Below are 56637 nucleotides of genomic sequence, written 5' to 3'. Positions count from 1 at the left end.
CGCCTTCATCAACTATTTGCTGAAACCTGAGGTGATCGCCCAGGTCAGTGATTACGTCGGCTATGCCAACCCTAACCCTGGGTCGGACAAACTGATGGAACAGTCCATTCGCACCGACGAAGCGGTCTATCCGCCGCAAGAGGTGCTCGACAAGACCTACGTGTCGATCGAGTTACCCCCGAAGATTCAGCGTTTGATGACCCGCAGCTGGACCACGGTCAAGTCGGGTAAATAGCTTCAAGGCTCAAATTATCCAAGGTTGGCTCACCTTGAGCGAACTGCACTCTTTTTTTCTGGGAGTTTCGTAAATGGCAGTTGCCTCCGGCGCCTATAAGAAAGCCCTCGAGGGCGACCAGTCACCTAAACAGGTGCTGGTCAAAATCGACCGGGTCACGAAGAAGTTCGACGAGACGATTGCCGTGGACGATGTGTCCCTGGAAATCAAGAAAGGCGAGATTTTCGCCCTGCTCGGCGGTTCGGGATCGGGCAAATCCACCTTACTGCGTATGCTCGCAGGTTTCGAACGGCCCACGGAGGGGCGCATCTTCCTCGATGGCGTCGACATCACGGACATGCCGCCGTACGAGCGTCCGATCAACATGATGTTCCAGTCCTACGCCTTGTTCCCGCACATGACCGTGGCGCAGAACATCGCCTTCGGCCTCAAGCAGGACAAAATCCCCGCAGCTGAAGTCGATGCGCGCGTGGCCGACATGCTCAAGCTGGTTCAGATGACGCAGTACGCCAAGCGCAAGCCGCATCAGTTGTCCGGTGGCCAGCGTCAACGTGTGGCCCTGGCGCGTTCTTTGGCCAAGCGGCCGAAGCTGCTGTTGCTCGACGAACCGATGGGTGCGCTGGACAAGAAGCTGCGCTCGCAAATGCAGCTGGAGCTGGTCGAGATCATCGAGCGGGTCGGCGTAACTTGCGTCATGGTGACCCACGATCAGGAAGAGGCCATGACCATGGCCGAGCGCATCGCGATCATGCACCTGGGCTGGATCGCCCAGATCGGCAGCCCGATCGACATCTACGAAACCCCGACCAGCCGCCTGGTTTGCGAGTTCATCGGCAACGTCAACATCTTCGACGGTGAAGTGATCGATGACGCCGAAGGCTACGCGACTATTACCTGCAAGGACCTGGACCGCCAGATCTACGTGGGCCACGGCATCAGCACCTCGGTGCAGGACAAATCCGTGACTTACGCGATCCGTCCGGAAAAACTGCTCGTGACGCCAACCATGCCGACCTGTGAATACAACTGGTCCAGCGGCAAGGTGCACGACATCGCCTACCTCGGCGGCCACTCGGTGTTCTACGTCGAACTGCCAAGCGGCAAGATCGTCCAGTCGTTCGTCGCCAACGCCGAGCGCCGTGGCCAGCGTCCGACCTGGGGTGATCAGGTCTACGTGTACTGGGAAGACGACAGCGGCGTGGTACTTCGCTCATGAACATGCGCAAATTCAAACGCCGCCTCAATCGAATAATTCCCGGTGGCCGCCAGCTGGTCATCGGGGTTCCGTTCATCTGGCTGTTCATGTTCTTCATGTTGCCGTTCTTCATCGTGTTGAAGATCAGCTTCGCCGAAGCCGACGTGGCCATTCCGCCGTACACCGAGATCTACAACTTCGTCGACCAGAAGCTGCAGGTGCTGCTCAACCTCGGCAACTACGCGATGCTCGGCGACGACGAGTTGTACATCGCCGCTTACCTCGGCTCGTTGAAGATGGCGTTGTTCAGCACCATCCTCTGCCTGCTGATCGGCTACCCGATGGCCTACGCCATTGCCAGTGCCCGTAAAGAACTGCAAACGGTGCTGGTGCTGTTGATCATGATGCCGACCTGGACGGCGATTCTGATCCGCGTTTATGCGTGGATGGGCATCCTCAGCAACAACGGTCTGCTCAATGGCTTTTTGATGAGCATGGGCTGGATCAACGAGCCGCTGCAAATCCTCAACACCAACCTCGCGGTCTATATCGGCGTGGTGTATTCGTACCTGCCGTTCATGATCCTGCCGCTCTACGCCAACCTGGTGAAACACGACAACAGCTTGCTCGAAGCCGCATCGGACCTGGGTTCGAGCACCTTCAACAGCTTCTGGAAGATCACCATTCCGCTGTCCAAGAACGGGATCATTGCCGGCTGCATGCTGGTGTTCATTCCGGTCGTGGGCGAGTTCGTGATCCCGGAACTGCTGGGCGGTCCGGAAACCCTGATGATCGGTAAAGTGCTGTGGCAAGAGTTCTTCAACAACCGTGACTGGCCGGTGGCGTCTGCCCTGGCGGTGGTGATGTTGGCGATCCTGATTGTGCCGATCATCCTGTTCAACCGTAGTCAGGCCAAAGAAATGGAGGGCAAGGAATGAAACGCTTCCGTTTCTCAAGTTTCATGCTGGTAGCGGGTCTGCTGTTCATCTACGCGCCGATGCTGATCCTGGTGATCTACTCGTTCAATGCCTCGAAACTGGTGACGGTGTGGGGCGGTTGGTCGATCAAGTGGTACGTCGGGTTGATGGACAACACGCAACTGATGGGCTCGGTGGTGCGCTCGCTGGAAATCGCCTGTTACACGGCGATTGCGGCGGTGGCGCTCGGTACATTGGCCGCGTTCGTCCTGACCCGTATCACCCACTTCAAGGGGCGCACGCTGTTCGGTGGCCTGGTGACCGCGCCGTTGGTGATGCCGGAAGTGATCACCGGCCTGTCGCTGTTGCTGCTGTTCGTGGCGATGGCGCAGATGATCGGTTGGCCGCAGGAGCGCGGGATCGTCACCATCTGGATCGCCCACACCACATTCTGTGCGGCGTATGTGGCGGTGGTGGTGTCGGCGCGCTTGCGTGAGCTGGACCTGTCCATCGAAGAAGCGGCCATGGACCTGGGTGCGCGGCCGTGGAAGGTGTTCTTCCTGATCACCATCCCGATGATTGCGCCATCGCTGGCGGCTGGCGGCATGATGTCGTTCGCGTTGTCCCTCGATGACCTGGTGTTGGCGAGCTTCGTTTCCGGGCCGGGTTCGACCACCCTGCCGATGGAAGTGTTCTCGGCGGTACGTCTGGGCGTGAAGCCCGAGATCAATGCCGTGGCCAGCCTGATTCTGCTGGCGGTGTCGATCGTGACGTTCCTGGTCTGGTTCTTCAGCCGCCGTGCCGAAGAAACACGCAAACGTGCGATTCAACAGGCCATCGAAGAAAGCGCTGCCGATTCGTGGAAGCAACCGGACGTGCGTCGCGCGCAGGCTCCGGAAGCGGCTTAAAACGCTGTAGATCAAAAGATCGCAGCCTGCGGCAGCTCCTACAGGGGAATGTAGGAGCTGCCGAAGGCTGCGATCTTTTGTCTTTATGGGGTCAGGAAACCCAAGGCGACTTGCGGATGATCTCGACGAAGTTCATCGGTTTGAAGCCCGGCTCGCTGTCCACCAGCACGTCTGCGTTCACCGTACCGAATGTGGTGTCGGGCCTGTGTTTGAAGCCGTTGGCGAATGCACACAGAATGCATTCCTTGAACCCTTCACCACGCGGGTGCGCATGCACCACCGCCTCGCGCTGCACGGTGGGAAACGCGGCATAGTCGATACCCAGCACATCCATTTCAACCCCGGCGGTGACCAGCGCCACGTTAGGGCGCAGGTGTTGCGGTACGCCCGGTGTGGTGTGCAGAGCAATCGACAACCAGACCTGTTCGATATCGTCGTCCGACAAACCAAAGGGTTTGAGGAACGCTTTGGCCGCGTTGGCGCTATCGACTTCGAAGCGTTCATCGTCGGTGCGATGACCTTCCACCAGGCCAAGGTCATGGAACATGGCGCCGACGTACAACAGCTCTGGGTTGTAGGCCAGTTGCTTGCGCTCACCGCTCAAGGCACCGAACAGGAATACCCGGCGCGAGTGGTGATACAGCAGGTCGGATTCGACGTCGCGAATGTATTCGGTGGTGGCCTTGGCCAAGGCGCTGTCAGGGATTTTGATACCGGCGATGGTGCTGCTCATGGTGCTTTCCTCGTGGGGAACGCCGTGGCGGCGCTGATGGTTAGAGTCTGTTCCCACCCCCGGAACTGGACAATCGATCCATGGCTGCGATCCTTGCCAATGAGCGTGCAAATCGCGCCAACCTCGCTTGTTGCGCGCGGATTGGCTAGGGTGCACGCAGACCCTGTAGGAGCTGCCGCAGGCTGCGATCTTTTGATCTTGTCTTTTAAAAAATCAAAAGATCGCAGCCTCGCTTCACTCGACAGCTCCTACAGGTGTGCGGTGTAACCAGAGGCAAAGAGGGCGATTTTTGTCATGAATAAAACCGTTGCCATCGTGGTATTCACCGGCGTTCAGTCCCTGGACGTCACCGGTCCCATGGATGTGTTTTCCGAGGCCAATCGCTTCCTCGAACCGCAAGATCACTATCGGCTGGAAGTCATCGGCTTGGAGCGCGGGGTGATGCCGTGTTCCAACGGCTTGTCACTTTACGCGCACCAGCATTTCAGTGAAGCGCTGCAAGCGTATGACCTGCTGTTGGTGGCCGGCGGGCCGCAGCTGCCGTTCATGGACTTTGGTGCAGCATTCGATGCCTGGCTACGCGACGCCTGCGCACGGGCACGACGGTTTGGTTCGATCTGCAACGGCGCGTTCATGCTGGCTCGGGCCGGGTTGCTCGAGGGGCGAACGGTGACCACTCACTGGGGGGACGCTACGGCGCTGGCTCAGTTGTGCCCCTCGACTCAGGTCGAGGCCGATCGCTTGTATGTGCAGGACGGCGAGCTCTATACCTCGGCCGGGGTCACGGCGGGCATCGATTTGTCGTTGTACCTGCTCGCACGGGACCACGGACCGGAAGTGGCGCTCAGCGTGGCCAAGCGGTTGGTGGTGTTCACCCAGCGTTCGGGTGGGCAATCGCAATTCAGCCCGTTCCTCACGCCCCACGCCGAACCCACGTCTGCCGTGGCGTTGGCGCAGCTCTACGTGTTGGCCAACCTCACCGGCGACCTGACCATCGCCGACCTGGCCAATGCCGCCAACATGAGTGCGCGCAACTTTTCCCGGGTGTTCGCCAAAGAAGCGAAAATCACCCCGGCGGAATTCGTCGAGCGGGCGCGGGTGGACGCGGCGCGGGTGCTGCTGGAAAGCACTCACTCGCCACTCAAGACCGTGGCGTACCAATGCGGGTTTCGCGATGCGCAGCACATGCGCAGTGTGTTCAACCGCCGGCTGGGCGTGACGCCGCAGCAGTTCAGGCTGAACTTCTCTGTGATGGTTTGAAGATCAAAAGATCGCAGCCTTCGGCAGCTCCTACAGGGATCGATTTTCATACGCGATATTGCGGCGAACTCGGCCAATGTAGGAGCTGCCGAAGGCTGCGATCTTTTGATGTTTAAGGGGCAGTTCGCGCCGGCAACAGCTTCAAAGTGCTGCGCGTATTGGCCGTGACTTCCTCGTCATTGAGATGCGCCTGGAAATAGACCCCCTCGACATACGCCTCGGCCTGGTCGTCATAGTGACTGTCGAACGGCACGCCGCTCTGGCCGACCGGGTTGACGGTCAGGCTGTGGGCCGGGTCGGCGAAGTCGATCAGGCGTCGGGTCGACGGGCCGTACGTCACCGGCCAGGGCGCCGGGCCAATCTTCGCCGACAGGTTATTCGGCACCTCATGGCTGCCAGGCGCCGCAAACGGGCCGACGTTGAAAATCCGGTCCAGCGGCTTTTGCTGCCCCAGTGGATGGCCGTGAGTCAGCGTGTGCGCCGTGCCCCACTGCCATTGCGTGAAGTCAGCGCCCAGCGTGGTCTTGAGGTGCGCAATGCTCGCTTGCCAGGCAACCTTGACCGTGTCGGCGCGGGTTTCCTTACCGAGCGTGTTGCGGTTGTCCCACCACGGCGAATCGGGATTGGCGGCCAGCCGTGGCAGCGCTGCGTCGATGACCCGCGTCGAGAGCAACGTTTCAAAGAAGTCATTGCCCAATTCGTCGTGCATCGTCGCGTCGGCGAGGTTGAACAGGAACTGGTTGAACAGCGTGGCGCTGGTGGAATCCAGCGGGTAGTCACCTTGCCACTGGGCCAGTTGCTCCACCAGTTTGAGTTCGGCGGGATCACTCACCACTTCGCGCAGTACCGGCAGTAACGGTGCGAGCAAGCGCGGGCCGTAGGCCGTCGTGGTGCCCAGTTGCAGTTTCTGGCTGGCTTCCAGGTCCCACTTGATGCTTTTGTCGCTGAGCTGGCGATTGAGCTGCTGGCCCCGATCGGCCAGGTTGTAATAGCCGGGAATTTCCATGCCGGTGGGTGAAACCGGCTGGAAGTTGGCAGAGACGATATACCCCCGCGCCGGGTTCTCTTCCTGCGGGTTGGCGCTGAAGGGGTAGAAGCCGTCCTTGTCCGCCTCGGCGGTGCTGCCGTCGAGGATGAACCACGGGCGCACACCTGCCGGCCGCTTCGGTAACTGCGCCGCCGCCCACCAGCCGATGTCACCCTTGGCATTGGCCCAGACGATGTTCAGGCCTGGCGCCTGGATCTTGGCCGCGGCGCTGCGGGCCTTGGCCAGGGTGTCGGCGCGATTGAGCTGGTAGAAGCCTTCAAGGATCGGATTCTGGCTTTCGAGAAAGCCCCACCACATGGCGATCGGCGTCTTGCCAACACCGTTGCCCAGCGCATCGTTGACGATCGGACCGTGAGGCGACTGGCGCAGCACCAGTTTCACCGGCGCCTGCCCCTTGACCGCGATCTGCTGTTCGCTGGTCTCCATGTCCACCCACTTGCCGCGATACCAGACCTGATTGGCATTGTCGGGGTTGACCTTCTCGGCGATCAGGTCGAGGTCATCGTTCTGGAACATGGTGATGCTCCAGCCGAAGTCGCGATTCATGCCCAGCGAGGCGAACGGCATCAGCGCCTGGTAGTGGCCGTAGAGTTCGAAGCCCGGCGCCGAGAGCTGTGCTTCGTACCACACCGACGGTGCGGAAAAACGGATGTGCGGGTCACCGGCCAACAACGGCTTGCCACTTTTTGTGCGGCTGCCAGAGACGACCCAGGCGTTGCTGCCTTCGAATTGCGGCAAGCCATTGTCGGCCAGCGCCTGTTCGCTGAGGCGGGCGAGGGCGTTGAGATCCTTCCAGTCGAGGCCGGTGAGGGGCGGCAAGGCACTGGGGCGTTTTTTCGCCAGTACGCCTTTGGGCTGCCAGTCGAGATCGAAGACGTTGAGGTAGTCGGGGCCCAACTGATCGCGCACGTAGGTCAGCAGGGGGTCGGTGCGAAATGCCGCGGCAAAACTGTAGGCCATGTAGCCGGCAATGCTGATGGTGTCCTCGGCGGTGAATGGGCGTTTCGGGATGCCCAATACATCGAACTCGGCAGGTTTCGGGTGGCTGTCCTGGTACTGGTTGATGCCGTCCAGATAGGCTTGCATCGCAGTCCAGGCCGGCGATTGTAGGTCCAGGTTCGCCAGGTAGGTTGCAGCGCGTTCACGGATACGCAGGCTGCGCATCAGTTTGTCGGTGTCGAGCAGTTTTGGGCCCAGCACCTCGGCCAGCTCGCCACGTGCCAGCCGGCGCAGCACTTCCATCTGAAACAGACGATCCTGGGCATGCACATAACCGAGGGCGCGATACAGGTCGGTTTCGTTGTCGGCGCGGATATGGGGGATGCCGCGCTCGTCGTAGCGCACGGTAACGGACCCTTGCAGGTGTTGCAGCTCAACCATGCCCTGGCGTGTCGGCTGTTTGCTGTAGACATACCAGCCAGCACCTGCGGCGAGCGCGACAACGATGAGGGCAAGAACGGTCAGGCTACGTTTCATGGAGATTCCTTGTTGTTATTAGAGGCCGCGGTCCATGGCGCCAATGTTTAACACGGCATGTTGAAATGGCCCATCGCACTTAGGAGGGATTCGCGCTTCCTGCCGGCGTTACTGCTTTGTGTCTATCGACCACGGGCAGTAACACCCCACCGCCAGTGTGTGCGTGGCATTCACCGCGCGGCCTTCATCCAGCGCCTGCAAGATCGGTTCGATAAAGCTGTTGCTCGAATTGCAGGTCAGGCCTTCGCTGTAAGGTCCGAAATACGCCAGTTTGCCGCTGCGGTCCCAGATCGCCACGGCCGGGCTGGCAGGGATCTGCTCGGAACCTGGCAACACGGTGATGGACTTGAGGCTGCTCAAGGTGCTCGGCAACTGGCCGTGGCTGCCCGGCTTTTGTACCGCGTAAAACTCCACGCCATGCGGGACGTAGCGCTCAACCAGTTCGCTCAGGTGTTGTTGATTGCCGACGTTGCACGGGCAGGCCGGGTCCCAGAAGTGCACCAGGCGGATAGCGCCGGGGCCGGCGAGGTCATCGGGCAGGCGCAACGGGTCACCGGAAAATACCGCGGTGTGCTCGCTGAACGCCCGCAGGTAACGCCCCTGAAACCAGTCGTAGGCGGCCCACAACACGCCGGCACACCCGAGGGCGAGCAGGCTGGCAAGCAGCGTGGTGCGGTAGGAAGGACGCATGGGTTTCAATCCTCGAAGGTCGCCCAGCTTGCCATGCTTGCCGCGACAGATGAATATCGCAGGCCTATAAAGTCTGTTTCAAGCTTTGGAATTGCTCATGGATGCCACTTTCGACCCCGATCATCTGCGTGCCCGCCTGCGGCCATTGGCTAAGGGACTGCCACTTTCGGAGGAAGCATTGGCGTACCGGCGGTTCTACGGGCTGGATTTTCCGGGGCGCCGCCTGCGCAGCGGCCTCGGTCGTTTTGAGGTTGATGGTTATGAGGTGGTCAGCCAGGTCTGGTGGCCCGAGCAGGCGAAGGCAACCTTGTTTTTGTTTCACGGTTTTTACGATCACACCGGGCTCTATCGGCATGTGATCGAGTGGGCGCTGGATCAGGGGTTTGCGGTCATTGCCTGCGATTTGCCGGGGCATGGACTGTCCAGCGGCGCGCGGGCCAGCATCAAGGATTTCGCCGAGTATCAGGACACGTTGCAGGGCTTGTTCGCCGAAGCCTTGTCCCTGGAACTGCCACAGCCGTGGCACCTGTGCGGGCAAAGCACCGGCGGCGCAATCGTGATCGACCATGTGCTCAACGCGGGTGCCAACAGCCCGGCCCAGGGCCAGGTGATTCTGCTGTCGCCGCTGATCAGGCCACGGGACTGGGGCTGGTCGCAACTCAGCTACTACCTGCTCAAGCCTTTCGTCACAGCCATCGCGCGGCGCTTCAGCGAAAACTCCAATGACCCGGATTTTTTGCCGTTCCTGCAAGCCGATCCGTTGCAGCCGCTGCGTTTGCCAACGGCCTGGGTCGGCGCGCTGGCGCGGTGGATCAAGCGCATCGAAGCCGCACCGTACAGCCCGCGACGGACGCTGATTGTGCAGGGACAGGCGGACATGACGGTGGATTGGAAGCACAACCTTGAAGTGTTGCGGGACAAGTTCGATCGGCCGCAGGTGTTGATGTTGCCCGAGGCGCGGCATCATCTGGCGAATGAGACAGTGGCGTTGCGGCAGGAGTATTTCGGGTTTTTGACCAAGCGGATCAAAGGTCGGAATCTCTAGCGAACACTCTGGCGCCGAAATTACTGGCTCAGGTTCGAAGGATTCTGCCCCACCGCCAACCCCGCCCGAATCGCCGCCAACGCTGCCTGGTAATACGCCTTGCCTTCAGCCGACTCGGCAAACGTCGCAAACTCTTCAAGCTCTTCATCCGACAGGTCGCGATACACATACAGCAGCGTGTTGTTCAGGTCGCTGCCGATCTGGTCCATCAAGCGCTGGCGCTGACCGTTCAACAGGCCTTGCGCCTGACCACCGCCGAGCAGGCCGGGGATCATCGAACTCAAGCTGTCGGCCGCGACACCGGCAATCGCCAGGCTGACTTCAGCGCCGGCTTCGCGAGCGGGCAGGGCCTGGGCCAGGTGGCCGATGATCAGCATGCGGCTGTCGCTGGCCTGCATCTTGGGCAAGCCCTTGGCGTTTTTCGCCAGTTGATCGCGGCGGGTCGCCAGCAATTCGGCGGCAACGATTTTCTTGCCCAGGGGTGACTGAAAAAACGTCAGTGCGGGCTTCGGATCGGCGAGTGTCTTGCGCAGTTGAGCTTCGGCGCGCTGGTCTACGGCCTGCGGGGCAAAACGCTGATTGCTGTTGTCGACCAATGCCTGGAACACCGCCGGTGGCAGGCTGTTCTGGTAGCGCTGCTGGGCGGCTGAGAGGGCGTCGTTGAAATGCGCGCGTTGGTCTGGCCAACCGGCGACCTTGTACAACTGGTCGTGGCCGTCTGCCCAAGCGGGCAAAACACAGAGCATCAACAGTGAAAAAAGCAAACGGCGCATAGGGACTCCTGTCAGCAGCCGACTATTCTCCGTGCGGCATACGGACTTGTCGAGAATTCGTATCAAGCCGCCGCGTGGCTCTGTCGGATTTCCAGGCACAGGAATACTATGCGCGCCATGCCAATATCCTCTGATCACCCGCTGCTGTTACGTATCGTCGACGACCTCGCTGCACGCGGCTGGTCGCAGCAGGACATTTTCCTGCCTGAAGGTCTGACACGTGAACTGGCGGCCGAGTGCCGTAAACGTGCTGTCGAGGGTGAACTGGCCCCAGCCGCTGTGGGGCGCGGGCCGTCATCGGAGGTTCGCGAGGGGATTCGCGGCGACCACATCCAATGGATCGAACCCGGTCAGGCCCCGGCGTGTGACAGCTATCTGCAGTTGATGGACAGCCTGCGCGAGGCGATGAATCGGGGTTTGTACCTGGGTCTTGAGGAGTTCGAATGCCATTTTGCGTTGTACCCGCCCGGGGCGTTCTACCTCAAGCATCTCGACCGGTTCCGCGACGACGACCGGCGCATGGTGTCGGCGGTGGTGTATCTCAATGACGACTGGCTGCCCGAGCACGGCGGTCAATTGCGCATGTACCTGAATGAGGGCGTCGAATACGATGTGTTGCCTACCGGCGCAAGCCTGGTGGTGTTCATGTCGGGAGAAGTCCCTCACGAAGTCCTGCCCGCGACCCGCGATCGCCTGTCGTTGACCGGTTGGTTCCGGCGTCGTGGCAACGAGCCGTTCTGATCATGCAAAAGATTCTGGTAAGCCGCTGTCTGCTGGGGCACCGCGTGCGATACGACGGCGGGGCCAGCGGTCCGTTCGATCAACTGCAGCAGTGGCTCGATGAGGGTCGGGTCGTGCCGTTGTGCCCGGAGGTTGCCGGAGGATTGCCGACGCCAAGGGCCGCAGCGGAAATCCGGGGCGGGCAGGGTGCTGAAGTGCTGGATGGCCATGCCTCGGTGATCACCACGGAGGGCGCGGATGTCAGCGCCGAGTTTCTTTCGGGGGCTTATCAGGCGCTGGAACGGGTGCAAAAGCACGGCATCCGGATTGCGGTGCTGAAGGCTAACAGTCCGTCTTGCGGGAATTTGTTGACGTATGACGGGACGTTCAGCGGCGTCAAGATCAGCGGTGAAGGCGTCACCGCTGCGTTGCTAAAACGCCATGGCGTGCAAGTGTTCAGTGAGCTGGAGTTGCCTCAAGCCGCGCAGGCCTTGGCAACACTCAGCTAACAATCTACACAAAACCACTGTGGGAGCGAGCCTGCTCGCGAAGGCGATGTGTCTGGCAGCCTAAATGTCGACTGACACATCGCTTTCGCGAGCAGGCTCGCTCCCACAGGGATATTCGCCAAGTTTAAATCAGGGCTTGGGCGCCACGCTTGTGTCTGCCCCGAACCACTTCTGCGACAACGCCTCCAGCCGGCCATCCGCCTTGATCCGCTGCAACGCGTTCTCCAGGCTGGCGTGAAACGCCGGGTTTCCCTTCTGGAATGGAATCGCCAGGCTCACCGTCGGGCTCTCCTTCGGCTTCTCTTGCGCCAGCGACTGAACCAGCAGCATCGAGCGCGGCTCTTCTTTCTGCGCGATCAATTGTGCATTGGTGTGGCTGTAAGGTTCGGTGAAGTCGAAACGATCCTTGAGCTCCGAGGTCACTGTTATGTGGTTGATGGCGATGTCGTACTTGCCGGTTTCAACGCCGGGCAACAAATCGCTGGCGTCGGTGACGACGAAGTCAGCCCGCACATCCAGCTCGTTGGCCAGTAGCTGGCCCAGGTCGACTTCGAACCCCGTGAGTTTGCCATCGTCCTTGAAGTTGAAAGGCGGTGTATTAGCTTCAAGGGCAATGCGCAGTTCGCCACGGTCGTTTACATCGTCAATCAGTTCGGCATGAGCCAAAGGGCTCAGAAGGGGCAGCAGGCAGATCAGGCCAGGCAAAAAACGCATGGTCACTCCTTTGAATTCATTATCGCGACGCTCTGGTTCAGGCTCGCTTTGCTATGGTTATCGAGTGCCTTCGACAACAAATGGCCGTGAAGTTGTCATGACTGCGCGGATTTTAAGAAAAAACTGGAGAAGAGAATGAAAACCTTTATGTCACGAGCAACGTTAGCAGGCTTGTTGCTGAGTGCGTCGATGCTGGCAACAGCGGCGACTCCTGCTCCCGAGGGTGCAGAAGTGTTCATTGTTTCCCCGGCCGACGGTGCCACCGTCAGCCAGGAGTTCCTGGTCAAATTCGGCGTCAAGGATGTCTCACTCGCCCCGGCAGGGGATGTCACCAAGAACACGGGGCACCACCACTTGCTGATTGACGTCGACAAGCTCCCGGTCGCCGGCGCGCCGATTCCGCTGGATGCCAACCATATGCACTTCGGCAAGGCACAAACCGAGGCCACCCTCAAACTGGCGCCAGGCAAGCACACCTTGCAGCTCGAACTGGGCGACAGTGGCCACATGCCGTTCGATCCGCCGATCGTTTCGAAAAAAATTACCGTGACTGTGAAGTAACTTTTTCACAGGCATGAAAAAGGGAGCTCCGAGGAGCTCCCTTTTTTTGTCGCTCAAGTTGCTATCAGAACAACACGCGGCAACGAATGGTGCCGTTGATGTGCTGCAGCTTCTCTTGCGCCAGGTCCGAGTACTCGGCGTCGACGTCGATCACCACGTAGCCGACTTTCTCGTTGGTCTGCAGGAACTGACCGGAGATGTTGATGCCGTTTTCGGCGAAGACCTTGTTGATCTCGCTCATCACACCCGGGATGTTCTCGTGGATGTGCAGCAGGCGGTGCTTGCCCGGGTGAGCCGGCAAGGCCACTTCCGGGAAGTTCACGGACGATACCGAAGTACCGTTGTCGCTGTACTTGACCAGCTTTTCTGCCACTTCCAGACCGATGTTGGCTTGTGCCTCAGCGGTGGAACCACCGATGTGCGGGGTCAGGATCACGTTGTCCAGGCCACGCAGCGGGCTTTCGAACTCTTCGTCGTTGGAGCGCGGCTCCACCGGGAATACGTCGATGGCCGCGCCGATCAGGTGCTTGTCCTTGATCGCGTCCGCCAGGGCTTGCAGTTCGACCACGGTGCCGCGAGCAGCGTTGATCAGGATGCCGCCCTTCTTGATGGCGCGGATTTCCTTCTCGCCGATCATCCACTGGGTCGCAGCGGTTTCCGGAACGTGCAGGGTGACGATGTCGGACATGCCCAGCAGATCAGTCAGCTTACCGACCTGAGTCGCGTTACCCAGTGGCAGCTTGGTCACGGTGTCGTAGAAGTACACCTGCATGCCCAGGCCTTCAGCCAGGACCGACAGTTGAGTACCGATCGAGCCGTAACCGACGATACCCAGTTTCTTGCCGCGGATTTCGAAGGAGTTGGCCGCGCTCTTGATCCAGCCGCCACGGTGGCAGGAAGCGTTCTTCTCAGGGATGCCGCGCAGCAACAGGATCGCTTCGGCCAGTACCAGCTCGGCGACGGAGCGCGTGTTGGAGTACGGTGCGTTGAACACCGCGATGCCGCGTTCGCGAGCCGCGTTCAGGTCGACCTGGTTGGTGCCGATGCAGAAACAACCTACAGCGACAAGCTTCTTCGCGTGATCGAAGATCTCTTCGGTCAGTTGAGTGCGGGAGCGAATGCCGATGAAGTGAGCATCAGCGATCTTTTCCTTCAGCTGGGCTTCCGGCAGAGAACCTGTGAGGTACTCAATGCTGGTGTAGCCCGCCGACTTGAGGACGTCGACAGCCGATTGGTGGACGCCTTCGAGAAGAAGGAACTTGATCTTGCTCTTATCGAGAGAAGTCTTGCTCATCTGCGTAAACCTGTATCCCGGAGAAAAATGGCAGGAAATAGCCAGCAGACGCTGACCCGGACGGCAAGAAGGCCGTCACCGCAATATGGCCGTTGGGCACTATGCTGCGGGGTCGGTATGCTAGCATATGCACCCCGCTAAACACTCATTCCTGCGACGTGAAGCGTTCTCAGGATGACCATGAATTGTTCGAGAGTTCTGTCGATGACCAATCCTGCCCTGATTGAAGAGCTGAAGACCCTGGTTGAGCCTGGCAAGGTGCTGACCGATGCCGACTCCCTGAATGCTTACGGTAAGGATTGGACCAAGCATTTCGCCCCGGCCCCGACCGCCATCGTGTTCCCCAAGACCACCGAGCAGGTCCAGGCCATTGTCCGTTGGGCCAATGAAAACAAGGTGGCACTGGTGCCGTCCGGTGGTCGTACCGGGCTTTCCGCTGCTGCCGTCGCGGCGAATGGCGAAGTGGTCGTGTCCTTCGACTACATGAACCAGATTCTCGAGGTGAACCTGACCGACCGCACCGCCGTGTGCCAGCCAGGCGTGGTCACCGAGCACTTGCAGAACGTGGCCGAAGAAAAAGGCCTGTACTACCCGGTGGACTTCGCGTCGGCAGGTTCGAGCCAGATTGGCGGCAATATCGGCACCAATGCCGGCGGGATCAAGGTCATTCGCTACGGCATGACCCGCAATTGGGTAGCAGGCATGAAAGTCGTCACCGGCAAGGGCGATCTGCTGGAACTGAACCGCGACCTGATCAAGAACGCCACCGGCTACGACCTGCGTCAGCTGTTTATCGGTGCTGAAGGCACCCTCGGTTTCGTGGTCGAAGCGACCATGCGTCTGGACCGTGCGCCGAAAAACCTTACTGCGATGGTGCTCGGCACCACTGACTTCGACTCGATCATGCCGGTGTTGCACGCGTTCCAGAGCAAACTCGACCTGACCGCCTTCGAATTCTTCTCCGACAAAGCCTTGGCCAAGGTCATGGCGCGCGGTGACGTGCCAGCGCCGTTTGAAACCGATTGCCCGTTCTACGCGCTGCTGGAATTCGAAGCGACCACTGAAGAAGTGGCCAACCATGCGCTGGAAACTTTCGAGCACTGCGTCGAGCAGGGCTGGGTGCTGGACGGCGTGATGAGCCAGAGCGAAACCCAGCTGCAGAATCTCTGGAAGCTGCGCGAATACATCTCCGAAACCATTTCCCACTGGACGCCGTACAAAAACGACATTTCGGTCACTGTGTCGAAAGTCCCGGCGTTCCTGAAGGAAATCGACGCGATCGTCGGTGAGCACTACCCGGATTTCGAAATCGTCTGGTTCGGCCACATCGGCGACGGCAACCTGCACTTGAACATCCTCAAGCCGGATAACCTGAGCAAAGACGAGTTCTTCGCCAAGTGCGCGACCGTGAACAAGTGGGTGTTCGAAACCGTCGAGAAGTACAACGGTTCGATTTCCGCCGAGCACGGCGTGGGCATGACCAAGCGTGATTACTTGACCTACAGTCGCTCGCCGGTTGAGATCGAGTACATGAAAGCCGTCAAAGCGGTGTTCGACCCGAACGGCATCATGAACCCAGGCAAGATTTTCGCTGTTTGACTTTTGAATTTAAGCGCTACGAACCAGGAGTCGGTAATGAGCTATCAGCACCAGTATGTCGACGGTACGCGTATTCACTTCCCGCTGGGGAAAGTGGTGTGCATTGGCCGCAACTACGCCGAGCACGCCAAGGAACTGGACAACCCGGTGCCTACCGAACCGCTGCTGTTTATCAAGCCGGGCAGTTGTGTGGTGTCGCTGGAAGGCGGTTTTGCCATTCCGACCGAGCGCGGCTCGGTTCACTACGAAGCAGAAATCGCGGTGCTGATCGGCAAGCCTTTGTCGACCAAACCGAGCCGTGAAGAAGTGCTGGATGCCATCTCCGGTTTTGCCCCGGCCCTGGACCTGACGCTGCGCGACAAGCAGGCCGAGCTGAAATCCAAAGGCCTGCCCTGGGAAATCGCCAAGTCGTTCGACGGCGCGGCGGTGATTGCGCCTTTCGTGTCTGGCAGCACCTTTGCCGACCTGACCGACATCGGCATTCGCCTGACCATCAATGGCGAAGTGCGCCAGGATGGCAACAGCAAGGACATGCTCAACCCGATCGTGCCGATGATCCAGCACATGGCCGGCTGCTTCTCGCTGCAGGCCGGTGACGTGATCCTCACCGGAACGCCGGTGGGCGTTGGCCCGCTGAATGTCGGCGACGAGCTGGTCCTGGAGTTGCCAGGCGCCAGCAGCTTCACCAGCAGCGTCCGCTAAAAAAGCAAAAGATCGCAGCCTTCGGCAGCTCCTACACCGATTCTGTAGGAGCTGCCGAAGGCTGCGATCTTTTGATCTTGGCTGCCCGCACAGGGCTTTGTCGCCCGGGGCTTCTGGCGTCTGAGCCTGCCCGTTTGTGCTATTACCTTTGGCCTGAATTTCTGGAACGCATCCCCTGATGGCAACGCAACCGCTCCCGACGCTGCAAACCCCTCGCCGCCCCCGCTTCTTCATGCGCTGGTATTACTGGCTTTTGCTGGCTCTCGTGGCGGGCTACGGCCTCGCGTTTGCGATGCATTGGGATGATCGCGGTGTGCTGTGGTTGCATGAGCGTTTCGAAACCCCAAGCGAACGTCAGGCCAGCATCTGGCTACCGGATTACCATGCGGTCATCGATGCCAAGCGGCTACCGGGCATGGAAAAGGATGAAGCGTCGGACCTGGCCTACGACCCGCAAACCAAAACCCTGTTTTCGGTGATGGGCAAAAACCCGTTCCTGGTCGAACTGACCTTGCAGGGCGACGTGTTGCGCAAGATGCCGCTGGTAGGTTGGAGCAACCCGGAAGCGGTGACCGTCATGGGCAATGGCCTGCTGGCCATCGTCGATGAGCGCCAACACCTGCTCACCATCGTCAAGGTCGATGCCGATACCCGCGAACTGAACATCGCCAACTTCCCGAAATACGACCTCGGTCCTTCAAAAGACCAGAACAAGGCGTTCGAAGCCGTTGTCTGGGATGCGCGCAATCGGCAAATGTTGCTGGGTGAAGAGCGTCCTCCGGCGCTGTTCACCTGGAAAAGCAGCGATGGTCAAACCCTCACCGGCGACAAGCAGAAGCTTGCCAGTGACGAACTGGACATTCGTAACCTGTCAGCCCTGGCCATCGATTCGCGCACGGGCCACACCCTGGTGCTGTCCGCCGACTCGCACTTGTTGCTGGAGTTGGACGAGAAGGGCGAACAAGTCAGTTTCATGACGTTGCTGGGTGGCTTCAACGGTCTGGAGAAGACCATCCCTCGCGCCGAAGGCGTGACCATGGACGAAGCCGGCACGCTGTACATGGTGAGCGAGCCGAACCTGTTCTATCGCTTCGAAAAGCAGAAATAAAACCGCTCCACTGCTTCGAAAAACAACCCCGACCCTGTTCTGCCGCTTTGGAAAACAACACCGCACCCCTGTAGGAGCTGCCGAAGGCAGCGATCTTTTGATCTTCTGGCGATGCTGAAGCTGCCGAAGGTCAAGGTCAAAAGATCGCAGCCTGCGGCAGCTCCTACAGGGGGCGAATTCGGAAGTTGTGGTTCAGCGCAGCTGGCCATTAAGCTTGAATTCATACAGGCGTGATATTTCATCCGCCTGTTTTGTCTCCGAGCTTCCCTGAATGCGCCGACTTGCCCGCCCCAAACCCCTGATTCTGATCCTGGCAGTGATTGCACTGATCGCGCTGGCCGCGGTCGGCCAATACATGCGCCTGTTCGAACGTGCCTGGTTCAATCTGCACACGCTTTGGCAGCCGGAGAGCGAGCTGTCCATCGGTCTGGATCGCTATCAGGTCACGGTCGAAGCGCGGGTGATTGACGGCCTGGACGACGATGTGTCGGCGCTGACGTTCGATCCGGTGCGCAAAAGCCTGTTCACGGTCACCAACAAAAACTCCGAGTTGATCGAACTCTCGCTGGACGGGCGGATTATCCGGCGCATCGCACTGGTCGGTTTTGGCGACCCGGAAGCAGTGGAGTTCATCAGCGCCGACACTTACGTGATCACCGACGAGCATCAGCATCGCCTGATCAAGATTCATCTTGAACAGGACACCACGTTCCTCGATGCGGCGGATGCCGAACAGATGACCCTCGGCGTGCACATGAGCGGCAACAAGGGCTTCGAAGGGCTGGCTTACGATTCGGTGGGCAAGCGGCTGTTCGTTGCCAAGGAGCGCGACCCGATGCTGATTTACGAGGTGCAGGGTTTTCCGCATTACAACCCGGAAAAATCCTACGCAGTGCATGTGGTCAACAACCCGAAACGCGATGCCGGGATGTTTGTGCGAGACCTGTCGAGCCTGCAATACGATGAGCGCAGCGGCCATCTGCTGGCGTTATCCGACGAATCGCGGCTAATTCTGGAGCTGGATGTGGACGGGCGACCGCTGAGCACCCTGTCACTGAACAAGGGGCGTCAGGGGTTGCAAAAGACAGTGCCGCAAGCGGAAGGCATCGCCATGGATGACGACGGCACTCTCTATCTCGTCAGCGAACCGAACCTGTTCTACGTCTTCAAAAAACCACCGCAACCCTAATCAACACCCCTGTAGGAGCTGCCGCAGGCTGCGATCTTTTGATCGTTTGGGCCAACAATATTGCCGAAGATCAAAAGATCGCAGCCTGCGGCAGCTCCTACGGGAGGTGCGAGGTATCAGGCCTTGAGGGTTTTCACGCCTTCGCTGGTACCCAGCAACAACAAATCCGCCGGACGTGCCGCGAACAAGCCGTTGGTGACTACGCCGACGATGGCGTTGATCTGGCTTTCCAGCTCCACGGGGTTGGTGATCTGCATGTTGAACACGTCGAGGATGATATTGCCGTTGTCGGTCAGCACGCCTTCACGGTAAACCGGGTCGCCACCGAGCTTCACCAGTTCGCGGGCCACATGGCTGCGGGCCATCGGGATCACTTCGACCGGCAGCGGGAACGCGCCGAGGACCGGCACCAGTTTGCTGGCGTCGGCGATGCAGATGAAAGTCTTGGCCACGGCCGCGACAATCTTCTCGCGGGTCAGGGCTGCGCCGCCGCCCTTGATCAGGTTCAGGTGCTCGTCGCTTTCATCGGCGCCGTCGACGTAGAACTCCAGGTCGCTGACGGTATTCAGCTCATACACTGGAATGCCATGGCCCTTGAGGCGCGCGGCGGTGGCTTCGGAGCTGGCGACCGCGCCATCGAACGCACCCTTGTGCCGGGCCAGGGCATCGATGAAGCAATTGGCGGTGGAGCCGGTGCCGACGCCGACGATGCTCTTGTCGTCGAGTTTCGGAAGGATGAAGTCGACGGCGGCCTGAGCCACTGCCTGTTTGAGTTGATCCTGGGTCATGCGGGCTCCGAGGTGCCGAAGAGGAGAAACGAAAGGCCGGCATTATAGGCCTCGCGATGGGGAAGGTCATTGCCCGATTGGCGGGTCAAATGCGCACACCTTCACCCCGGATTACCGTAGGAGCGAGCTTGCTCGCGATGGTCGTGAACGATAACGCGTAAAACCGGATACCCCGCGGCGCCCTTGGGTTTTTCGCGAGCAAGCTCGCTCCTACGACAGGTCATGACCTTTTCCCGTGTCTAAAACCACCGGTTTAGTGTGGTCGCTTAGGCGAAAGCCGGGTTAGACTCGTTGGCCCTGCCCAACCCGCCCAGTGATGCTTTCCGATGCTCGAACAGTACGTCAAAAAGATCCTCACCTCGCGCGTTTATGACGTTGCCGTAGAAACCCCATTGCAGACTGCGCGCCAGCTCTCCGAGCGGCTGGGCAACAGTATTTTGCTCAAGCGTGAAGACTTGCAGCCGGTGTTCTCGTTCAAGATTCGTGGCGCCTACAACAAGCTGACTCAGCTCAGCGATGAAGAGCGCGCACGCGGTGTGGTCACTGCGTCGGCGGGTAACCACGCACAGGGCCTGGCCCTGGCGGCGAAAGTGCTGGGCGTGAAAGCCACCATCGTCATGCCCAAGACCACCCCGGAAATCAAGGTCGAAGGTGTGCGCTCCCGGGGCGGCAAAGTGGTGCTGCACGGGGATTCGTTCCCGGAAGCCCTGGCCTACTCGTTGAAACTGGTCGACGAAAAAGGCTACGTCTACATTCACCCCTACGACGATCCTCACACCATTGCCGGGCAGGGCACGGTGGCCATGGAGATTCTGCGTCAGCACCCTGGCCGTCTGGATGCGATTTTCGTCCCGGTGGGCGGCGGCGGTCTGATCGCCGGCATCGCGGCCTACGTGAAGTACCTGCGCCCGGAAATCAAAATCATCGGCGTCGAGCCGGACGATTCCAATTGCCTGCAAGCCGCCATGGCCGCTGGCGAGCGTGTGGTGCTGCCGACCGTGGGCATCTTCGCCGACGGCGTCGCGGTGGCCCAGATTGGCCAGCACACCTTCGACATCTGCAAAGACTATGTCGATGACGTGATCACCGTGACCACCGATGAAATCTGCGCGGCAATCAAGGACATCTACGACGATACCCGCTCGATCACTGAGCCTGCCGGTGCCTTGGGCGTGGCCGGGATCAAGAAATACGTCGAGCTGAATGGCGTCACCGGGCACACCTTCGTGGCCATCGATTCCGGCGCCAACGTCAATTTCGACCGCTTGCGCCACGTCGCCGAACGCGCCGAGCTGGGCGAGGGTCGCGAAGCCATCATCGCCGTGACCATCCCCGAGAAACCGGGCAGCTTCAAGGCGTTCTGCGAAGCCATCGGCAAGCGTCAGATCACCGAATTCAACTACCGCTACAACACCGGCAGCGAAGCGCACATTTTCGTCGGCGTACAGACGCACCCGGAAAACGACCCGCGCAGCGCGCTGATCGCCAGCCTCGGCGAACAGGGTTTCCCGGTGCTGGACCTGACCGATAACGAACTGGCCAAGCTGCACATCCGCCACATGGTCGGCGGTCGTGCGGCTCACGTCGTCGATGAAGTGATCCTGCGCTTCGAGTTCCCGGAGCGACCGGGTGCGCTGTTCAACTTCCTCAACAAGCTTGGCGGGCGCTGGAACATCTCGATGTTCCACTACCGCAATCACGGTGCGGCGGATGGTCGGGTGGTCGCGGGGCTGCAAGTGCCTCACGAAGAACGGCATCTGGTGCCCGCAGCGTTGGAAGAAATCGGCTACCCGTACTGGGACGAAAGCGACAACCCGGCCTATCTGCTGTTTCTTGGTTGAGCGGCTACGCTGATGGGCAGGTCATAAGGAAATCGAACGATGGAAACGTTAACCGCCCTGAAAGTGGCCCATGTCGTGGCGACGGTGTTGCTGTTGCTCAGTGCGCTGGGCTTGGCGATCTGGGTTTGGCGAACGCGGCGTAATGGCGATGCGACGGCTCACGCTCGGACGCTGCAGCGGCCGCGGGTGTTCATCTGGCTGCTGATGGGCCTGGCGTTGCTGAGCATGCCGTTTACCGGCTGGTGGATGGTGCATCTGGTGGGCTGGCCGTTGGGGCAGACCTGGCTGCTGGCTTCCGGCGTGCTTTACACCGTGGCAGCGTTGGGCTGGTTCTGGTTGCTGGTACGGTTGAACAAGCTGCGCAAGGCGCCGGGAGGCAGTGGTAGGTTTACGTTTGCCTTGGCATTGTTCAGCTTCGTTTGTTTTGTCGCGATTGCCGGGCTGATGGGCGCGAAACCGGGTTGAACCGAAAAAGATCGCAGCCTTCGGCAGCTCCTACAGGTGTACGCATAACCCTGTAGGAGCTGCCGAAGGCTGCGATCTTTTGATCTTCAATCACGCAACGACATGACCGGCCAACCACGCTTCTCGGCCTCAGCCCGCAAATTCGGGTCCGGATCAACCGCAACCGGATGCGTCACCTGCTCCAACAACGGCAAATCATTCATCGAGTCGCTGTAGAAGTAACTGTCTTCCAGCGAATACCCGGTCTCTTCCAGCCACCGATTCAACCGTGTCACCTTGCCTTCGCGAAAGCATGGAACGTCAGTGCTGCGCCCCGTATAACGGCCATCGACCATCTCGCACTCAGTCGCGATCAAGGTTTCAACCCCCAAACGCTCGGCAATCGGCCCGGTCACAAAACGGTTGGTGGCGGTGATGATCACCAGCTTGTCGCCAGCTGCGCGGTGCTTGGCCAGCAGTTCGATAGCCTTCGGCAGCACGATCGGTTCGATGCAGTCGCGCATGTAGTCGCTGTGCCATTGCGCCAGCGTGGCCATCTCGGTGCGGCCGAGCACTTCCAGGCAAAAATTCAGGTAGGCGGCGTTATCCAGCTTGCCGGCCAGGTAGTCCTGATAGAACTCGTCGTTGCGTGCCTTGTAGGCAACGGCATCGAGAAAGCCACGTTCGCACAGGTAATCGCCCCAGGCGTGGTCGCTGTCGCCGCCCAGAAGTGTGTTGTCCAAGTCGAATAAAGCCAGCCGCATTGCAGTTACTCGCTGAAAAGTCTGTAGAAAGGCGCCCAGAATACGGACTTTTCACAAGAGTGCACATAAGGTTGGCCGGCTCGTTGCTGCCTTCACAACCTTTGTGGAACAATGCGGCGACATGCGTTTGCGAGGTTGTTGCCGTGATCGACCCCGATGGTTTCCGCCCCAATGTCGGGATCATTCTCACGAATGATGCCGGACAGGTGCTATGGGCTCGCCGTATCAATCAGGATGCCTGGCAGTTTCCACAGGGAGGGATCAACCCCCAGGAGACGCCGGAAGACGCCTTGTACCGCGAGTTGAACGAAGAAGTGGGTCTTGAGCGCGAAGATGTTGAAATTCTCGCCTGCACCCGGGGCTGGTTGCGCTATCGTTTGCCGCAACGTTTGGTCCGTACTCACAGCCAACCGCTGTGCATCGGCCAGAAACAGAAATGGTTTCTCCTGCGCCTGATCTCCAACGAGCAGCGGGTGCGGATGGATTTGACCGGTAAACCGGAATTCGATGGCTGGCGCTGGGTCAGTTATTGGTATCCGTTGGGCCAGGTGGTGACATTCAAGCGCGAGGTGTATCGACGCGCTCTCAAAGAGCTTGCCCCGCGCCTTTTAACGCGCGACTGACGACGGAGTTCGACCCCGAGCCATGCTCAATACGCTGCGCAAGATCGTCCAGGAAGTTAACTCCGCCAAGGATCTCAAGGCGGCGTTGGGGATTATTGTGTTGCGCGTCAAAGAGGCCATGGGCAGCCAGGTCTGCTCGGTCTACCTGCTTGACCCTGAAACCAACCGCTTCGTGCTGATGGCCACCGAGGGCTTGAACAAGCGCTCGATCGGCAAAGTCAGCATGGCGCCCAACGAAGGTCTGGTTGGCCTGGTCGGCACGCGTGAAGAACCCCTGAACCTCGAAAACGCCGCGGATCACCCGCGCTACCGCTACTTCGCCGAGACCGGTGAAGAGCGCTACGCCTCATTCCTCGGGGCACCGATCATTCACCACCGCCGCGTTGTCGGCGTGTTGGTCATTCAGCAAAAGGAACGCCGCCAGTTTGATGAAGGTGAAGAAGCCTTCCTCGTGACCATGAGCGCGCAGCTCGCCGGCGTTATTGCCCACGCCGAGGCTACCGGTTCGATCCGTGGCCTGGGTCGTCAGGGCAAGGGTATCCAGGAAGCCAAGTTCATCGGCGTGCCGGGTTCGCCCGGTGCCGCCGTCGGTACGGCGGTGGTCATGCTGCCACCAGCCGATCTGGACGTGGTGCCGGACAAGACCATCACCGACATCACCGCCGAACTGGGGTTGTTCAAGACCGCCATCGAAGGCGTGCGCGCCGACATGCGTGCCTTGTCGGCCAAGCTGGCGACCCAGCTGCGGCCCGAAGAGCGTGCGCTGTTCGACGTCTATCTGATGATGCTCGACGATGCCTCGCTCGGCAGCGAAATCACCACCGTGATCAAGACCGGCCAATGGGCCCAGGGCGCGCTGCGGCAGGTGGTCACCGAACACGTCAACCGTTTCGAATTGATGGACGACGCCTACCTGCGCGAGCGTGCCTCGGACGTCAAGGACCTTGGCCGCCGCTTGCTGGCGTACTTGCAGGAAGAGCGTCAGCAGACCCTGGTTTACCCCGACAACACCATCCTGATCAGCGAAGAACTGACGCCGGCCATGCTCGGCGAGGTGCCGGAAGGCAAGCTGGTGGGCCTGGTCTCGGTACTCGGTTCCGGCAACTCCCACGTCGCGATCCTGGCGCGAGCCATGGGCATCCCGACGGTGATGGGCCTGGTCGACCTGCCGTATTCCAAGGTCGACGGCATCCAGATGATCGTCGACGGCTACCACGGCGAGGTCTATACAAACCCGAGTGACGTGCTGTGCAAGCAGTTCGCCGAAGTGGTCGAGGAAGAGAAACAGCTGTCTCTCGGGCTGGATGCGCTGCGGGACCTGCCGTGTGTGACCCTCGATGGTCACCGCATGCCGCTGTGGGTCAACACCGGCTTGCTGGCGGACGTGGCGCGTGCGCAGAAGCGCGGCGCCGAGGGTGTCGGTCTGTACCGCACCGAAGTGCCGTTCATGATCAACCAGCGTTTCCCGAGCGAAAAAGAGCAGTTGGCGATTTATCGCGAGCAGCTCGCCGCGTTCCATCCACAACCGGTGACCATGCGCAGCCTGGACATCGGCGGTGACAAGGCGCTGTCGTACTTCCCGATCAAGGAAGACAACCCGTTCCTCGGCTGGCGCGGCATTCGCGTCACCCTTGACCACCCGGAAATCTTCCTGGTCCAGACCCGCGCCATGCTCAAGGCCAGCGAAGGCCTGAACAATCTGCGGATCTTGCTGCCGATGATCTCCGGCACTCACGAGCTGGAAGAAGCCTTGCACCTGATTCACCGGGCCTGGGGCGAAGTCCGCGATGAGGGCACGGATGTGCCGATGCCGCCGATTGGCGTGATGATCGAGATCCCTGCGGCGGTGTATCAGACCAAGGAACTGGCGCGGCAGGTGGACTTCCTGTCGGTCGGCTCCAACGACTTGACCCAGTACCTGCTGGCCGTGGACCGCAACAACCCGAGGGTGGCCGATCTCTACGACTATCTGCATCCGGCGGTGCTGCAAGCCTTGCAGAACGTGGTGCGTGACGCCCATGCCGAAGGCAAGCCTGTGAGTATCTGCGGCGAAATGGCCGGTGACCCGGCGGCGGCGGTGCTGTTGATGGCGATGGGTTTCGACAGCTTGTCGATGAACGCCACCAACTTGCCGAAAGTGAAGTGGATGCTGCGTCAGATCAACCTGAGCAGGGCCAAGGAATTACTGGCGGAGCTGATGACCATCGACAACCCGCAGGTTATCCACAGTTCGCTGCAACTGGCGCTGAAGAACCTTGGGTTGGCGCGGATGATCAATCCGGCTTCGGTCAAGACCCTTTAAAAGCGAAAAGATCGCAGCCTTCGGCAGCTCCTACAGGGGTTACGCGTACTACTGTAGGAGCTGCCGAAGGCTGCGATCTTTAGATCTTGATCTCAACCTCCCCAAGATGCCCGCCATACGGCCCGAAACTCCGCTCGACCATCACCCGCGTCCCATCGGCCTGAACAATCAACGCCGTGCTCGCCCGCGTCCCATAGCTCTGGCTGGCAATAAACACACTCGACAACAATGTCTCGGTGGCCAGACCCACCCCGGTATCCGGCAGCTCCGCAAACGGCGCCGTCTGCGGATCATTCAGTAACGCTAACAGCGCCTGGGGCTGCGGATCGTCCAGCAGTTCCTCCAGCGCCGTCCGCGCCCTCAGTAACTTGGGCCATGGCGTATCCAGCCCGGCGTTCGACAATCCATAAACCCCAGGAGGCAACATCACCGCCTCGGACCCCCGCGCATTGAAATACCACAGCTCGTTAGCATTGCCGATCAACAGGTTAAACCCGGCATATTCCATCGAACGCCGGACAACGTCGCTTAAATAGTCCTCCATTGGCATGTCGCCACTGAGAAACCGTGCCACCAGCTCACCCCGTGACGTGCGTGCGGGTGGTTGATGCGGATCACGGATATTGGTCAGCGCGGCGAAACGGCCATTGGCGCCGATACCGAGCCAGGTACCACCGGCCTCAAGATCACGACCGGCATAGACGTGCGGTGCATGCGGCCATTGCGCCAGGGGCAGGCTGGGTCGGGCGTAGAATTCGTCGCGGTTGGCCGCCACGATCAGCGGTTGGGCGTGGCCCGGTCGCCAGGCGAAAACAATCAGGCACATAAGGTGATCCTTGTGTGTTTTTTGCCCACTCTACGCAGTCATTGCCTGTCGATCCATCGCCGCATGGTGGAGCTCGAGGTGGTGCATCCGTTACCATGCCGCTCTTATTTGGGGGGCGGCCATGGAATTTCTACTCTATCTCGCGCTGGGCGCCTGCGCAGGCGTGCTGGCCGGCCTGTTCGGCGTGGGCGGCGGGATCATCATCGTGCCGGTGCTGGTGTTCAGTTTCACCTTGCAGGGCTTCGACGCGTCGATCCTGACTCACCTGGCGGTCGGCACGTCCCTGGCAACGATCATCTTTACCTCGGTCAACGCGGTACGCGAGCATCACCGCCGTGGCGCCGTGCGCTGGCCGATTTTTGCCTGGTTGACCGTTGGCATCCTGATCGGCGCCGGTTTCGGCGCGCTGACCGCCGAAGCGATCTCAGGGCCGAATCTGCAGAAGATCATCGGCGTATTCGCCCTGGTCATCGCCGCGCAGCTGGCGCTGGACGTCAAACCGAAGGCCAGCCGAACGGTGCCGGGTAAAGTCGGTCTGACCGTGGCCGGAAGTGTGATTGGCTGGGCCTCGGCGATTTTCGGGATTGGCGGCGGTTCGCTGACCGTGCCGTTCCTGACGTGGCGCAGCGTGCCGATGCAGCAAGCCGTGGCCACCTCGTCGGCCTGCGGCCTGCCGATTGCGTTGGCCAGTGCATTGAGTTTCATGATTCTGGGCTGGCACGATCCGTTGCTGCCGGCCCATAGTCTCGGTTTTATTTATTTGCCGGCGCTGCTGGGGATTGCCCTGACCAGCATGTTTTTCGCCCGCATCGGCGCACGACTGGCCCACAGGCTGTCGCCGAAGTTGCTGAAACGCCTGTTCGCCGCTTTGCTGTTCTGCGTAGGCCTGAGCTTCCTGCTCTAGCACGCGTCGCAATGCTGGCTTAATCCTGAGGTGGCAGCGTCGCCCGGGAATTTTGAAGGTTTCAACTCTAACGAGGAGTCGCAATGCTGCCTTACCCGCAGATCGACCCGGTGGCCCTGGCCATCGGTCCGCTGAAAATCCACTGGTACGGCTTGATGTACCTGATCGGCATCGGCGGTGCGTGGCTGCTGGCGTCGCGCCGGCTCAACCGTTTCGACCCGACCTGGACCAAGGAGAAACTCTCCGACATGGTCTTCTGGATGTCGATGGGCGTCATTGTCGGTGGTCGCCTGGGCTATGTGCTGTTCTACGACCTGATTGCTTACCTGGCCAACCCGACGCTGATTTTCGAAGTGTGGAAGGGCGGCATGTCATTCCATGGCGGCTTTATCGGCGTGATGCTCGCGGCGTTGTGGTTCGGTAAGAAGAACAACAAGTCGTTCTTCCAGCTGATGGACTTCGTCGCACCGATGGTGCCGATTGGCCTGGGCGCCGGGCGGATCGGCAACTTCATCAACGCCGAGTTGTGGGGCAAGGCGACCGACGTGCCGTGGGCGATGGTGTTCCCGCCGTTCAGCGATCCTGCGCAACTGCCGCGTCATCCGTCGCAGCTGTACCAGTTCGCGCTGGAAGGCGTGGCGCTGTTCCTGATCCTCTGGTTGTTCTCGCGCAAGCCGCGGCCGACCATGGCGGTGTCCGGGATGTTCGCGCTGTTCTACGGTATCTTCCGTTTCATCGTCGAATTCGTCCGTGTACCGGACGCGCAACTGGGCTATCTGGCCTGGAACTGGCTGACCATGGGCCAGGTGTTGTGCGTGCCGATGATCGTTGGCGGCCTGTTCCTGATCTGGCTGGCGTATCACCGCGCTCCGGCGACTCCAGCAGCGGCCGTATAAATTCGAACCCCGGGGGCGACGGTTCCCGGGTTCAAGGACACAGGTAACTCATGAAGCAATATCTCGAACTGGTCGCCCACGTCATCAAGAACGGCACCAAGCAAGCCAACCGTACCGGCGTGAACACCATCAGTTTTCCGGGGGCGATGCTGCGCTATGACCTGCAGGAAGGTTTTCCGGCGATCACCACCCGCAAGATGGCCTTCAAATCGGCCATCGGCGAAATGTGTGGTTTTCTGCGTGGAGTGAACAACGCCGCCGAGTTCCGCGCGCTGGGCTGCAAGGTCTGGGACCAGAACGCCAACGAAAACGCGCAATGGCTGGCCAACCCGTTCCGCCAGGGCGAAGACGACCTCGGTGAGATTTACGGCGTGCAATGGCGCAAATGGCCGGCCTACAAGCAGATCCCGGTCAGCAACCAGGCCGCCATCGAACAGACCCTGAAGCAAGGCTACCGCCAGATCGCCGAAGGCGAAGAAGACGGCCAGGCCTACGTGGTGCTGTACAAGGCGATCGACCAGGTCCGTCAGTGCGTCGACACCATCATCAAGGACCCGGGCAGCCGCCGTATTCTGTTCCACGGCTGGAACGTCGCCCAACTCGATGAAATGGCCCTGCCGCCGTGCCACTTGCTGTATCAGTTCCACCCGAATGTCGAGACTAAAGAGATCTCTTTGACCCTCTACATCCGCTCCAACGACCTGGGCCTGGGCACGCCGTTCAACCTCACCGAAGGCGCCGCGCTGCTGAGCCTGATCGGTCGCCTGACCGGCTACACGCCGCGCTGGTTCACCTATTTCATCGGTGATGCCCACGTCTACGAAAACCATCTGGACATGCTGAATGAACAGCTCAAGCGCGAGCCGTTTCCGATGCCGAAACTGGTGATTAGCGACCGTGTGCCAGAGTTTGCCAAGACCGGTGAGTACCAGCCGGAGTGGTTGGAGTTGATCGAGCCTGGCGATTTCTCCCTCGAGGGCTATCAGCACCACGCCCCAATGACCGCCCCGATGGCGGTCTAAAACCTCACCGCGATCCCCCTGTAGGAGCTGCCGAAGGCTGCGATCTTTTGATCTTGATCTTAAAAAAGAAAGATCAAAAGATCGCAGCCTTCGGCAGCTCCTACAGAGGGGTGTCAGTGGCCGTGACTGCGGCCCACGTGGGAAGGCTCAACCTCCGTCGCTACAACCCCACCGCTAATTTCCAACCGCTGCAAAATCCCGCATTGATCGATATCCGGCCCCTCGCCGCAGCGTTGGCGCAGGTCGAGCAGTTGCGCCTGCAACGCCAGCAACCCGTCAATCCGCGCTTTCACGTGTTGAATGTGTTCGTCGATCAGCGCATTCACGCTTTCACACTGATCCTGCGGGCTGTCGCGCAAGGCCAGCAGGCTGCGGATTTCCTCCAGGGTCATGTCGAGGGTGCGGCAGTTGCGGATGAAGGTCAGGCGTTCGGCGTGGGCCTGGGTGTAGACGCGATAGTTGCCGTCGCTGCGGGCCGGTTCCGGCAGCAGGTTTTCGCGCTCGTAGTAGCGAATGGTTTCCACGGCGCAGTCGGTGAGTTTGGCCAGTTCTCCGATCTTCATGACGGCAATCTCCAAATGGGTGCTTGACCCTATAGTGGCTACAGGGTCTTTACTTGGCAACAGGCACCTTTATGGACGCGACCAATGAGCGACTCCCGGCACGATCACACACACGAAGCTGATCACGATCATGATCACAGCCACAAGCTGCAGCCTGTGCAGAAGCACGACCATGGCGGCCATGGGGATTCCTGCTGTGCCTCCAAAGCGGCGGCGCCGTCGCTGATCAAGTTGAGCGAAACGCCGACCGACGGTGCACGGCTGAGCAGCTTCCGCATCGACGCCATGGACTGCCCGACCGAGCAGACACTTATCCAGAACAAACTGGGCAAACTCGCGGGCGTGCAGCAACTGGAATTCAACCTGATCAACCGCGTACTGGGCGTCACCCATGACCTGCCGAGCACCGCGCCGATCATCGACGCCATCAAGTCCCTCGGCATGCAGGCCGAGCCAATGGAGCAAGGCGTTGAAGCCCCAGCGCCGGCCCCCGAGAAAAAGCCCTGGTGGCCATTGGCGGTGTCCGGCGTCGGTGCGTTGGCCGCTGAAGTTATCCACTTCACCAACGCTGCGCCCAACTGGGTCGTGGCGGTGATCGCGCTGATCTCAATTCTCAGCGGCGGCCTCGGCACTTATAAAAAGGGCTGGATTGCCCTTAAAAACCTCAACCTGAACATCAACGCGCTGATGAGCATCGCGGTAACGGGCGCGATCCTCATCGGCCAATGGCCGGAAGCGGCGATGGTGATGTTCCTGTTTACCGTGGCCGAGTTGATCGAAGCCAAGTCCCTTGACCGGGCGCGCAACGCCATCGGCGGCTTGATGCAGATGACCCCGGAACAGGCCACGGTGCAGCAGGCCGACGGCAGCTGGGTTGAGCAGGACGTGAAAATCATCGAACTGGGCGCACGAGTGCGAGTGCGGCCCGGCGAGCGAATCGGCCTGGACGGGGAAGTGGTGTCCGGCAATTCGACCATCGATCAGGCGCCCATCACCGGCGAAAGCCTGCCGGTGGAGAAGACCGTCGGCGACAAGGTTTTCGCCGGTACCATCAATCAGGCCGGCTCACTGGAATATTCCGTGACTGCTGCGGCCAACAATTCGACGCTGGCGCGGATCATCCATGCCGTCGAGCAGGCCCAAGGTGCGCGGGCACCGACTCAGCGCTTCGTTGACCAGTTTTCGAAAATCTACACCCCGGCCGTGTTCATCTTCGCCCTCGCGGTGGCGGTCATTCCGCCGCTGTTCATGGGCGCGCTGTGGTTCGACTGGATCTACCGGGCGCTGGTGTTGCTGGTGGTCGCTTGCCCGTGTGCGCTGGTAATCTCCACGCCCGTGACCATCGTCAGCGGCCTCGCGGCAGCAGCGCGCAAAGGGATTCTGGTGAAGGGCGGCGTGTATCTGGAGGGCGGTTACAAGCTCGATTACCTGGCGCTCGATAAAACCGGCACGATCACCCACGGCAAACCGGTGCAGACCGATTACCTGTCGCTTGTCCCAACGGCTGATGCCGAGGCGCCGGCGATTGCGGCAGCGCTGGCGGGTCGCTCGGATCACCCGGTGTCGCTGGCCATCGCGAATGCGGCGGTGGATAAACAATTCGCGCCGCTGGCTGTGGATAACTTCGAAGCGCTGGCCGGTCGCGGTGTACGCGGTGAGATCAACGGTCAGACCTACCACCTGGGTAACCATCGGCTAGTGGAAGAACTGAACCTGTGCTCGCCGGCGCTGGAAGAGAAGCTGTTTGCGCTGGAGAAGCAGGGCAAGTCCGTGGTGCTGCTGCTCGACAAGTCCGGCCCGTTGGCGTTGTTCGCCGTGGCCGATACGGTCAAGGAATCCAGCCGCGAAGCGATCCAGCAACTGCATGAACTGGGCATCAAAACCTTGATGCTGACCGGCGACAACGTCCACACCGCGCAAGCAATCGCCGCGCAAGTCGGCATCGACGAGGCCAAGGGCGATTTGCTGCCGACCGACAAGCTGCAAGCCATCGAAGCACTCTATGCGCAGGGCCATAACGTCGGCATGGTCGGTGACGGCATCAACGATGCGCCGGCACTGGCGCGGGCCGAGATCGGTTTTGCCATGGCCGCCGCGGGCACCGATACTGCCATCGAGACGGCTGATGTCGCCCTGATGGACGACGATCTGCGCAAGATTCCCGCATTCATTCGTTTGTCGCGGCAGACATCGAGCATCCTCAAACAGAACATCGCGCTGGCATTGGTCATCAAGGCGATCTTTCTTGGGGTAACCTTCGCCGGGCTCGCCACCATGTGGATGGCGGTGTTCGCCGACATGGGGGTGAGTCTGTTGGTGGTGTTCAACGGTTTGCGCCTGTTGCGCAAATAAACGATGAGGGACGGCTGTGCTGAGTGCCGAGCTGAAGGCGTTTTACATGGTGGCCCGCTTGGGCAGCATTACCCTGGCGGCGAAAAAGCTCGGCTTGAGCCAGCCCACGGTCACCACGCAGATCCGCAACCTGGAAAGCCAGTACTCGGTTGAACTGTTCTACCGTGGCGGCCGCCGCCTCAGCGTCAGTGACGAAGGCGCGCGGTTGCTGCCGATGGTCAAGATGTTGTTGCAGCAGGAGGCCGATATCGAGTTCTTCCTGCGCAACAGTGGTCAGGTCCAGGGTACGTTGCGCATTGCGGCCACGGCGCCGTATTACATCCTCGATCTGGTGAAGACTTTTCGGGAACGCTTGCCGCAGGTAGAGGTGTCGGTGGAAATCGGCAACTCCCAGCAGGTGCTGGAAGCGCTGGAAGATTACCGGGTCGATGTCGCCGCTTCCTCGCAATTGCTCGACGATGCGCGGCTGATTCGCCGGGTGCTCGGCAGCGATCCACTGGTGCTGGCGGTGCATCGCAATCACCCGTTGGCCGTGCATGATCATGTGGCACTCAGTGCGTTGGCCGGGCATACGCTGTTGATGCGGGAGTCGGGCTCGACCACCCGACGGTTGACCGAAGAGTTGCTGGCCAGCGCCGGGGTGAGTTTCGGGCCATTGCTGGAGATTGGCAGCCGAGAATCGATTCGCGAGGCGGTGTTGCGCAACATCGGCATCAGCATCATCGCCCGACAGGAAGTGCCGCATGATCCGCAGTTGCGGGTGCTGACCCTCGAGAATGCACCACAGATTCCCGAATATCTGTATTGCCTCAAGGAGCGCAAAGGCGCGCGGCTGCCAGCGGCTTTTCTCGGGTTGGCGCAGGAAATGGCGCCGGTTTAAAGATCAAGAGATCGCAGCCTTCGGCAGCTCCTACAGGTATACGCCAATCCATGTAGGAGCTGCCGAAGGCTGCGATCTTTTGAGGTCAACCCAAATCCCTGAATACCACTATCAGCCGTTTTTGCCTCACTGCCACATGACGGACTCATTGCAACTCTAGGATGGCCCCATCTGCTAGATGAGGTCCGTCCATGAACAACTCGATCGCAACTGCCCTGACCAACCCCGGCGCCCCGATGAAAGTGCGCGGCGTGCAGAAACGCTTTGGCGCGTTCACCGCGCTGGACAACGTTTCCCTCGACGTCGCGGCCGGTGAACTGGTGTGTCTACTCGGCCCGTCGGGTTGTGGCAAAACCACCTTGTTGCGCTGCATTGCCGGGCTGGAGAAACAGGACAGCGGCGAGTTGTACCTCGGCAACCGCGATGTTTCCCACCTCGCACCTCAGGCGCGGGACTACGGCATTCTGTTTCAGTCCTACGCGCTGTTCCCCAATCTCACCGTCGAAGCGAACATTGCCTACGGCCTGGCCGGCAACGGTCGCGATGAAGTGCGCAAGCGCGTCGGTCAGATGCTGGAACTGGTCGGCCTGACCGGCAGTGAGAAAAAGTACCCCGGCCAGTTGTCCGGCGGTCAGCAGCAACGGGTTGCACTGGCTCGGGCCTTGGCACCAGCGCCTTCGCTGTTGTTGCTCGATGAACCGATGTCCGCCCTCGACGCCCGGGTTCGCGAGCACCTGTGCACCGAACTGCGCCAACTGCAACGCAACCTCGGCATCACCACCCTGATGGTCACCCACAATCAGGACGAGGCGATGCTGATGGCCGACCGGATCGCCGTGATGAACAACGGCAAGGTCGAGCAATACGCCACGCCTCAGGAAATCTACGACCGCCCGGCGACGCCGTTTGTGGCGGAGTTCGTCGGTCAGGGCAACTGGTTGCCGTTTCATCGCAGCAGCGACAGCCACGCCCGGGTTGGTGGCCTGAACATGCGCCTGGCCGACGGCAGTGCGAAAACCGCGTCCGGCCGGTTGTTCTGTCGCCCCGAGGCGATCAACGTCAACCCGCTGGTGCATGAAGAAAACCTGTTCCCGGCCAAAGTTCGCGAAATCACCTTCCTCGGTAATCGTTGCCGCATGAGCTTCGAACTCGATCAACTGCCGGGCCATGCCTTGCTGGCAGAGCTGGCGCCGGAAGCCATGCCGCGCCTCGGCGCACAGCAGATCATGGTCGCCTTGCCGCCGCGCAGTCTGCAGGTGTTTGCCTGATGAGCGCGAACATCGCGCTGCCGATACCGCACAAGCAGGTTCGGCAGGCCTCCCGTGCCGAGATTGGCGACCGGGTGTTCGTGGTCGGCGGCAAACTGCTTTTGCTGGTGTTGCTCGGCATGGCGGTGTTGATGCCGCTGCTGGCGATCTTCTGGCGCGGGTTCAGTTCGCAAGCCGGGCAGGGCGGTGGTCTGGTCGCTGCCCGTGAATTGGTCACCAGTGCGAATTTCCACTGGCTGCTCGGTAATAGTTTGAAAGTGTCCCTCAGCGTCGCGGCGATTGTCGTACCGCTGGCCTACCTGTTTGCCTACGCTCTGCAACGCACATTGATTCCGGGCAAAGGCATCTGGCGCGGCATGTCCCTGTTGCCGCTGATGGCGCCGTCGATGTTGCCGGGCATTGCGCTGGTTTATCTGTTCGGCAACCAGGGCCTGTTGCGTGGTTTGCTCTCGGACAATATCTACGGCTTCTGGGGCATTGTACTGGGTGAGGTCATCTACACCTTCCCACACGCCTTGATGATTCTGCTGTCGGCGTTGTCCCTGGCGGATGCGCGACTGTTCGATGCCGCCTCGAGCATGGGCGCCAGCCCGGCGAAAGCCTTTCGCAGCATCACCTGGCCGGCGACGCGTCAGGCGGTGTTCGCGGCGTTTTGTCTTGTATTCACCTTGACCATCACTGACTTCGGCGTGCCCGTGGTGGTCGGCGGCGACTATCAAGTGCTGGCGCTGGAAGCCTACAAAGCCGTGGTCGGCCAGCAACAATTTGGTCGCGGCGCGTTGATCGGCATGGTCCTGCTGCTGCCGGCGCTGTTCAGTTTCGGGGTCGATGCGTGGTTGCGTCGGCGTCACGGCGATTCCATGAGCGGCAGGGCGCAAGTCTTCAAGCCAGCACCGTCGAAGCTGCGCGACGGTTGCTACCTGGCCATCGTCCTGCTGATCTGCGCGGTGTTGCTGCTGGTGTTCGGCATGGCGGTGTTCTCATCGCTGGTGAAATTCTGGCCGTACAACCTGTCGCTGTCGCTTAACCACTACCAGTTCAACGACACCGCCGGTGGTGGTTGGTTGGCCTACGGCAACAGCGTGAAGATGGCCTTGTGCACGGCATTGATCGGCAGCGTGCTGATCTTCACCGGCGCTTACCTGATGGAAAAAACCAAGGGCCAGCGCGGACTGAACCTGACCCTGCGCATGCTCAGCTTTGTGCCGATGGCAGTGCCGGGGCTGGTGCTTGGCCTGGGTTACGTCTTCTTCTTCAACCTCAACGGCAACCCGTTGCATGTGCTCTACGGGACCATGACGCTGCTGGTGGTCTGCACCATTGCTCACTATTTGACCACCGCGCAAATGACCGCCACCACCGCGCTGCGCCAACTCGACGCCGAGTTCGAAGCCGCTGCGCTGTCGCTCAAGGCGCCGCTGTACCGGCATTACCTGCGCGTCACTGTGCCGATCTGCCTGCCGGCGCTGCTGGACATCGTGCGCTACCTGTTCGTCTCGGCCATGACCACCGTCTCGGCGGCGATCTTCCTCTACAGCCCCGACACCCTCCTCGCGGCGGTGGCAGTGCTGAACATGGACGATGCCGGCAACGTCGGCGGTGCGGCGGCGATGTCGACCCTGATTCTGTTCACCTCGGCGGGCGTGTCCCTGCTGCTGGCCTGGGCTTCGCGCGGTTTGCTGCGCCGTTCCCAGGCCTGGCGGCAGACCGCGCCCGGCAACTGATTCCAATCCCGCAAACCCCAACTCAAACAGGAAAAGATCATGTTCAAGCCCCTGGCCCTAGCCGCTGCTGTCCTCACTGCTTTCAGCCTGAACGCCTTCGCGGCGAAAACCGAGTTGACGGTGTACACCGCGCTCGAAGCCGAACAACTGAAGACCTACAAGGACGCCTTCGAAAAGGCCAACCCGGACGTCGAGATCAAGTGGGTGCGTGATTCCACCGGGATCATCACCGCCAAGCTGCTGGCCGAGAAAGAGCGCCCACAAGCCGACGCCGTCTGGGGCCTGGCCGCGTCGAGCCTGGCGATCCTCGATCAGCAAGGCATGCTGCAAAGCTACGCGCCGAAGGACCTGGGCAAAATCGGCGGCAACTACCGCGACGCCGCCAACCCACCCGCGTGGGTCGGCATGGACGTCTGGGCCGCGACCATTTGCTTCAACACCGTCGAAGCCGAGAAGCAGGGCTTGACCAAACCCGTGAGCTGGCAGGACCTGACCAAGCCTGAGTACAAAGGCAAAATCGTGATGCCGAACCCGGCGTCGTCCGGCACCGGTTTCCTCGACGTCAGCGCCTGGTTGCAAACCTTCGGCGAGAAGCAGGGCTGGCAGTACATGGACGACCTGCACCAGAACATCGGCCAGTACGTTCACTCCGGTTCCAAGCCTTGCAAACTGGCGGCGGCGGGTGAGTTCCCGATCGGCATTTCCTTCGAATACCCGGCTGTTCAGCTGAAACGCCAGGGCGCGCCGCTGGACATCATCCTGCCGAAGGAAGGCCTGGGCTGGGAGATCGAAGCGACCGCCGTGATCAAGGGCACACAGCATGAAGACGCGGCGAAGAAACTGGCTGACTTCTCGGCAAGTCCTGCGGCGATGGAGCTTTATAAAGAGAACTTCGCGGTCCTCGCTCAGCCGGGTATCGCTAAGCCGCAGACCGAATTGCCGGCGGATTACGAGCAGCGTTTGATCAAGAACGACTTTGCCTGGGCGTCGAAGAACCGCGATGAAATCCTGACTGAATGGCGCAAGCGCTATGACGGCAAGTCCGAGAAAGTGGTTGCCAAGTAAATTTTCGCAGGCAGACAGGGCCTCTTCGCGAGCAAGCCCGCTCCCACAGGGGAACGCGTACTCCTTGTGGGAGCGGGCTTGCTCGCGAAAGCGGTTATGAATTCAGGACATCTCTTAATGACACACCACAGCGACATGCTAATCGTCGGCGCCGGCATTCTCGGCCTGTCCCACGCCTACGCCGCCGCCAAACGCGGTCTAAAAGTCAACGTTTTCGAACGCAGCGAAACACCGCTCGGTGCCTCGGTTCGCAACTTCGGCCAGGCCCTCGTCACCGGCCAGCCTCCAGGCCCGATGCTCGAACTGGCCAAGGCCAGTCGTGACATCTGGGGCCAGTGGGGGCAACACGCCGGCCTCAAACTCAAGCGCAACGGCTCGTACCTGTTCGCCCGAACCGAAGCCGAAGAACAGTTGTTGGAAGCCTTTTGCGGCGGCCGAGCGGTGGAGCACGGTTACCGCGTCGAACTGCTGCGCGGCGCTGCATTGCGCGATGTGTACGGCGGCCAGTTCAGCCATCACCGCGCCGCGTTACACGGCATCGATGATCAACAGGTGTATTCCCGCGAAGCGATCCCTGCGCTGATCGACTACCTGCGCCGCGACTTCGGCGTCGAGTTTCACTTCTCCACCTTGGTGCGCGACATCGAACCGGGGCGCTTGCACAGCACGGCCGGGACCTTCAGCGCCGAGCAGATCATCGTCTGCTCCGGCCACGATTATCAGACCTTGCTCGCCGAGCCGATTGCCGCACTCAACCCGCAAACCTGCCGCCTGCAAATGCTCCGCGCCCGGCCGCACATCAACCTCAACCTGCAACATGCGGTGCTCACCGGATTGAGTTGCGTGCACTACGGCGCCTTTGCCGATCTGCCCGAAGCGGCGGCGGTGCAGGCTCAGATTGTGCGAGAAGAACCGCACCTGCATGAAAACGGCATTCACTTGTTGATCAGCCCGACCCCTTACGGTGAGTTGATCATCGGCGATTCCCACCATTACGGTAGCGACCCGTCGCCGTTCAACGCCGAGCAGGTGGACAACTGGATGCTTGAACTGGCCGAGCAGACGCTGGGTTGCAAGGTGCAAGTGATCGAACGCTGGCAGGGTGTTTATGGATCGCGAGGGCCGGGGCCGTTCTCGTTCCTGCGGCCAATGCAGGGCGTGAGCGTGGCACTGATGCACACCGGTGTCGGCATGAGTGTCGGGCCGGCGATGGCCGAACGAAACGTCGCCACCTTGCTGGGAGAAATGTGATGGGCCGCAACGAACAAGTGATCGCCGAAGTGTTTGCGCTGTACGAACGCTTTGGCGACAGCGACTACATCGGTGAGCCGGTGTCGCAGATCGAGCACATGTCCCAGGCGGCGGAACTGGCCATGGCCGAAGGTTTCGATGATGAAGTGGTGCTGGCAGCGTTCTTCCACGACATCGGGCATATCTGCGCCGAAAGTACCGAGAACATGGGCGGTTTCGGCGTGGTCAGCCATGAACGCCTGGGCGCTGATTACTTGCGCCGCGCAGGTTTCAGCGAACGCCTGGCGCGGTTGGTGGAATACCACGTTCAGGCCAAGCGTTATCTGACCCTGAAAGAGCCCGGGTACTACGAGCGCTTGAGCGAAGCCAGTCGTCGAACTCTGGAATATCAGGGCGGGGTGATGACCGTTGAAGAGGCAGAAGCCTTCGAACAAGACCCGTTGTGTGCGGTCAGTTTGCGGATGCGCCAGTGGGATGAGTTGGCCAAGGAAATGTGGGTGCCGGTGATGGATCTCGAGGTGTTGAAACGCAAAGCCGCGAACGTCTTGTCCTGCGAGGCGCGCTGAGTTGTCCCACGGGCAATAGCGAAACGGAGGATGGATTGCCTTGCGGCAACGGGGCAGTCTGGGTTTTTGCCAAGGAAGCGCACGGATGCGTTATTTGAAAGTGATTGCACAGGATCGAAGCGGTAAGGGTGTGGCAGATACCGTGCACTTTGAGTTCTACGAAGAATACCGGTTGCAGCGCAAGGCAACTGAGGCGGATCGACGACGGCTCACATCGTTCAGCAAAACGTATTTGAAATGCGCCTGGTTCAACAGCGATGAAGGGGAGGCGCGGCACTTGCGCATTTTCTCGCAGAATCCATCGGCTGACGGCTCGCCGGAAACGGTACGCCTGCATTTTCATGATGGGCCGACAATTGCCTATAAAGCAGCGGTTCACGATCTTGATGACGATGGTGAACTGGAGGTGATATTGGCGTCGGATGTGGACAATGACGGGCGCTCGGATCGCACGGATCGGCGAAGAGTAGCTTCGCTGGTGCGCGAGTTTTTGAAGAACGGTTGGTAGTCGCTATCCCTGTAGCAGCTGCCGAGCCTGCGAGGCTGCGTCCGGCTGCGTAGCAGTCGTAAACCTCGAAAACGCGGTTTGCCAGACAGCGCGCAGTGCATGGTTTTACGGCTGCTACGCAGCCGGACGCAGCCTCGCAGGCTCGGCAGCTGCTACGGGGGGGTTAAGACACAACTAACTGCTGCGCCAGCACCTCAACCTGCTCCTGCCGCTCCGCCTGACTTAACTTCGGGTGCGGATTAAGCGACGACCACTGCGGATGCGCCCGCGCCTTGTTCAGTGCTTCGGGCAGCTTGCCTTCGCGCCAGGTTTTGTCCTGGGGCGTGGCCACCTGAATGCTGTCCATCGCCGCATGGCCACGTGCATTCAGCGCCTGCACCAGCTGCCGTTGGCGCAACGCCAACAGACGCAGCACGCTGTCATCGACGGTCAATTCCCGTTGCCCTTTGATCTTGCCCAGCAAACGGCTGCCATAACTGCGTGCGGTTTGCAGGGCCCCACCGGCAATCGCCCCGGCCAATGCCGCCGCGCCGAGGGTCAGGCCACCCACCAGCAAGTCGACACCGGCCCCGGCTGCTGCGCCAGCGGCGATTCCGCCGCCGACTCGCACGCCCAGTTGCTTAAGGGTTTCCGGATTGAACAGGTCATCACCCCATCGACCATCGAGCAGCGGCAGATCACTGGCCGCCGCGTCCTGCGGACGGAAAGCGTAGAGCTTGAGCAGGGCTTCGACGCAGCGCTGTTCCCGTTGGCGAACCGCTTTGCGCAGTTCGCTGATGGCCTGCTGTTCTTGCTCGGCGTCACTGATCACGCTGCGTCGACACGCGGCGCAATCAATCAACAATTCGGCAATCAACCGTGCTGCGCTTTGTTGGCGGGCCAGGCGTTGCGCCTGTTGATCGGCAATCAGGCGCTCCAGTTGATCGCGGGAATTTTCCAGCAGCAGTGCGAGGCTTTCATAGAGTCGACGGTCACCATCCTCCGGTGGCGCGACACTGTCGAAACGCACCAAGGCGTGCAAGCCCAAACGCGCCAACGCTTCGCGCCAGTCCGGCTCACGGTGGTTGGCGCTGCTGACGAAGTTCAGCACCGGCAACAGCGGTTTGCCGCAGCCGGCCAGCACTTCCAGTTCGTCGCGGTACTTGGCCAGCACGGGCTCGCGGGCGTCGATCACGTAGAGACCGGCGTCGCAGGTCAGCAGTTGCCGCAGCACTTTGGCTTCCTGTTCGAAACGCTGCCGCGCTTCACTGCCTTCCAGAAATCGCGCCAGTCGGGCCGGGCCGTCGAGGCGTTCACCGGGGCGTTCCAGGCGTTCGAGGTAATCGAGCAGGGCGATGGCATCTTCCAGGCCGGGGGTGTCGAACAGGTCGAGCAAGGGCTCGCCGTCCACCGACAAGCGTGCACCTTCGACGTGTCGCGTGGTGCTGGGGCGATGGGAGACTTCGCCGAAGCCGACATCGCGGGTCAGGGTCCGCAGCAATGAGGTTTTACCCACATTGGTGTGGCCGACCACGGCGAGCTTCAACGGCGGTTTCCAGGGATTAGTCATGACCGGTCTCCAACCAGTTCATCGGCGCGCAATCGGCGAACGACAGCTCAAGTTGTTGCAGCGCGACGTGCCAGTCGCCGAGGCGCTCGGCATCCAGCGCTTCACCGGGTGGCGCTTGCAGTAACCAGACGCGGGTGGCGCTGGCGTTGCGCGCCAGTTCGGCGATCAATGCCAGGCTGCCGCGATCCGGTGAGCGGCGTGGATCGCAGGCGATGGCTAATCGGGCCGGTGGGAAGCGACTGAGTTGTTCCAAGAGTTTGTTACGCGATTCGCGGCTGTCGAGGATGCCTGCGTCGTTCACGGTTTTTGGCAAGGGCGGCGGCCAGGGGCGTTGAGAGTCCAGCTCGATGGCGACCAACAGCGCGCCATCGCTTTGCAGCTCGCTGAAACCGTTTTCGACTTTATGAAGCTGTGCTGGCGCGGCATCGCTGATGCCCAGGCGTTCGCTGGTGGGCATCAGCCGTTCGCGCAGTTGGGCGTAGCCGGGCAGGTTCAGATCCAGGTGCAATCCAGCCTGGCCGGCTTTCCAGCGCCACAGGCAGAGCAGTGCCAGCAGCAGGCGAGGCACAATGCCGTAGACCACCAACACGCCGACCAGCCAGGTGGCCCAGGCTTGACGGGCACTTTCGATGTTCAGCGCGGCATCGCCACTGGCGCGGATCATGTCCACCGTCGGCACGTTGAAACCCAGCAGCGCGGGCAGGGCGCCGAGGCCCTGGGTCATGGCAACAAAGGTGTCGGCGCCGAGCAGGGTGGTTTCCCAGACGAAACCGTAGCGCCGGGTCGCCATCAACGTCAGCAAAATCACCAATGCACTGAGCATCGCCAGCAACCACAAACCGTTGACCAGCACGCCGATCGCCCAGCGATTGAGTTTCTGTCGTTGCAGTAACAACAGCAGGGCAGGCGCCAGTTGCGCGGCTTTGGCATCGCGGGCGAGTTTTTCACTGAGCCACAGCCACAAGCGCCCGAGCGTGGCGCCGTGTTCGCCAGCGAACATCAAGCCCAACGCCCAACTCAATAACAGAATCAGGTTCAACCCAAGCAGGCTGCCCAAGGCCCAGAACACATTCACCGGGAATTGCCCGTCGCCTAACGCGGCGAACGCCAGGCCGGCGCCGCTCACCACGGCCAGCACCGACAGCACCAGCAGCGATAGTCGCGCGCCCTGCAGCCAATGGTTGAGTGCGCCCGCCAAACCGTCCCGCTCGGCCAGCCACAGGGCGCGATGCTGGATCCGTGTCGGCAGGTCACCGCCGGCGGTGCGCGCCAGTCGGTTGGCTTCCAGATCATCCAGAGGACCGGCATGTTCTTCACGCAGGCGCACGGTTTCGGTCAGCCAGAGGTTTTGCAGTGGAGTCAGTTCAGTCACGCGGCATCCCGTCGCTCAAATGAGCTGTGAGCATAACCGCTGTGGCGCTTATCGGGGTACGCGGGGCTCTGGTATCCTCGCCGGCATGACTAAATCACTCCCCCTCAGCCTGATCGCAGCCCTCGGTGAAAACCGTGTGATCGGCGTCGACAACAGCATGCCCTGGCACTTGCCGGGGGACTTCAAATACTTCAAGGCCACCACGCTCGGCAAGCCGATCATCATGGGCCGCAAGACCTGGGATTCCCTGGGACGCCCGCTGCCGGGCCGGTTGAACATCGTGGTCAGCCGTCAGGCGGACCTGGTGTTGGAAGGCGCGGAGGTTTATCCGTCGCTGGAGGCCGCAGTGGTTCGGGCTCGGGAATGGGCGCTGGAGCAGGGCGTCGATGAGGTGATGTTGATTGGCGGCGCGCAGTTGTATACGCAGGGGATGGCGCAGGCGGATAGGCTGTATTTGACCCGCGTGGCGTTGAGCCCGGACGGGGATGCGTGGTTTCCGGAGTTTGATTTGAAGCAGTGGAAATTGGTGTCGAACATCGAGAACCCGGCTGCAGATGACAAGCCGGCGTACAGCTTCGAGGTTTGGGAAAAAGCTTGATCTGTGGAGAGGGGATTTATCCCCGTTGGGCTGCGAAGCAGCCCCAAAATAATGGGTCGCTGCGCAACCCAACGGGGATAAATCCCCTCGCCACAAGGTCAATTACGCGTGAGCCAACTCCGAATGCTCATCCGCATCCAGCAGCGCTTTATCCGTCTGCTGCATCATCTGGCTGGTAATCGCCCCCGCCGTGATCGAACCGCTGACGTTCAACGCCGTACGGCCCATATCAATCAGCGGCTCAACCGAAATCAGCAACGCCACCAGTGACACCGGCAAGCCCATCGCCGGCAGCACGATCAACGCGGCAAACGTCGCGCCACCGCCCACGCCCGCCACACCGGCCGAACTCAGCGTCACAATCGCCACCAGCGTCGCAATCCACAGCGGGTCCAGCGGATTAATGCCTACGGTCGGCGCAACCATCACCGCCAACATCGCAGGGTACAAACCCGCGCAGCCGTTCTGGCCAATGGTCGCGCCGAACGAAGCGGCAAAACTGGCAATGGACTGCGGAATACCCAAACGGCTGGTCTGCGCTTCGATGCTCAGCGGAATCGTCGCCGCGCTGGAGCGGCTGGTGAAGGCAAACGTCAGCACCGGCCAGATCTTGCGGAAGAAACGCAGCGGGTTGATCCCGGCTGCCGACACCAGCACGCCGTGGACGACAAACATCAGGCCCAGGCCAATGTAGGAAACCACCACGAAACTGCCGAGCTTGATGATGTCTTGCAGGTTGGAACCGGCGACCACTTTGGTCATCAGCGCCAACACGCCGTACGGCGTCAGCTTCATCACCAGGCGCACCAGGCGCATCACCCAGGCTTGCAGGGTGTCGATGGCGTTGATTACTTTCTGACCTTTTTCGACATCGTCTTTCAGCAGTTGCAGCGCGGCAACCCCGAGGAATGCCGCGAAGATCACCACGCTGATGATCGAGGTCGGTTTAGCGCGAGCCAGGTCGGCGAACGGGTTTTGCGGTATGAACGACAGCAACAGCTGCGGCACATTCAGGTCCGCGACCTTGCCGGCGTAATCAGTCTGGATGGTTTGCAGGCGAGCCATTTCCTGGGTGCCGGCCACCAGTCCCTCTGCGGTCAAGCCGAACAGGTTGGTCAGACCGATGCCGATCAGCGCCGCGATGGCGGTGGTGAACAGCAGCGTGCCGATGGTCAGGAAGCTGATTTTGCCCAGCGACGACGCATTGTGCAGGCGCGCCACCGCACTGAGGATCGAGGCAAACACCAGCGGGATCACGATCATTTGCAGTAACTGCACGTAACCGTTGCCCACCAGATCGAACCAGCCGATCGAGGCTTTCAGCACCGGGTTGCCGGCACCGTAGACAGTGTGCAACGCAACACCGAACACCACGCCCAGCACCAGTGCGAGCAGGACTTTCTTGGCTAAGCTCCACGTGGTGTGACGGGTTTGCGCCAGGCCGAAAAGCAGGGCGAGGAACACCAGCAGATTGAGGATCAGCGGCAGATTCATGAAAACTCCGATAGGACTTGTGCCAGCCACATGCGTTGGTGACTGCGAACCCGCAAGCCTAACAGCTTGAAATATAAAGAATTAATATCAAAAAAGTCTGAAGACTGTCGTTTTTGGAATAAGAGAGTGTCGTTGTCGGAGATGCAGCTGGCGCAATAGGTGCGTTAACGGTCGCAGGCAGACGAGGACCGTCACACTAATTTGTTAGCGTCGATATTCTTTGAATCAGGGTCTTTTAATAAGGGAAGCATGCCGATGAAACGCGCACCGAAAATTCTGGCTGCCGCACTCTGCCTTGGCCTCACCGGCCAGGTATTTGCCACGGATTTGAAGCACTGGCCAGCCGATCAGGCCAAGGCGCTGGACGCAATGATTGCGGCCAACGCCAACAAGGGTAATTTCGCGGTGTTCGACATGGACAACACCAGCTACCGCTACGACCTCGAAGAGTCGTTGCTGCCGTTCATGGAGAACAAGGGCCTGATCACCCGCGAGAAACTCGACCCCTCCCTGAAGCTGATTCCGTTCAAAGACACTGCCGATCACAAGGAAAGCCTGTTCAGCTACTACTATCGCCTCTGCGAAATCGACGACATGGTTTGCTACCCATGGGTCGCCCAGGTGTTCTCCGGCTTCACGCTGACCGAGCTCAAGGGCTACGTCGACGAGTTGATGGCTTCCGGCAAACCGGTGCCGACCACGTATTACGACGGCGACGTGGTCAAGACCCTCGACGTCAACCCGCCGAAAGTCTTCACCGGCCAGGCCGAGCTCTACAACAAGCTGATGGAGAACGGCATCGAGGTCTACGTGATGACCGCCGCCTCGGAGGAACTGGTGCGCATGGTCGCTGCCGATCCGAAATACGGCTACAACGTCAAACCGCAGAATGTGATCGGCGTGACCACGCTGCTCAAGGACCGCAAGACCGGCGAGCTGACCACCGCGCGCAAGCAGATCACCGCTGGCAAGTATGACGAGAAAGCCAACCTCGGCCTTGAACTGACCCCGTACCTGTGGACCCCGGCCACTTGGATGGCCGGTAAGCAAGCGGCGATCCTGACCTACATCGATGAGTGGAAAAAACCGGTTCTGGTCGGCGGCGACACCCCGAGCAGCGACGGTTACATGCTGTTCCACAGCGTTGACGTGGCCAAGGGTGGCATTCACTTGTGGGTCAACCGCAAAGACAAATACATGACCCAGATTAACGGCATGATGACCAAGCACGCTGCAGCCCAGGCCAAGGAAGGGTTGCCGGTCACGGCGGACAAGAACTGGGTGATCGTCAAGCCTGAAGAAATCCAGTAACCCCCAGATGCGACTGTAGGAGCTGCCGCAGGCTGCGATCTTTTGATCTTTAATGGTCGCGCCGAAGAAGATCAAAAGATCGCAGCCTTCGGCAGCTCCTACAGTTGATCTATTTTGTTCACAAATCCTGTGTTCACAGCCGACCCCCTGTGGGAGCGAGCCTGCTCGCGAAGAGGCCTGCGTGGGCAATGAAAGCCTCTGTTTAATTAACATCTCCAGACACTCTCGCAGGCTACACATTCTTGCGTAACGCCCTACGGGTGCTTCAGAATCCGCCGACTTGTGCGCCTTGGCTCATGCCTGCGAATCACTCGCCTCGGCCAATGTCATGGCCAGCGATTTCGCCGCACTGCTGGAAGGCACTCAACGCAGCACGATGCTGGGCATCGCGCAGGTCATCATGTTGGGCGAGCTGGCGGTAAATCAAGCGCTGGATAACCTCGACCCGCAGGACTAGCGCCGGGCCCCTTTGTAGGAGCTGCCGAAGGCTGCGATCTTTTGATCTTATAGATTGCTGAAGATCAAAAGATCGCAGCCTGCGGCAGCTCCTACAGGGATTGGATCGATCCCAAGTGGGGGCGATCAGCAGATTTCGGCGCAAAAAAATGCCCCGCACTTGGCGGGGCATTTTTTTTGTTCAACGGTTAACGCTTACAGCCCGTCGAGCATCGCCTTGTTACGCACGGCACCTTTGTCGGCGCTGGTCGCCAGCAGGGCGTAGGCCTTCAGTGCGGTGGTCACCTTGCGTGGACGTTTTTCCACAGGCTTCCAGCCTTTCTGATCCTGCTCGGCACGGCGCCCGGCCATTTCTTCGTCGCTGATCAAGAGGTTGATCGAGCGGTTCGGAATGTCGATCAGCACTTTGTCGCCGTCCTGCACCAGGCCAATCGCGCCACCAGCAGCGGCTTCTGGCGAAGCGTGGCCGATGGACAGGCCCGAAGTGCCTCCGGAGAAACGGCCGTCGGTGAGCAGGGCGCAGGCTTTGCCCAGGCCTTTGGATTTCAGGTACGACGTCGGGTACAGCATTTCCTGCATGCCCGGGCCGCCTTTCGGGCCTTCGTAACGGATGATCACGATGTCGCCGGCCTTCACTTCGTCCGCGAGGATGCCGCGTACGGCGCTGTCCTGGCTTTCGAAGATCTTGGCGTTGCCTTCGAAGACATGGATCGACTCGTCGACGCCGGCGGTTTTCACCACGCAGCCGTCCAGCGCGATGTTGCCGTAGAGAACGGCCAGGCCGCCTTCTTTCGAGTAAGCGTGTTCAACGCTACGGATACAGCCGTTTTCACGGTCGTCGTCCAGGGTTTCCCAACGGGTCGACTGGCTGAACGCAGTTTGCGTCGGGATGCCCGCCGGGCCAGCCTTGAAGAAGTGATGCACGGCTTCGTCGTCGGTCTGGGTGATGTCCCACTTGGCGATGCCTTCGGCCAGGGTCTTGCTGTGTACGGTCGGCAGGTCGGTGTGCAGCAAGCCGCCACGGGCCAGCGAGCCGAGGATGCTGAAGATCCCGCCGGCACGGTGCACGTCTTCCATGTGGTACTTCTGGATGTTCGGCGCGACCTTGCACAGTTGCGGTACGTGGCGGGACAGACGATCGATGTCCTTCAGGTCGAAGTCGATCTCGGCTTCCTGGGCCGCGGCCAGCAAGTGCAGGATGGTGTTGGTGGAACCGCCCATGGCGATGTCCAGCGTCATGGCGTTTTCGAACGCCTTGAAGTTGGCGATGTTGCGCGGCAACACCGACTCGTCGTTTTCGCCGTAGTAGCGCTTGCACAACTCGACGATGGTGCGGCCGGCCTGCAGGAACAGCTGTTCGCGGTCGCTGTGTGTGGCCAGGGTCGAACCGTTGCCCGGCAATGCCAGGCCCAGCGCTTCTACCAGGCAGTTCATCGAGTTGGCGGTGAACATGCCGGAGCACGAACCGCACGTCGGGCAGGCGCTACGCTCGTATTCAGCGACTTTCTCGTCAGAAGCGCTTTCGTCGGCGGCGATCACCATGGCGTCGACGAGGTCGAGACCGTGGCTGGCCAGTTTGGTCTTGCCGGCTTCCATCGGGCCGCCGGAGACGAAGATCACCGGAATGTTCAGGCGCAGGGACGCCATCAGCATGCCCGGGGTGATCTTGTCGCAGTTGGAAATGCAGACGATCGCATCGGCGCAGTGGGCGTTGACCATGTATTCGACGGAGTCGGCGATGATCTCGCGGCTCGGCAGCGAATACAGCATGCCGTCGTGGCCCATGGCGATGCCGTCATCGACGGCGATGGTGTTGAATTCTTTTGCCACGCCACCGGCGCGTTCGATCTCGCGGGCGACCAGTTGGCCCAGGTCCTTCAGGTGGACGTGGCCAGGTACGAACTGGGTGAAGGAGTTGGCAATGGCGATGATCGGCTTTTTGAAGTCGTCATCTTTCATCCCCGTGGCGCGCCACAGTGCGCGGGCGCCGGCCATGTTGCGGCCATGGGTGGATGTTTTCGAGCGGTAATCAGGCATGAAGCACTCCGGGCGGCTAATCAGGTATCAAAAGGGAAGTGAGCTTCTATTGACGTCTGGAACACTCAGAAATGGCCTTGTGTCCGGAAGTTGCCGATAACTTTGCGGGATCGCCGCGCGCTTCAGCTTGAGCTCATAAACCCGCCGGGGGATGACTGGCGATGAATGTCGCGATTCTACACGGCTGGCGGCTGGAGGGAATGCCCACAAACGTGGTGCTAACGCTTACGTGACATACGGGGGCGCGATTAAACCACCTCCCGGTAGGAGCGAGCTTGCTCGCGAAAAACCCGAGAGCGCCGTGAGGTCTAAGGCTGCCAGCGTTATCGTTGATGATTTTTCGCGAGCAGCTCGCTCCTGTAGGTATCAGCTCGTTTTCAACGCCAGATTGCGCTGCACAATCAACGTGTTCAAACCAAGCCCCGCAGCACTCAGGGTCAAGAAACATAAGGCGAGAGCCGTGGTCAGGTCTTCCGACGCGAGGTTGATCACCACGCTGATCACACCGCCGCACATGAAAATCAACAGGCTGCCGGCGGAGGTCGCTGTGCCGGCGTGTTGCGGGTAGAGACTCATCGCTTTGGAGTTTGCGATGGGACGGGAGATGGTGGTGCCGGCAGTACAGATCAGCATGGGTGCCAGTACGGTGGCGACGGACAGGCCGAACTGCCAGACCAGCCACAGCATCACCAGACCCGACAACGCGATCAGGTGCAGGCCGACGTTGATTTGCGTGCCGCCATCCATATGGCGGTGCAGGATGCTGGCAACAATTCCGCCGATCACATAGGCCACGCCGTACAGCAACAGTGCCCAGGCGAATTCATAGGTCGACAGATTCAGGTGTTCCATGAAAATGACCGGCGAAATGACGATGAACGAGAAATGGCAGGCGAAAGCCAGCGCCGAAATCAACCAGTAACCCATAAAGCGAATGTCGCAGCAGAGCAGCCAATAGGTGCCGAAAAAACGCCGGGGCATCAGGTTGCTGCGGTGATTTTCCTTGATCAGAAAAAAAGATCTTAGCCAGACAATAATCGCCAGGATGATGAATACATAAAAACTGCCCTGCCAGCCCAGATACAACTGCAACCAAGTGCCCATCAGGGGTGAACTGCAGATGAAGATCCCGCCAGCAGTGACCATCCAGATCCGCAGGCGCTCCAACTCCCGACCGGCGAACAGGTCCTGGACCAGCGCTTGAGATAAGGCAAACGACGCGCAACCCACCGCCTGAACAACACGAAAGCCCAGAAACCAGGCGTAATCGCTGGCGAAAAGGCACCCCGTTGCACCCATTGCGGACAGGGCAATTCCACCCAACAGCAGTTTTTTTCGACCGAACATGTCGGACAACGGCCCGATCAGCAGCAGCGAAAGTGCCAGGCCGATCGCAAAGATACTGACAGACAGGGCGATATCGGAAGGTGAGGTGCGGAAGTAGTCGGAGAGGGCAGGAAAGGACGGGAGTACGACGTCTAGAGGGAAGACGGCGAGCAATGTCATGGTCATCAACAGCAGGATGATGGATGACTTTTCTTTGGCATGAATAGCGTGAGTCATCAAGCACATCTCTCGGTCCGTGAGGGGGGGAACGAGGATTGATTTGATGAGAGGGGAAGTCAACGCAGGCGAGTGCGGGATATTTCTGAATCTGTTGTAGGAGCGAGCTTGCTCGCGATGGGCGTCAACGATGACGCGCTTAACCTGATGGAATGAGGCGCCGGATGGTTTTTCGCGAGCAATCGAGCGTCGACCGGCTGCTCCTACAGGTATCAGCCGATATTCAGCGCCAGATTCCGCCGAGTGATCAACGCGTTCAAACCAAGACCCGTAGCACTCAGGGTCAGAAAGCATAAAGCGAGAGCCGTGGTCAGGTTTTCGGACGCGAGATTGATTATTACGCTGATCACGCCGCCGCACATGAACATCATCACGCCACCGACCGAAGAGGATGTGCCGGCATCCTGTGGATAGAGGGTCATGGCTTTGGAATTGGCAATAGGCCTGGCAATGGTGGTGCCGGCGGTACAAATGAGCATGGGGATCAAGACCGCAGCCGCAGTGAGCCCGAACTGATTCGCCAGCGACAGCATGACCAACCCCGACAGCGCGATCAGCGCCAGGCCGATAACGATCTGCGAATTGGCCGGCAGACGTCGATGCAGCGCGCTGGCAACGATTCCTCCGAGCACATAAGCCACGCCATACAGCAGCAGTGCCCAGGCAAATTCATAGGGTGAGAGGGCAAGGCGCTCCATGAAGATGATGGGAGAAATGACGATAAATGAAAAATGGCAGGCAAAGGCCAGGCCCGAAATAAGCCAGTAGCCCGTGAAGCGCAGATCGGAACACAGCCGCCAGTAGGGACTGAAAAAGCGACCGCGGGAAGCAACACGACGGCGCGGGGTTTGCTTGAGCAAAACGCTGGCCCTCATCCAGACAATCACGGCCAACACGATAGATACGTAGAAGCTGCCCTGCCAGCCCAGATGCAATTGCAGCCAGGTTCCGACCAGCGGCGAGATGGAAATGAACACCCCGCTGCAGGTTGTCATCCAGATTCGGACTCGCTGCTGTTCCTTGCCGACGAAACAATCCTGAATCAGTGCCTGCGACAGCACAAAGGCTCCGCAACCCACTGCCTGAACGACGCGGAACAGCAGAAACCAGCTGTAATCGCTGGAAACCAGGCAGCCCGTCGCACCAACGATCGTGATGGCGATACCGGCCAGCAAAATGCTCTTGCGCCCCCACACATCCGACAGCGGCCCGACAAACACCACGGATAGCGCAAGGCTAATGGCGAACAGGCTGACGGACAACGCAATGTCGGACGGCGAGGTACGGAAGTATTCAGAGAGATGGGGGAAAGACGGGAGCACCACGTCCAGCGGGAAAACTCCCAGCAACGTGATGGTCATCATTAGCGCGATGAGCGACGATTTTCCTTTGGTGCGTATGACGTGAGTCATCAATCAGCTCTCGGTCCGTGAGGGTGTCCGAGGATTGGTTCGATCAGGAGGAAAGTCAATGCAGGTGGCCGCAGGAGATTTCTGAATCTGTTGTAGGAGCGAGCTTGCTCGCGATGAACCTGAGAGTGCTGCGTTATCGTTGACGTTCTTCGCGAGCGAGCTCGCTCCTACAAGGATGTGTGTTTCAGAGCCATAGGGCGTCCCATAGCGGATAGTCACCGATACGTGCGACTAACCCGGCTCGCAATGGATTGGCAATGATGTAGCGTGCCATGGCTTTCAGATCTTCCTCGCGACGCAACGCCTGGTCGAAGTAGCCTTTTTGCCATAGCGTCTCGTGGCGACCTCTTTCCTTATTAATGGCACGAGCACTTCGGGACTTGGCCGATTGCATCAGTTTCGATAAATCACCGTTATGCAATTCAACCAGCCAGTGAAAGTGATCCGGCATGACGACCCAGGCTATTGAGGTGGCATTGCCGCTTTCCTGAGCTCTTCTGAACTCCTGCACCACCAGGCGACCCATGCGCCAATCCTTGAAGATCGGTTGCCGTTCATGAGTGACGGCGGTCAGCAGATAGATGCGCCCGGATTCCGAGTAGCGGCCAGTACGTAAGCGGTGGGCTTGTGGTGTGCTGGACATTCCGTTGTCCTCTTCTGAGATGTGAAGAGAAACGGTAGGTGCGGGACGGGCGGTTGTCGCTGCGACAGTGGGTCAGGATGTGTCTCGCCGTCTGTAGGAGCGAGCTTGCTCGCGAAAAATCCGAGAGCGCCGCGGGGTGTCAGGTCGCCAGCGTTATCGTTGGAGACCATCGCGAGCGAGCTCGCTCCTACAGGGGTTTGTGTCGTTAGCTGTTTGGAAGCAACCGGCAGGTGATGCTTTTGATGTAGCGGGTCTCGGCAATTGCCGGGTGCACCGGGTGATCCGGGCCCTGGCCGCCGCGTTCCAGCATCTGGATGTTGCGATCCAGGTGACGGGCGCTGGTCAGCAGGATGTTCTGCAGGTCGTCTTCCGGCAGGTGCATCGAGCACGAGGCGCTGACCAGGATGCCGTCCTTACTGAGCAGGCGCATGGCTTGCTCGTTCAGGCGGCGGTAGGCGCCTTCGCCGTTTTTCATGTCTTTCTTGCGTTTGATGAACGCCGGCGGGTCGGCCACGATCACGTCGAAGCGTTCTTCGCTGGCTTTCAGCTCTTTCAGGGCTTCGAACACATCGCCTTCGATGCAGGTCATTTTTTCGGCGACGCCGTTCAGCGCGGCGTTGCGCTCGACGCCGTCGAGGGCGAAGGCCGATGCGTCGACGCAGAACACTTCACTGGCGCCGAATGCGGCGGCTTGCACGCCCCAGCCGCCGATGTAGCTGTACAGGTCGAGCACGCGTTTGCCTTTGGCGTAAGGGGCCAGGCGTGCGCGGTTCATGCGATGGTCGTAGAACCAGCCGGTTTTCTGACCCTGGATGACCGGGGCTTCGAATTTAACGCCGTTCTCTTCCAGCGCGACCCATTCCGGCACCAGGCCGAACACGGTTTCGACATAACGGTTCAGGCCTTCGGCGTCACGGGCCGCGGAGTCGTTCTTGAACAGAATGCCGCTTGGCTTGAGCACTTGGGTCAGCGCCGCGATCACGTCTTCTTTATGGGCTTCCATGGTCGCCGAGGCGATCTGCACCACGAGGATGTCGCCGAAACGGTCTACTACGAGGCCCGGCAACAGGTCGGAATCACCGTAGACCAGGCGATAGAACGGTTTGTCGAACAGGCGATCACGCAGGGACAGGGCGACGTTCAGGCGATGCACCAGCAGCGACTTGTCCAGCGGCAACTTGATGTCGCGCGACAGCAGACGGGCGCAAATCAGGTTGTTCGGGCTCATGGCAACGATGCCCAACGGCTTGCCGCTGGCGGCTTCGAGGATGGCCTGATCGCCGGCCTTGAAACCGTGCAAAGGGGTCGCGGCTACATCGATTTCGTTGCTATAGACCCACAAGTGGCCGTTTCGCAGGCGACGGTCGGCGTTGGCTTTGAGGCGCAGGCTAGGCAGGGACATGACGTCGCTCCGGAAAAAAGAGCGGGAGTATAGCGTGTTGAGGGAGGCGGCGGGTTTGACGGGCGATGAAACGCTGATGACCTCTTCGCGAGCAAGCCCGCTCCCACAGTGGATTGGCGTCGTGCACAGTATTTGTATACGCCGCCAATCCACTGTGGGAGCGGGCTTGCTCGCGAAGGCGGTTTCGGACGTTATCGAATGCCTGGGCTTAAATGAAACTTCCCACGATTGCACCATCGGTGTGTCGGATCCAACTTTATAAAGGTTAGAATCGCCACCTGCCCCAGAGTGTGTACTTATGTCCCAAGAGCTGACCACCGAACAGATTCAACAGTCCCTGCAAGGCATCAGCGTGCCAGCCCAGCCGCAGATCATGGTGGACTTGCAGATGGAACAGTACATGCCCGACCCGGACCTGGAGGTGATCGCCAAGCTGATCTCCCAGGACCCTGGCCTCTCCGGGGCGTTGTTGAAAATCGTCAACTCGCCGTATTACGGCTTGAGCAACAAAATCGCTTCGATCCAGCGCGCGGTGAATCTGCTGGGCAGCCGTTCGATCATCAACCTGATCAATGCGCAGTCGATCAAGGGTGAAATGAACGATGACACCATCGTCACCTTGAACCGCTTCTGGGACACCGCCCAGGACGTGGCCATGACCTGCCTGACCCTGGCCAAGCGCATCGGCACGCAGGCGGGCGATGAAGCCTACGCCCTCGGTCTGTTCCACGACTGCGGTGTACCGCTGATGCTGCAGCGCTTCCCCGATTACATGACGACGCTGGAAGAGGCCTATGCTAACGCCAGCGCCGAATGCAGGGTGGTCGACACCGAAAATCGCGTGTTCAACACCAACCATGCGGTGGTCGGTTACTACACCGCCAAGTCCTGGCGCCTGCCGGAGCATGTGAGCACCGCGATCGCCAATCACCACAATGCGCTGGCGATCTTCAGTGACGAGTCGTCACGCAACAGTCAGCTGAAAAACCTGCTGGCGATCCTGAAAATGGCCGAACACATTTGTGCGTCGTACCGGGTGCTGGGCAACCAGACCGAAGACCACGAATGGAACAGCATCAGCCATCTGGTCCTCGATTATGTCGGCCTATCGGACTACGACTTCGAAACCCTCAAACAAACGATTCGTGACCTCGGTGCTCATCGCTGAACGTCGGATAGCCTGATTCGAGAACGCCATGCCTGAACTGCCAGAAGTCGAAACCACCCGCCGTGGAATTGCGCCGCACCTGGAAGGCCAGCGTGTCAGCCGGGTGATCGTGCGTGACCGCCGCTTGCGCTGGCCAATTCCGGAAGACCTGGATGTGCGGCTGTCGGGCCAGCGTATCGTGCTGGTGGAACGGCGCGCCAAGTACCTGTTGATCAACGCCGAAGTCGGCACGTTGATCAGCCATTTGGGCATGTCGGGCAATTTGCGTCTGGTGGAAGTTGGCATGCCGGCGGCCAAGCATGAGCATGTGGACATCGAACTCGAGTCCGGCCTCGCCCTGCGCTACACCGACCCACGACGGTTTGGCGCGATGCTCTGGAGCCTCGACCCGCTCAACCACGAATTGCTGATTCGTCTTGGGCCGGAGCCGTTGACCGACCTGTTCGACGGCGAGCGTTTGTTCCAGCAGTCCCGCACCCGTGCCATGGCGGTCAAACCGTTCATCATGGACAACGCGGTAGTGGTTGGCGTCGGCAACATTTACGCGACTGAAGCACTGTTTGCCGCCGGGATCGACCCGCGCCGTGAAGCCAAGAGCATTTCCCGGGCGCGTTATCTGAAGCTGGCAATCGAGATCAAACGCATTCTGGCGGCGGCCATCGAACGCGGCGGCACCACGTTGCGGGACTTTATCGGTGGTGACGGTCAGCCGGGTTATTTCCAGCAGGAACTGTTTGTGTACGGGCGCGGCGGCCAGCCTTGCAAGGTCTGTGGGACGGAGCTGCGGGAAGTGAAGCTGGGACAGCGCGCCAGCGTCTTTTGCCCGCGCTGCCAGAGCTGAAACACCGACGGTCTATAGTCAGTGTTCTCACTGCCTAGCCGAAGGACCGTGTCATGAACCTGTTTCGATTCTTTATCGTTGCGCTGCTGCTGAGCACTGGTCCGCCGGTGTTGGCGGCCACGGGCGGCAGCGGCGACCCGCTCTACACCATTCACAATCCCCCGGCGTACGCCATGATCGGCGATTTGCTGATTGCCCGACCGTTGCTGGTCGTGGCAACGGTGATCGGGGCGGGGGTATTTGTGGTGTCGTTGCCATTTACCGCGCTGGGCGGCGGCGTTGGCGATGCAGGGCAGGCGCTGGTGGTCGATCCGGCGAAAGCGGCGTTTGTGCGGTGCCTGGGGTGCATCGGGGAGGGGTTTGAGCAGCAGGAGTGAGTCAAGATCAAAAGATCGCAGCCTTCGGCAGCTCCTACAGGGGATCGCGTTTATCCTGTAGGAGCTGCCGCAGGCTGCGATCTTTTGGGGCCCTCAAGCCTTACCGGTAATCACCCGATACTTCGCCATCAACTGTTCTTCAGTCTCCGGATGCGCTTCATCCAGCGGAATGCAATCCACCGGGCACACCTGTTGGCACTGAGGTTCGTCGTAGTGGCCGACACACTGTGTGCACAGGTTCGGGTCGATCACGTAGATCTCTTCGCCTTGGGAAATAGCGGCGTTCGGGCACTCGGGTTCGCAGACGTCGCAATTGATGCAATCGTCGGTGATGATCAGGGACATGCTAACTCCAGCCGGGGCGTGAAGCCCGGGCGCAATAAACCAATGCGCACAATTGTGCCGCATTGGCGCTGTAGGAGCCAGCTTGCTGGCGATGGACGTTAACGGTGACGAGGGCTGTCTGAATGAACACGGCGCTCTTTCGTCCTTCGCCAGCAAGCTCGCTCCTACAGTTGGCGTTACTTCTTGAACCGCTGGGTGAGTGCGTCGGCCACCGCAGGGTGGACAAACTTGGTGATATCGCCGCCCAACGCCGCGATTTCACGAACCAACGTCGAGGAAATAAACGAGTAACGTTCGGACGGCGTGAGAAACAGGCTTTCCACATCCGGCGCCAGCTGGCGATTCATGTTTGCGAGCTGAAATTCGTATTCGAAGTCCGAGACCGCGCGCAAACCACGCAGGAACACGTTGGCGTTCTTCTCTTTGGCGAAGTGCGCCAGCAACGTCGAGAAGCCGACGACTTCAACGTTCGGCAGATGTTTAGTGACCTCGCGGGCCAGCTCCACACGCTGTTCCAGGGGAAACAACGGGTTTTTCTTCGGGCTGGCGGCGACGGCGATGATCACATGATCGAACAGGCGCGCGGCGCGTTCGACCAAGTCGCCATGGCCCTTGGTAATAGGGTCGAAGGTACCTGGGTACAACACTCGGTTCATCGCGTCGTCCTGGCGGGAGTCCGTTGGGGAGTCGGATGGTATCGCAGCCGTCCCGGTCGGCCAAGTCGCCTGTTGAGTAAGAAAGCACTATAGACGGTAGGAATATTCTCCATTTTCATGAGTTTTTCAAACGTTGCGCCAGTGCAGTGG

The 56637-nt window shown here is 60.2% G+C and carries 54 protein-coding genes and 1 pseudogene (2 of these 55 running past the window's edge); 34 read left to right on the top strand and 21 right to left on the bottom strand.

The features are described 5' to 3' along the window. The 4 genes from ACA052_RS27670 to ACA052_RS27655 all read left to right on the top strand — a co-directional run. Positions 1-235, top strand: partial view of a polyamine ABC transporter substrate-binding protein gene (locus tag ACA052_RS27670; protein WP_497647645.1) — the end only. The gene continues 863 nt to the left of window position 1, outside the view; 235 of the gene's 1098 nt are visible here — the last part of the coding sequence; the start codon falls outside the window, past its left edge; its stop codon occupies positions 233-235. A 73-nt stretch (positions 236-308) separates the two neighbouring features. Then, positions 309-1451 (top strand): ABC transporter ATP-binding protein, encoded by a 1143-nt coding sequence (locus tag ACA052_RS27665; protein WP_497647644.1) that lies wholly within the window; start codon positions 309-311, stop codon positions 1449-1451. Positions 1452-1486: 35 nt separating this feature from the next. Then, the gene (locus ACA052_RS27660) at positions 1487-2368 is read left to right on the top strand and encodes an ABC transporter permease subunit (protein WP_497650409.1); all 882 of its coding nucleotides are present in this window, start codon (positions 1487-1489) and stop codon (positions 2366-2368) included. Further along, positions 2365-3255, top strand: coding sequence for an ABC transporter permease subunit (locus ACA052_RS27655; RefSeq protein WP_497647643.1), 891 nt, complete (start codon positions 2365-2367; stop codon positions 3253-3255). The genes ACA052_RS27660 and ACA052_RS27655 overlap by 4 nt, the downstream gene beginning before the upstream one ends. 91 nt (positions 3256-3346) lie before the next feature. On the opposite strand, the gene ACA052_RS27650 is transcribed toward ACA052_RS27655, so the two are convergent. Next, entirely contained in the window at positions 3347-3988 is a 642-nt protein-coding gene (locus ACA052_RS27650; RefSeq protein ID WP_497647642.1) for an HD domain-containing protein, read from the bottom strand. Positions 3989-4282: 294 nt separating this feature from the next. On the opposite strand from ACA052_RS27650, the gene ACA052_RS27645 reads away from it, so the two are divergent. Next, positions 4283-5248 carry a GlxA family transcriptional regulator gene (locus ACA052_RS27645; RefSeq protein ID WP_497647641.1) on the top strand — a complete coding sequence of 322 codons (966 nt, stop codon included), beginning with the start codon at positions 4283-4285 and terminating at the stop codon, positions 5246-5248. Between the two features lie 112 nt (positions 5249-5360). Here ACA052_RS27645 and ACA052_RS27640 read toward each other — a convergent pair whose 3' ends face one another. After that, entirely contained in the window at positions 5361-7772 is a 2412-nt protein-coding gene (locus tag ACA052_RS27640; RefSeq protein ID WP_497647640.1) for a penicillin acylase family protein, read from the bottom strand. A 108-nt stretch (positions 7773-7880) separates the two neighbouring features. After that, a complete protein-coding gene (locus ACA052_RS27635) occupies positions 7881-8462 on the bottom strand; it encodes a DUF6436 domain-containing protein (RefSeq protein WP_497647639.1) in 582 nt (193 codons plus the stop codon). 97 nt (positions 8463-8559) lie between these two features. Here ACA052_RS27635 and bipL point away from each other — a divergent pair, with 97 nt between their 5' ends. Then, positions 8560-9507 (top strand): phospholipase BipL, encoded by a 948-nt coding sequence (gene bipL, locus ACA052_RS27630; RefSeq protein WP_497647638.1) that lies wholly within the window; start codon positions 8560-8562, stop codon positions 9505-9507. A 20-nt stretch (positions 9508-9527) separates the two neighbouring features. Here bipL and ACA052_RS27625 read toward each other — a convergent pair whose 3' ends face one another. Further along, positions 9528-10280 (bottom strand): DUF2059 domain-containing protein, encoded by a 753-nt coding sequence (locus tag ACA052_RS27625; protein ID WP_497647637.1) that lies wholly within the window; start codon positions 10278-10280, stop codon positions 9528-9530. Positions 10281-10388: 108 nt separating this feature from the next. Here ACA052_RS27625 and ACA052_RS27620 point away from each other — a divergent pair, with 108 nt between their 5' ends. Beyond that, positions 10389-11021 (top strand): 2OG-Fe(II) oxygenase, encoded by a 633-nt coding sequence (locus ACA052_RS27620; protein ID WP_497647636.1) that lies wholly within the window; start codon positions 10389-10391, stop codon positions 11019-11021. Between the two features lie 2 nt (positions 11022-11023). Next, complete coding sequence (locus tag ACA052_RS27615; protein WP_497647635.1) at positions 11024-11509, top strand: 2-thiouracil desulfurase family protein; 486 nt, start codon at positions 11024-11026, stop codon at positions 11507-11509. Positions 11510-11638: 129 nt separating this feature from the next. Here ACA052_RS27615 and ACA052_RS27610 read toward each other — a convergent pair whose 3' ends face one another. After that, complete coding sequence (locus tag ACA052_RS27610) at positions 11639-12223, bottom strand: transporter substrate-binding domain-containing protein (protein WP_497647634.1); 585 nt, start codon at positions 12221-12223, stop codon at positions 11639-11641. Positions 12224-12358: 135 nt separating this feature from the next. Between ACA052_RS27610 and ACA052_RS27605 the strand changes: the two genes are divergently transcribed. Then, complete coding sequence (locus ACA052_RS27605) at positions 12359-12784, top strand: DUF4399 domain-containing protein (RefSeq protein ID WP_497647633.1); 426 nt, start codon at positions 12359-12361, stop codon at positions 12782-12784. A 64-nt stretch (positions 12785-12848) separates the two neighbouring features. Here ACA052_RS27605 and serA read toward each other — a convergent pair whose 3' ends face one another. Next, positions 12849-14078, bottom strand: coding sequence for a phosphoglycerate dehydrogenase (gene serA, locus ACA052_RS27600; protein ID WP_497647632.1), 1230 nt, complete (start codon positions 14076-14078; stop codon positions 12849-12851). 204 nt (positions 14079-14282) lie between these two features. Between serA and ACA052_RS27595 the strand changes: the two genes are divergently transcribed. From ACA052_RS27595 to ACA052_RS27580, 4 genes are all read left to right on the top strand, one after another. Further along, entirely contained in the window at positions 14283-15677 is a 1395-nt protein-coding gene (locus tag ACA052_RS27595; RefSeq protein ID WP_497647631.1) for a D-2-hydroxyglutarate dehydrogenase, read from the top strand. A 36-nt stretch (positions 15678-15713) separates the two neighbouring features. Next, positions 15714-16379, top strand: a complete 666-nt coding sequence (locus ACA052_RS27590) for a fumarylacetoacetate hydrolase family protein (protein ID WP_497647630.1) — start codon at positions 15714-15716, stop codon at positions 16377-16379. A gap of 178 nt (positions 16380-16557) precedes the next feature. Then, positions 16558-17487, top strand: a complete 930-nt coding sequence (locus ACA052_RS27585) for an SdiA-regulated domain-containing protein (protein WP_497647629.1) — start codon at positions 16558-16560, stop codon at positions 17485-17487. Between the two features lie 271 nt (positions 17488-17758). Beyond that, on the top strand, positions 17759-18676 hold the full coding sequence (locus tag ACA052_RS27580; RefSeq protein ID WP_497647628.1) for an SdiA-regulated domain-containing protein: 918 nt from the start codon (positions 17759-17761) through the stop codon (positions 18674-18676). A gap of 116 nt (positions 18677-18792) precedes the next feature. Here ACA052_RS27580 and rpiA read toward each other — a convergent pair whose 3' ends face one another. Further along, complete coding sequence (gene rpiA / locus ACA052_RS27575) at positions 18793-19464, bottom strand: ribose-5-phosphate isomerase RpiA (RefSeq protein WP_497647627.1); 672 nt, start codon at positions 19462-19464, stop codon at positions 18793-18795. Positions 19465-19790: 326 nt separating this feature from the next. Between rpiA and ilvA the strand changes: the two genes are divergently transcribed. Both ilvA and ACA052_RS27565 read left to right on the top strand, forming a co-directional pair. Continuing rightward, positions 19791-21305 (top strand): threonine ammonia-lyase, biosynthetic, encoded by a 1515-nt coding sequence (gene ilvA / locus ACA052_RS27570; RefSeq protein ID WP_497647626.1) that lies wholly within the window; start codon positions 19791-19793, stop codon positions 21303-21305. Between the two features lie 39 nt (positions 21306-21344). Next, a complete protein-coding gene (locus ACA052_RS27565) occupies positions 21345-21770 on the top strand; it encodes a DUF2269 domain-containing protein (protein ID WP_497647625.1) in 426 nt (141 codons plus the stop codon). A gap of 86 nt (positions 21771-21856) precedes the next feature. On the opposite strand, the gene ACA052_RS27560 is transcribed toward ACA052_RS27565, so the two are convergent. Beyond that, the gene (locus ACA052_RS27560) at positions 21857-22513 is read right to left on the bottom strand and encodes a histidinol-phosphatase (RefSeq protein ID WP_497647624.1); all 657 of its coding nucleotides are present in this window, start codon (positions 22511-22513) and stop codon (positions 21857-21859) included. Positions 22514-22656: 143 nt separating this feature from the next. On the opposite strand from ACA052_RS27560, the gene ACA052_RS27555 reads away from it, so the two are divergent. Together ACA052_RS27555 and ptsP are read left to right on the top strand one after the other, a co-directional pair. Beyond that, positions 22657-23136, top strand: coding sequence for an RNA pyrophosphohydrolase (locus tag ACA052_RS27555; protein ID WP_007945562.1), 480 nt, complete (start codon positions 22657-22659; stop codon positions 23134-23136). Between the two features lie 22 nt (positions 23137-23158). Beyond that, the gene (gene ptsP, locus ACA052_RS27550) at positions 23159-25438 is read left to right on the top strand and encodes a phosphoenolpyruvate--protein phosphotransferase (RefSeq protein WP_497647623.1); all 2280 of its coding nucleotides are present in this window, start codon (positions 23159-23161) and stop codon (positions 25436-25438) included. A 79-nt stretch (positions 25439-25517) separates the two neighbouring features. Here ptsP and ACA052_RS27545 read toward each other — a convergent pair whose 3' ends face one another. Continuing rightward, positions 25518-26264, bottom strand: a complete 747-nt coding sequence (locus tag ACA052_RS27545) for an NRDE family protein (RefSeq protein ID WP_497647622.1) — start codon at positions 26262-26264, stop codon at positions 25518-25520. A 121-nt stretch (positions 26265-26385) separates the two neighbouring features. On the opposite strand from ACA052_RS27545, the gene ACA052_RS27540 reads away from it, so the two are divergent. The 3 genes from ACA052_RS27540 (at position 26386) to ACA052_RS27530 (ending at position 29086) form a co-directional block, all read left to right on the top strand. Beyond that, positions 26386-27168, top strand: coding sequence for a sulfite exporter TauE/SafE family protein (locus ACA052_RS27540; protein WP_497647621.1), 783 nt, complete (start codon positions 26386-26388; stop codon positions 27166-27168). Between the two features lie 83 nt (positions 27169-27251). After that, positions 27252-28064, top strand: coding sequence for a prolipoprotein diacylglyceryl transferase (lgt, locus tag ACA052_RS27535; protein WP_497647620.1), 813 nt, complete (start codon positions 27252-27254; stop codon positions 28062-28064). A 50-nt stretch (positions 28065-28114) separates the two neighbouring features. Next, entirely contained in the window at positions 28115-29086 is a 972-nt protein-coding gene (locus tag ACA052_RS27530; RefSeq protein ID WP_497647619.1) for a thymidylate synthase, read from the top strand. Between the two features lie 113 nt (positions 29087-29199). Here ACA052_RS27530 and cadR read toward each other — a convergent pair whose 3' ends face one another. Continuing rightward, a complete protein-coding gene (gene cadR, locus ACA052_RS27525; protein ID WP_497647618.1) occupies positions 29200-29649 on the bottom strand; it encodes a Cd(II)/Pb(II)-responsive transcriptional regulator in 450 nt (149 codons plus the stop codon). A gap of 84 nt (positions 29650-29733) precedes the next feature. Here cadR and ACA052_RS27520 point away from each other — a divergent pair, with 84 nt between their 5' ends. The 8 genes from ACA052_RS27520 to ACA052_RS27485 all read left to right on the top strand — a co-directional run bounded on the left by ACA052_RS27520 (position 29734) and on the right by ACA052_RS27485 (position 39263). Further along, on the top strand, positions 29734-32001 hold the full coding sequence (locus ACA052_RS27520; RefSeq protein ID WP_497647617.1) for a heavy metal translocating P-type ATPase: 2268 nt from the start codon (positions 29734-29736) through the stop codon (positions 31999-32001). A gap of 16 nt (positions 32002-32017) precedes the next feature. Beyond that, entirely contained in the window at positions 32018-32881 is an 864-nt protein-coding gene (locus ACA052_RS27515; protein ID WP_497647616.1) for a LysR family transcriptional regulator, read from the top strand. A 191-nt stretch (positions 32882-33072) separates the two neighbouring features. Next, entirely contained in the window at positions 33073-34149 is a 1077-nt protein-coding gene (locus tag ACA052_RS27510; RefSeq protein ID WP_497647615.1) for a putative 2-aminoethylphosphonate ABC transporter ATP-binding protein, read from the top strand. Then, positions 34149-35873 carry a putative 2-aminoethylphosphonate ABC transporter permease subunit gene (locus ACA052_RS27505; protein ID WP_497647614.1) on the top strand — a complete coding sequence of 575 codons (1725 nt, stop codon included), beginning with the start codon at positions 34149-34151 and terminating at the stop codon, positions 35871-35873. Before ACA052_RS27510 ends, ACA052_RS27505 begins: the two co-directional genes overlap by 1 nt. A gap of 39 nt (positions 35874-35912) precedes the next feature. After that, entirely contained in the window at positions 35913-36938 is a 1026-nt protein-coding gene (locus tag ACA052_RS27500; RefSeq protein WP_497647613.1) for a putative 2-aminoethylphosphonate ABC transporter substrate-binding protein, read from the top strand. 117 nt (positions 36939-37055) lie between these two features. After that, positions 37056-38189, top strand: coding sequence for a TIGR03364 family FAD-dependent oxidoreductase (locus ACA052_RS27495; protein WP_497647612.1), 1134 nt, complete (start codon positions 37056-37058; stop codon positions 38187-38189). After that, complete coding sequence (locus ACA052_RS27490; protein ID WP_497647611.1) at positions 38189-38755, top strand: phosphonate degradation HD-domain oxygenase; 567 nt, start codon at positions 38189-38191, stop codon at positions 38753-38755. Before ACA052_RS27495 ends, ACA052_RS27490 begins: the two co-directional genes overlap by 1 nt. A gap of 85 nt (positions 38756-38840) precedes the next feature. Next, positions 38841-39263, top strand: a complete 423-nt coding sequence (locus tag ACA052_RS27485; RefSeq protein ID WP_497647610.1) for a hypothetical protein — start codon at positions 38841-38843, stop codon at positions 39261-39263. Positions 39264-39426: 163 nt separating this feature from the next. Here the strand turns inward: ACA052_RS27485 and ACA052_RS27480 are convergent, their stop codons facing one another. Both ACA052_RS27480 and ACA052_RS27475 read right to left on the bottom strand, forming a co-directional pair. Next, positions 39427-40812, bottom strand: coding sequence for a GTPase/DUF3482 domain-containing protein (locus tag ACA052_RS27480; protein ID WP_497647609.1), 1386 nt, complete (start codon positions 40810-40812; stop codon positions 39427-39429). After that, positions 40805-42184: a DUF2868 domain-containing protein gene (locus ACA052_RS27475; RefSeq protein ID WP_497647608.1), complete on the bottom strand. Its 1380-nt coding sequence runs from the start codon at positions 42182-42184 to the stop codon at positions 40805-40807. Before ACA052_RS27475 ends, ACA052_RS27480 begins: the two co-directional genes overlap by 8 nt. Before the next feature lie 85 nt (positions 42185-42269). On the opposite strand from ACA052_RS27475, the gene ACA052_RS27470 reads away from it, so the two are divergent. After that, on the top strand, positions 42270-42782 hold the full coding sequence (locus ACA052_RS27470; RefSeq protein ID WP_497647607.1) for a dihydrofolate reductase: 513 nt from the start codon (positions 42270-42272) through the stop codon (positions 42780-42782). 102 nt (positions 42783-42884) lie between these two features. Here the strand turns inward: ACA052_RS27470 and ACA052_RS27465 are convergent, their stop codons facing one another. Then, positions 42885-44276, bottom strand: a complete 1392-nt coding sequence (locus tag ACA052_RS27465) for an L-cystine transporter (RefSeq protein ID WP_497647606.1) — start codon at positions 44274-44276, stop codon at positions 42885-42887. Between the two features lie 255 nt (positions 44277-44531). On the opposite strand from ACA052_RS27465, the gene ACA052_RS27460 reads away from it, so the two are divergent. Both ACA052_RS27460 and ACA052_RS27455 read left to right on the top strand, forming a co-directional pair. After that, a complete protein-coding gene (locus ACA052_RS27460) occupies positions 44532-45587 on the top strand; it encodes an HAD family hydrolase (protein ID WP_497647605.1) in 1056 nt (351 codons plus the stop codon). A gap of 289 nt (positions 45588-45876) precedes the next feature. Then, positions 45877-46044, top strand: a pseudogene (locus ACA052_RS27455) (DUF6124 family protein); the annotation flags it as partial. 194 nt (positions 46045-46238) lie between these two features. Here the strand turns inward: ACA052_RS27455 and ilvD are convergent. The 5 genes from ilvD to ACA052_RS27430 all read right to left on the bottom strand — a co-directional run bounded on the left by ilvD (position 46239) and on the right by ACA052_RS27430 (position 53100). Further along, positions 46239-48080, bottom strand: a complete 1842-nt coding sequence (gene ilvD / locus ACA052_RS27450; protein ID WP_497647604.1) for a dihydroxy-acid dehydratase — start codon at positions 48078-48080, stop codon at positions 46239-46241. A 366-nt stretch (positions 48081-48446) separates the two neighbouring features. Then, the gene (locus ACA052_RS27445) at positions 48447-49643 is read right to left on the bottom strand and encodes an MFS transporter (protein ID WP_497650408.1); all 1197 of its coding nucleotides are present in this window, start codon (positions 49641-49643) and stop codon (positions 48447-48449) included. A 212-nt stretch (positions 49644-49855) separates the two neighbouring features. Continuing rightward, positions 49856-51055, bottom strand: coding sequence for an MFS transporter (locus ACA052_RS27440; RefSeq protein WP_497647603.1), 1200 nt, complete (start codon positions 51053-51055; stop codon positions 49856-49858). A 184-nt stretch (positions 51056-51239) separates the two neighbouring features. Beyond that, on the bottom strand, positions 51240-51698 hold the full coding sequence (locus ACA052_RS27435) for an REP-associated tyrosine transposase (RefSeq protein ID WP_497647602.1): 459 nt from the start codon (positions 51696-51698) through the stop codon (positions 51240-51242). A 205-nt stretch (positions 51699-51903) separates the two neighbouring features. Then, positions 51904-53100 (bottom strand): class I SAM-dependent rRNA methyltransferase, encoded by a 1197-nt coding sequence (locus ACA052_RS27430; RefSeq protein WP_403023127.1) that lies wholly within the window; start codon positions 53098-53100, stop codon positions 51904-51906. Between the two features lie 352 nt (positions 53101-53452). Between ACA052_RS27430 and ACA052_RS27425 the strand changes: the two genes are divergently transcribed. Genes ACA052_RS27425 through ACA052_RS27415 form a run of 3 tightly spaced genes read left to right on the top strand, consistent with a single transcriptional unit; the run spans position 53453 to position 55486 of the window. After that, positions 53453-54268, top strand: coding sequence for an HDOD domain-containing protein (locus ACA052_RS27425; protein ID WP_497650407.1), 816 nt, complete (start codon positions 53453-53455; stop codon positions 54266-54268). 28 nt (positions 54269-54296) lie between these two features. Further along, positions 54297-55109: a bifunctional DNA-formamidopyrimidine glycosylase/DNA-(apurinic or apyrimidinic site) lyase gene (mutM, locus tag ACA052_RS27420; RefSeq protein WP_497647601.1), complete on the top strand. Its 813-nt coding sequence runs from the start codon at positions 54297-54299 to the stop codon at positions 55107-55109. A gap of 53 nt (positions 55110-55162) precedes the next feature. Further along, the gene (locus ACA052_RS27415) at positions 55163-55486 is read left to right on the top strand and encodes a multidrug transporter (RefSeq protein WP_497647600.1); all 324 of its coding nucleotides are present in this window, start codon (positions 55163-55165) and stop codon (positions 55484-55486) included. 93 nt (positions 55487-55579) lie between these two features. Here the strand turns inward: ACA052_RS27415 and ACA052_RS27410 are convergent, their stop codons facing one another. From ACA052_RS27410 to ACA052_RS27400, 3 genes are all read right to left on the bottom strand, one after another. Next, a complete protein-coding gene (locus ACA052_RS27410) occupies positions 55580-55831 on the bottom strand; it encodes a YfhL family 4Fe-4S dicluster ferredoxin (RefSeq protein ID WP_048722619.1) in 252 nt (83 codons plus the stop codon). A 176-nt stretch (positions 55832-56007) separates the two neighbouring features. Then, positions 56008-56487 carry a pantetheine-phosphate adenylyltransferase gene (coaD, locus tag ACA052_RS27405; protein ID WP_123509806.1) on the bottom strand — a complete coding sequence of 160 codons (480 nt, stop codon included), beginning with the start codon at positions 56485-56487 and terminating at the stop codon, positions 56008-56010. Positions 56488-56602: 115 nt separating this feature from the next. Then, positions 56603-56637, bottom strand: partial view of a GMC family oxidoreductase gene (locus ACA052_RS27400; RefSeq protein ID WP_497647599.1) — the 3' end only. It continues 1561 nt past the right edge of the window; 35 of the gene's 1596 nt are visible here — the last part of the coding sequence; its start codon lies beyond the right edge, outside the window — the gene reads right to left on this strand; it ends in the stop codon at positions 56603-56605.

Source organism: Pseudomonas sp. LBUM1644, from assembly GCF_059716195.1.
The sequence above is the reverse complement of the archived record's forward strand: the minus strand, read 5'-3'. Positions and strand labels throughout refer to the sequence as shown.

Bases quoted from the DNA above. Each gene is read 5' to 3' on its own strand.
- ACA052_RS27665 (WP_497647644.1), top strand. From the start codon at position 309: ATGGCAGTTGCCTCCGGCGCCTATAAGAAAGCCCTCGAGGGCGACCAG.
- ACA052_RS27655 (WP_497647643.1), top strand. From the start codon at position 2,365: ATGAAACGCTTCCGTTTCTCAAGTTTCATGCTGGTAGCGGGTCTGCTG.
- ACA052_RS27650 (WP_497647642.1), bottom strand. From the start codon at position 3,988: ATGAGCAGCACCATCGCCGGTATCAAAATCCCTGACAGCGCCTTGGCC.
- ACA052_RS27645 (WP_497647641.1), top strand. From the start codon at position 4,283: ATGAATAAAACCGTTGCCATCGTGGTATTCACCGGCGTTCAGTCCCTG.
- ACA052_RS27640 (WP_497647640.1), bottom strand. From the start codon at position 7,772: ATGAAACGTAGCCTGACCGTTCTTGCCCTCATCGTTGTCGCGCTCGCC.
- ACA052_RS27635 (WP_497647639.1), bottom strand. From the start codon at position 8,462: ATGCGTCCTTCCTACCGCACCACGCTGCTTGCCAGCCTGCTCGCCCTC.
- bipL (WP_497647638.1), top strand. From the start codon at position 8,560: ATGGATGCCACTTTCGACCCCGATCATCTGCGTGCCCGCCTGCGGCCA.
- ACA052_RS27625 (WP_497647637.1), bottom strand. From the start codon at position 10,280: ATGCGCCGTTTGCTTTTTTCACTGTTGATGCTCTGTGTTTTGCCCGCT.
- ACA052_RS27620 (WP_497647636.1), top strand. From the start codon at position 10,389: ATGCGCGCCATGCCAATATCCTCTGATCACCCGCTGCTGTTACGTATC.
- ACA052_RS27615 (WP_497647635.1), top strand. From the start codon at position 11,024: ATGCAAAAGATTCTGGTAAGCCGCTGTCTGCTGGGGCACCGCGTGCGA.
- ACA052_RS27610 (WP_497647634.1), bottom strand. From the start codon at position 12,223: ATGCGTTTTTTGCCTGGCCTGATCTGCCTGCTGCCCCTTCTGAGCCCT.
- ACA052_RS27605 (WP_497647633.1), top strand. From the start codon at position 12,359: ATGAAAACCTTTATGTCACGAGCAACGTTAGCAGGCTTGTTGCTGAGT.
- serA (WP_497647632.1), bottom strand. From the start codon at position 14,078: ATGAGCAAGACTTCTCTCGATAAGAGCAAGATCAAGTTCCTTCTTCTC.
- ACA052_RS27595 (WP_497647631.1), top strand. From the start codon at position 14,283: ATGACCAATCCTGCCCTGATTGAAGAGCTGAAGACCCTGGTTGAGCCT.
- ACA052_RS27590 (WP_497647630.1), top strand. From the start codon at position 15,714: ATGAGCTATCAGCACCAGTATGTCGACGGTACGCGTATTCACTTCCCG.
- ACA052_RS27585 (WP_497647629.1), top strand. From the start codon at position 16,558: ATGGCAACGCAACCGCTCCCGACGCTGCAAACCCCTCGCCGCCCCCGC.
- ACA052_RS27580 (WP_497647628.1), top strand. From the start codon at position 17,759: ATGCGCCGACTTGCCCGCCCCAAACCCCTGATTCTGATCCTGGCAGTG.
- rpiA (WP_497647627.1), bottom strand. From the start codon at position 19,464: ATGACCCAGGATCAACTCAAACAGGCAGTGGCTCAGGCCGCCGTCGAC.
- ilvA (WP_497647626.1), top strand. From the start codon at position 19,791: ATGCTCGAACAGTACGTCAAAAAGATCCTCACCTCGCGCGTTTATGAC.
- ACA052_RS27565 (WP_497647625.1), top strand. From the start codon at position 21,345: ATGGAAACGTTAACCGCCCTGAAAGTGGCCCATGTCGTGGCGACGGTG.
- ACA052_RS27560 (WP_497647624.1), bottom strand. From the start codon at position 22,513: ATGCGGCTGGCTTTATTCGACTTGGACAACACACTTCTGGGCGGCGAC.
- ptsP (WP_497647623.1), top strand. From the start codon at position 23,159: ATGCTCAATACGCTGCGCAAGATCGTCCAGGAAGTTAACTCCGCCAAG.
- ACA052_RS27545 (WP_497647622.1), bottom strand. From the start codon at position 26,264: ATGTGCCTGATTGTTTTCGCCTGGCGACCGGGCCACGCCCAACCGCTG.
- ACA052_RS27540 (WP_497647621.1), top strand. From the start codon at position 26,386: ATGGAATTTCTACTCTATCTCGCGCTGGGCGCCTGCGCAGGCGTGCTG.
- lgt (WP_497647620.1), top strand. From the start codon at position 27,252: ATGCTGCCTTACCCGCAGATCGACCCGGTGGCCCTGGCCATCGGTCCG.
- ACA052_RS27530 (WP_497647619.1), top strand. From the start codon at position 28,115: ATGAAGCAATATCTCGAACTGGTCGCCCACGTCATCAAGAACGGCACC.
- cadR (WP_497647618.1), bottom strand. From the start codon at position 29,649: ATGAAGATCGGAGAACTGGCCAAACTCACCGACTGCGCCGTGGAAACC.
- ACA052_RS27520 (WP_497647617.1), top strand. From the start codon at position 29,734: ATGAGCGACTCCCGGCACGATCACACACACGAAGCTGATCACGATCAT.
- ACA052_RS27510 (WP_497647615.1), top strand. From the start codon at position 33,073: ATGAACAACTCGATCGCAACTGCCCTGACCAACCCCGGCGCCCCGATG.
- ACA052_RS27505 (WP_497647614.1), top strand. From the start codon at position 34,149: ATGAGCGCGAACATCGCGCTGCCGATACCGCACAAGCAGGTTCGGCAG.
- ACA052_RS27500 (WP_497647613.1), top strand. From the start codon at position 35,913: ATGTTCAAGCCCCTGGCCCTAGCCGCTGCTGTCCTCACTGCTTTCAGC.
- ACA052_RS27495 (WP_497647612.1), top strand. From the start codon at position 37,056: ATGACACACCACAGCGACATGCTAATCGTCGGCGCCGGCATTCTCGGC.
- ACA052_RS27490 (WP_497647611.1), top strand. From the start codon at position 38,189: ATGGGCCGCAACGAACAAGTGATCGCCGAAGTGTTTGCGCTGTACGAA.
- ACA052_RS27485 (WP_497647610.1), top strand. From the start codon at position 38,841: ATGCGTTATTTGAAAGTGATTGCACAGGATCGAAGCGGTAAGGGTGTG.
- ACA052_RS27480 (WP_497647609.1), bottom strand. From the start codon at position 40,812: ATGACTAATCCCTGGAAACCGCCGTTGAAGCTCGCCGTGGTCGGCCAC.
- ACA052_RS27470 (WP_497647607.1), top strand. From the start codon at position 42,270: ATGACTAAATCACTCCCCCTCAGCCTGATCGCAGCCCTCGGTGAAAAC.
- ACA052_RS27465 (WP_497647606.1), bottom strand. From the start codon at position 44,276: ATGAATCTGCCGCTGATCCTCAATCTGCTGGTGTTCCTCGCCCTGCTT.
- ACA052_RS27460 (WP_497647605.1), top strand. From the start codon at position 44,532: ATGAAACGCGCACCGAAAATTCTGGCTGCCGCACTCTGCCTTGGCCTC.
- ilvD (WP_497647604.1), bottom strand. From the start codon at position 48,080: ATGCCTGATTACCGCTCGAAAACATCCACCCATGGCCGCAACATGGCC.
- ACA052_RS27445 (WP_497650408.1), bottom strand. From the start codon at position 49,643: ATGACTCACGCTATTCATGCCAAAGAAAAGTCATCCATCATCCTGCTG.
- ACA052_RS27440 (WP_497647603.1), bottom strand. From the start codon at position 51,055: ATGACTCACGTCATACGCACCAAAGGAAAATCGTCGCTCATCGCGCTA.
- ACA052_RS27435 (WP_497647602.1), bottom strand. From the start codon at position 51,698: ATGTCCAGCACACCACAAGCCCACCGCTTACGTACTGGCCGCTACTCG.
- ACA052_RS27430 (WP_403023127.1), bottom strand. From the start codon at position 53,100: ATGTCCCTGCCTAGCCTGCGCCTCAAAGCCAACGCCGACCGTCGCCTG.
- mutM (WP_497647601.1), top strand. From the start codon at position 54,297: ATGCCTGAACTGCCAGAAGTCGAAACCACCCGCCGTGGAATTGCGCCG.
- ACA052_RS27415 (WP_497647600.1), top strand. From the start codon at position 55,163: ATGAACCTGTTTCGATTCTTTATCGTTGCGCTGCTGCTGAGCACTGGT.
- ACA052_RS27410 (WP_048722619.1), bottom strand. From the start codon at position 55,831: ATGTCCCTGATCATCACCGACGATTGCATCAATTGCGACGTCTGCGAA.
- coaD (WP_123509806.1), bottom strand. From the start codon at position 56,487: ATGAACCGAGTGTTGTACCCAGGTACCTTCGACCCTATTACCAAGGGC.